The organism is Hydrogenophaga flava NBRC 102514 (genome assembly GCF_001571145.1).
GTDB classification, from domain to species: Bacteria; Pseudomonadota; Gammaproteobacteria; order Burkholderiales; family Burkholderiaceae_C; genus Hydrogenophaga; species Hydrogenophaga flava.
Map to the genome: position 1 here is coordinate 1 of NZ_BCTF01000034.1, position 50,375 is coordinate 50,375.

The window sequence follows — 50,375 nt, forward strand, 5'->3', positions numbered from 1 at the left end:
TGCCGATGGTGGCGTGCCCAATATCAACCAGTACGGCAACTCATACAAGCTGCTACCGTCCGATTGGGTAGGGCCGTTCTTCACCCGGTAGCGGCCGTATCTGGCCTGTTGAACGGCTGGCATCCCCAAAACCAGGGTTCTTGCTCCTGGTGGCGGTGTCACGAGCGCTTGCGCTGGAACAGGTACAAATTGTTGCGTGTACCATCCGTTCCAGTACCCAGCTGAATACTGCCGACTCAGTCTCGGGCCCCTACCCAAGATGTGCATAACCCCCATATGACACAGCGTTATGTTTTGATCTCGCCGTGCCGCAACGAGGCGAAGTATATGCGCCAGACGCTGGACACCGTGGTGGGCCAGTCTGTTCGCCCGGCCCGCTGGGTCATCGTCGATGACGGTTCCAGCGATGCGACGCCACAGATCCTGGCCGAATACGCTGCCCGCCACGACTGGATCCAGATCGTCACCCGGCAGGACCGTGGTCACCGCGCAGTAGGCCCGGGGGTCGTGGATGCCTTCTATTCAGGATATGCAGCGATCAACCCGCAGGACTACGAGTTCGTCTGCAAGCTGGATCTGGACCTGCGTCTGCCACCCCGGTACTTCGAGATCCTGATGCAGCGCATGGCCGACGAGCCCCGTATCGCCACCTGCAGCGGCAAGGCCTATGTGGAGGAGGGTGGGCAACTCATTCCAGAGCGCCACGGTGATGAAACGTCGCTGGGCATGACCAAGTTCTACCGGGTTAGCTGCTTCGAGGCTATTGGCGGATTTGTGCGCGAGGTGATGTGGGACGGCATTGACTGCCACCAGTGCCGCATGAAGGGCTGGATCGCCTGCAGCTGGGACGACCCCGAACTGCGCTTCGTGCACCTGCGACCCATGGGGTCCAGCCAGGACAGCATCTACACCGGCCGCATGCGCCACGGCTACGGCCAGTACTTCATGGGGACCGGCTTTCTGTTCATGGCGGCGAGCGCGCTGTCGCGTGCCAACCAGAAACCCTATGTGCTGGGCAGTGCTGCGATGTTGTGGGGCTGGCTGAAGGCCGCCCTGCAGCGCAAGCCGCGCTACGACAACCCGGAGTTCCGGCGCTTTCTGCGCGCTTACCAGCTCCGGGCGCTGCTGGTCGGCAAAGCACGCGCGGCGCGCGAACTGACGGGGCGTGCCTGATGTGCGGCCTTGCTGGAATTGTTGGACGCGTCGGTGAGGCGAACCGCCTCGCGCTGCAACGCATGACGGACGCCATGGCGCATCGGGGCCCGGATGGCGACGGCATCTGGATGGGACCGGCGGATGCCCGTGGCTGGGGCGTCATGCTCGGGCACCGGCGGCTGTCGATTCTCGACCTCACCTCGGCAGCCTCGCAGCCGATGACAGACCCCGAGCGCGGCGACGTCACCGTGCTCAACGGCGAGATCTACAACTACATCGACATCCGCAGGGCGCTGGGCGCCCAGGGCCAGACCCTGTGGTCGAGTGGTGACACCGCGGCCATGCTGCGGCTCATCAGCATGCATGGCTTCGACGCCGTGCAGGAGCTTCGTGGCATGTTCGCGCTGGCCGTGTGGGACCCGCGCCGCAACGAGCTGCTGCTGGCGCGCGACGCGCTGGGCATCAAGCCGCTGTACTTCATGAGGAACCCCGACGCATCGGGTGACTGGACCTTTGCATTTGCGTCCGAAGTGCGCGCGCTGCTGCGTTCCGGGCTGCTGCGCAAGCCCCGTCTGCGCCGGTCTGCCGTGGCCAGCATGGTCTGGAACGGGTTCACGGTGGCGCCGGAAACCATCGTCGATGGCATTGAGTCTCTGTGGCCGGGCGAGATGAGGGTCTACGCCCAGGATGGTCGCGAGCTGCGGCGCAAGCGCTACTGGACGCAGGCCGCGCTGCCGCGCACGGGTGAATCGACCGACCAGGACGTGGCCATGGCGCTCGAAGACAGCGTGCGCCGCCACCTTGCGTCCGATGTGCCGCTCGGGGTCTTCCTCTCGGGCGGGGTGGACTCTTCCGCCATCGCCAATGTGGCCAAACGCGTCTCCCGCGACCCGGTGCACTCGTTCACGCTGGCGTTTGCCGAGCAGGAGCGCAACGAAGGAGAGATCGCCCGGGTCGTTTCCAAGGCGATCGGCACGCAGCACCACGAGATCGTCCTGCGCCAGGAGGGGTTTGTCGACCGGCTGGACGAGGCCATGGGCAGTCTGGACCAGCCGAGCTTTGATGGTTTGAATTCGTTCTTCATGTCGCAGGCCGTTGCGCAGGCCGGCTTCAAAGTGGCTCTGGTGGGCAGCGGGGGCGACGAACTGTTCGGCGGTTACACCTCGTTCCGCGACCTTCCTGCGATGGCGGCGTGGTCGCGCCGCCTCGGCTTCGTTCCGGGTGGTCTGCGCAACGCCGGGGCGCGGGCGTTTGCGCGCTGGAAGGCGCCCGATAGTGGGGCCTTCAGGCCTCAGACCCGCTGGGCCAAGCTGCCGACCATGGTCGCCGCCGGGGACGACCTGCTGGCGCTCTACCAATGTGCCTACGCACTGTTTCTGCCCGACACCCACCGCAGCCTGCTGGGCACGGCAGGGCAGGGATTGGAGGCGGGCTACCGGGGGCTGCCGTCCGAGGTGGTCGCGGCGCTGCGCACCGAGGTGGACGGGCGCAGCGATCTGTCGTCCATTGCCATGCTGGAACAGCGCCTGTTCCTGGGCGAACGCCTGCTGCGCGACGCCGACTCGACGAGCATGGCCGCCTCCATCGAGACCCGTCTGCCGCTGGTCGATCAGCAGTTGCTAGAGGCGGTGGCGTCCTTGCCGGACGACATCCGTTTCCATCCGGTGCGCTCCAAGGCGATGCTGCGCAGCGCGGGGCTTCAGGGGCTGGACCCGGCCCTGTTTGACCGGCCCAAATCGGGCTTCGAGCTGCCCTACGACCACTGGCTGCTCGGCGCATTGGGCTCGGAAGTGGGCGCGGTGCTCACCGACCGCGCCCTGATGGCCAGCGTGGGGCTGGCGCCGGACGAGGTGGCCGACCTCTGGCGCGCCTATCGGGCGGGCGCCCCGGGTCTCTACTGGACGCGGATCTGGTGCCTCTATGCGCTGGCATCGTGGGCGCGGCGGCATGGTATGTCTGTGGAGTCCGCGCCATGAGGGTGGCCTACCTCATCAGCGAATATCCGAAGGTCAGCCACAGTTTCATCCGCAGAGAAATCGCAGCGCTGGAGCGGCAGGGTGTCGACGTGCTGCGTTTTGCGATCCGGGGGCCGTCCGACGGAAGCCCCGACTCGGCGGACGTCGAGGAACTGCGTCGCACGCGCTATGTGCTCGGTGCGGGTGCCGCCTCCACGCTTGCCCACGTGGTGCGTGCCATGGTGCGACGTCCGCGCACCTTCTTCGGTGCAGCGCGCTCAGCCTGGCGGCTGTCCCGCCGCGCGGAGCGCAGTCTGCTGCACCATGTGGCCTATCTGGTCGAGGCCTGCATCGTCGGGAACTGGATGCACGAGGAGAAAGTGCCTCACCTGCACGCACACTTCGGCTCGAACCCGGCTGCGGTGGCCATGCTGGCGGCGCAGATCAACGGTGGCAGCTTCAGCTTTACCGCGCACGGCACGGTGGAGACGGACGCCGCGCAGTTCATCGGCATTCCCGAGAAAGTACGCCGCGCGGCGCACGTGGTCGCTGTCAGCGAGTACGGGCGCAGCCAGCTGTGCCGCTGGGTGGAGCCCCCTCACTGGAAGAAGATCTCGGTGGTGCACTGCGGACTGGACGAGGGCTACCGTGCACCTCCCGCGAAGCCGTTCAACGCGGTGCGGCGTTTTGTCTGTGTGGGGCGGCTGAGTTCGGAGAAAGGGCAGTTCGTGCTGATCGACGCACTGGGCGAGCTGCGCAGCCAGGGCGTGGATGCCGAGCTGGTGCTGGCTGGCGACGGCGAGCTCCGGTCCGCCATCGAACAGCACTGCCAGCTGCGCGGGGTGGAGGACCGGGTGCGCATCACCGGCTGGATTTCGGGTGCCGATGTGCGCAAGGAGATCGAGGCCTCGCGCGCCCTGGTGCTCAGCAGCTTTGCCGAGGGCTTGCCTGTGGTGCTGATGGAGGCCATGGCCTGTGCGCGGCCGGTGATCGCCACGCGCGTCTCCGGCATTCCCGAACTGGTGCGCGATGGCCAGGACGGCTGGATCGTGGCGCCCGGCAACGCGCTGGAACTGGCGCAGGCCATGCGCCGCTGCATCGAAACGGATGCCCTACAGCTCCAGGCCATGGGCGAAGGGGCCCGGGCGCGGGCGCTGGAACGGCACGATGTCGACCGGTCGGCGCGACAGCTGCGTGAGATCTTCTCGCCACTCGCCGGGGCCAGCGCGTGAACGCATACAGCGAGTGGGTGTCATGAGCGCAGTCTCGACCCTCAAGGCCCTGGTCCGGGACACCTGCGGCCAGGCGCTGTCCATGACCCGCGTGACCGCGCCGTCGGTCCGGCTCGGGCAAAGGCTCTCCGTCGTCACCTTCCACCGCGTCCTGACCGAACCGCAGCGGCGGCTCTACCCATTGCCGGGTCTCGCCGTCACCCCGGATGAACTGGACGACCACCTCCGGTTTCTCACCCGCCATTTCCAGTGCCTGTCGCTCGATGCCGCCCTCGGGCTGTGGGAGAGAGGTCAGGGAGCCGGACGGCCTTTGTTGGCGATCACGTTTGACGATGGCCAACTCGACAACTACGAGAACGCGCTGCCTGTCCTGGAAAAGAACGGCGTGACCGCCAGCTTCTATGTGCCCAGCCAGGTGCTGGAGGACGCCACGCCGCTGTGGCACGACACCATGGCGGTCTCGGTTGCCTGGCTGGTGAAGCATTCGACGGGACAGGGCAATCGGTCAGGATCCACTGAGCGCGACGCAGCGATCGCGTTGTTCGCCGAACTGCACCCTGAGGGGGAGCTGGGCGGTGCGGCGGGCCACCTCACCGTTGAAGCTGCGCTGGAGCACACGAAGCGCTGGAACCCCGCGCAGCGCGAGGACTGGATGCGGCGCGCCAGCGGCGTGCTGCCCCCCGCGCAGCGGCCCGCCTGGGACGGATTCATGAGTGTCGAGCAGATGAAAGACCTCGTGGCCCGCGGTCACGAAATTGGCAGCCACTCCCACTCCCACGCGCTGCTGCCGCAGTGCACGGACGACGAACTGCGCGCCGAGATCGCCGGCTCCCGCCAGAGGCTGGAAGCCGTGCTGGGCACGCCGGTGACCACCTTCTGTTATCCCAACGGGTCTTTTGATTCGCGGTGCGTGGCTCAGGCCCGCGAGGCCGGCTACCGGGCGGCCGTCACCACCCTCTGGGGCAGCAATGTGCCCGGGGCAGATCCCTTCCGCCTGCAGCGCTTCAACATGAACGCACAGCATGCGCAAGACCGGAACGGGCGCTTTTCCGAAGCCCGCCTGGCCTGGCGCATGAGCGGCCTGCACCCTGGACTTGGCCGGGTGACCCAGGACCCCTGTGGTGGCGACGTCGCGTAACGGCAGAAACGCGCCCAGGGCCCTGCGGGAGGCTCAGTCTTTTCTGGGTGAAAACCCCATCACGGCCGGATGATCCAGCCGGTGCAGCAACGCCTGCATCGAGGCGATGCTCTGGAAGCGGCCGACGAACTTGCCGAACAGCGAGCGCTTGAGCAGCGGGAAGCCGGCGTCGATCATCTGCTCGGGGCAGTTCAGGCACAGGTCCAAATGGCGAGAGCCGTCGGTGTACCAATAGGCGCCCACGCTCATGTGTGGGCTGGCCACCCGGGCCAGCAGGGTCTCCTGTAGCAGGATGACCGATTCGGAGGAGTCGTAGCACCACTCGGTGGAAATCACCGGCGCGATCACTTGCAGCAGCTCTGCGTCGACCTGCCGGGCCATCAGGGCAAAAGACTGCAGGTGGTTTTCTTCGAGCGCATTGGCGCTCAGGCCCGCCACCCGCCAGGGGGCCTGCTCGACAAAGGGAGTCAGCGGCAAAAAGGGGCCGAGCACGGAGTCGTTGAACATCAGCACATCTGAGCCTGGGGCCCGTTGTGCCAGCTCGCTCAGGCAGATCGCGTACGCCGAGAAGTCAAAACCATCCGTCCCTTTCCAGTACAGCGCATCGCAGTGCCGCTTCAGCTCATCGAGCACCGGGTGGCCGTGGGGGCAGGCGCACACGATCATCACCGAGGCATCCTCGGCTGCGAGGCGCTTGAGTGTGAACCGGTGCTGGGTCGCCAGCTGGCCCTGGGGTGCGTACAGGAAGTACATGAGCCAGCGACCGGCGCCGCTCACCGGCACCAGGGGCTTCCAGACGGGGGGCTTCTGTCGCGTTCGGCGGGCCCGCCAGCGGGCCACGATGATGCGCGGGCGCGGCTGGCTGGGTGCGTAGTTCCAGAAGGTCTGTGCACCTTCCACCGGCCTGGCGAGTTCAGTACGCATTCTTGCCCGTCAGTGCGCCCAGGGTGCGCAGCAGGATGGAAATGTCGAGCCACAGCGACCAGTTGTTGATGTACTCGATGTCCGACTCGATGCGTTCCTGCATGCGCTCGATCTCGCTGGTCTCGCCCCGAAGGCCGCGCACCTGGGCCAGCCCCGTGATGCCGGGCTTGATATTGTGGCGGGCGAAGTAGGCATTGATGCCCTTGGAGTACAGCTCGTCGTGCTGCACCGCGTGCGGCCTCGGCCCCACCAGCGACATCTCGCCCACGAGCACGTTGAAGATCTGTGGAAGCTCGTCCAGACTGGTTTTGCGCAGGAACGCCCCCACACGGGTGACCCGGGGGTCGTTGCGCGTGGCCTGGCGAATGACGCCGGCCTCGGGCTGGTGCACATACATGCTGCGGAACTTCCAGATGTGGAACACCCGACCGCTCCATCCCTTGCGCGCCTGCCGGAAGAACACGGGGCCCTGGCTGTCGAGCTTGATGGCCGCCGCGATGATCAGCAGGAACGGAGAGATCAGCACCAGGATCAGCAGGCCCAGGATGCGATCCTCCAGGGCCTTGAGCAGGAGCCGGGTGCCCGTCAGCGGCGTTTCAGACAGGGTCAGCACGGGCAGCCCTGCGATTTCCCGAACGCTGTGGTTGACCAGCAGCAGCGAAAAGATGTCCGGGACCCAGTGCACCGAGACATGGCGGTCCAGCAGCTGGAAATACAGGTCCTCGATCAGGTCGGACTCGCCCAGGGGGATGGCGAAATACACCGTGCGCACGTCGTGGCGCTCGATGATGGACAGCATCTGGTCGAGCGGTCCGATGATGTTGAGTTCCTTGAGCGATGCGAAGTCCGAGCTTTCATACAGGGTGGCGCCCGCCCGGGCCTCGCTGCCCCGTGCGGCGGAGGGCAGCTCCAGACAACCCACCACCTTCTGGTTCAGCCACGGGTTGCCCGAAATCTTGTTCTGCAGATAGCTCGCGAGCTTGCCCGTTCCGACGATCAGCACGTTCTCGGCGGGCACTGCGTGGACCATGACCCGGATCTGGATCTCGCGACTGAGGTATTGCAGAAAAACCTGCAGCAGATAGCCCGCGATGAACAGCTGCCCCAGCAGCAGGCGCGAAAACACATCGGTCTGCTTGGTCACAAAACCGACCACCAGCAGGAAGCCGAATGTCAGCGACCAGGCCTTGAAGAGGGTCAGCGCCTTGCGCGTGAAACTGCTGTTGCTGCGGTAGACACCGAACTGGTTGTAGGCGAACACCATCACCATGGCCAGGAGGAGGAGCAGGACGGAATAGGGCGGGGTGACGGTACCGATCTGTTTCTGGATCAGCAGCAGGGACAGGGCCATCACGGCCACCACGTCCACCACGGCCTGCACCGCCGTGGAAATGCTCCCGCGGCGCTTGAGGATGGATCGTTGGGGTCTCTTCGAGAGTGCCATGGAACAAATGTATCGGTTTCCGATGCGATCAACGGCAGACCAGCAGGGCTGGCCGGGCCCTGTGGTCCTCAAGTTGGTTGAGGTAGGTCACCGCTTTGCGGGGTGCGGCGACAGCCTCATGGCAGCACGGCATGCACATCGGCATCAGTTGCCGCGCTGTGCCACGCCGGTCTTGGGGTAGCTGGTCACCACCGACCAGATCACCTCGCTCATCAGGCGGGCCAGTTCCGGCGAGATGGGGGGCAGCTGTGTCCCGTCGACCAGCCGGATGGCCTGTGGCTCCGCCGGCGGCGGGCGGTGATAGAGGACCGCGTAGTGGGTGAGGGCGACCAGGTAGTTGCCCAGCGCGCTGAGATGGATCATGTCGCGCTTGCCCTCGTCGCTGATGTAGAAGAGGTCTTCGCGCGATCGCAGCCGGTCGACGCCACCGCGGGCTTCCACCTCCCGCACCAGACGGGCCATCACCTGGCCTGCGGGAATGACGTACACCGGACCGCCTGTGTCGCCGTGCGCCAGACCCCTGGCCAGGAGCACACCCTCCCAGTAGAGGCTCAGATCCTCGTCCAGCCGCTCCAGCCATCCCTTGGGGTCGTTCAGTTCATGCCAGAGCTCGTAGAGGTAGACGCGGATCTTGGGATTGGCTGTCCGCGCCGCCCGTGCCCACTGACGGATGTATTGCGGGCTGTCGTGGTGCTTGATCGCATCCTTGATCTCGACCGACTCGGTCAGCACCAGCACATCGAACTGCCCGCTGTCCACAGCCTGGCGCGCGTCCTGGAAGCGGGGGTGCGCGTTCTCGACCTCGAATCCGTTGACTGGCACGTCCGGTTCCCAGTGCGACCTCAGCGAGGCGCCCCAGCCCAGCTGCGAGCGGTGGTCGTGCCCTGTGCCCGCCAATTGCTCCAGCATCATGGGGATGTCCTTGTTCACCAGGCTGTGGCCGATGTGGAAGACGCGCAGCGGCTTGTCCGGCGGTGACAGCGGCTGCGTGTACAGGGCCGAAAGCTCGGCCTGGTCGAGCGACTTGTGCCATCCGCAGGCGGTGAGCGCGAAGGCGAGCAGGTATTTCAACGAGTGTTTCAGCATCATGTGGTGGAGGCACGGGTTGAAGGAGGCGCCGCAGTATGACCGGTCTGGTTCGCGGAAGTGCCCGCGCGTCGGGCTTCGGCGATGTGTGGGCGCATGGCGGCGGCCAGCACTTCCACGTGTGGGGGCTCCAGGATGTCCATGTGCTTGCCAGGGACGCGTTCGATGGTCAACCGGGGCAGCAGCGAGCGCCAGCCATAGGCCGGAGCCGTGGAACGGTCGTCACCGGCCTGCAGGAACACCGCGGGCAGATCGCAGGGCAGGGCCTCGTGGTCGCGCATGGCCTTCGCATAGATGTGGACGCGGCGGCTGCCGGGTTCGTGGCGGTGCTCGCTCTCGTGGCGGTACACGCGGTAGATGTGCAGCAGGTGCCCGAACCCCTGGCGCCGGAGCAGGCGCAGGCGCCGGAGCACGCCCGCCACCAGGTGCTTGAAACCATGCCCGGGCAGTTTGGAGTCGAGCAAGGCGATCAGACCGATGGTTTCGCCCTCGGTCTGCAGCTGTCGTGCCACCTCGAACGCGAGCAGGCCGCCGATCGAAAAGCCGCCGAGGAAGTAAGGCCCGTGCGGCTGGATGCCTCGGATCAGATCCTTGTATTCCCGCGCCAGCGTCTCCACGGTCACCACGGGCGGCGCCAGGTCCATTGGCTGCTCCAGCAGGTCGATTTCGGTCTGTGAGAACACGCCATACACCGGCATGTCCGGGCCGAGCAGCTGCGCCAGCCGCCTGTACATCTCGGCGCCGGCCAGCAGGAAAAGGCCGGGGCCCTGGCCACGGGGTTGCAGCACCGCCACCGGGATGTCCTTGTGGTCCTCGGGCACGGTCTGTGACAGCGCCTCGGCCAGTTCCGCCACCGTGGAATGTTTGAACAGCAGGGCCAGCGCGCACGGCCGTTGAAGCGCCGCCTCGATGCGGCTGACCACGCCCACGGCCAGGATCGAGTGCCCGCCGAGGTCGAAGAAGTTGTCGTGAATACCGATCGCCTCGACCTGCAGGGCGGCCTGCCAGATCGACAGGATGGTCGTTTCGGTCGCGTTGCGGGGAGGGGTGGGCGGGGTGCGCGCCCGCGACGCCTCGGCGGACGGGGGCGGCAGTGCCCGGCGGTTGGTCTTGCCGTTGGGCAGCACGGGAATGGCATCCAGCTCGACGAACAGGCCGGGCACCATGTGGTCGGGCAGCCAGCGGCGCAGGTGCTCGCGCAGGTCTTCGCGGGTGGGCATGGCGCCCCTGGGCACCACGTAGGCGACCAGCCGGGGCTGGCCTGGCGCGTCTTCGCGCAGCATGACGACCGCGCGCGCGATGGCCTCGTGGCTGAGCAGTCGGGACTCGATTTCCCCGAGTTCCACCCGGAACCCGCGCAGTTTGATCTGGTCGTCGAGCCGGCCACCGTGTTCCAGCGACCCGTCGCACCGCCAGCGACCGCGGTCGCCGGTGCGGTAGATGCGCGTGACAAGCGGGTCCGCTGCACCGGGCTGGTCGATGAAGCGCTCGGCGGTCAGCGCCGCCTGCCGGTGGTAGCCGATGGCCACGCCGGTGCCGCCGATGTAGATCTCACCCGGCACGCCGATCGGGCAGGGTTGCAGGTGCGGGTCGAGCACCTGGACCGAGGTGTTGAGCACCGGGCGCCCTAGGTCAATGGCCTGGACGGCGTCCGGCGACACCCGCCAGCAGCTGGACCACACCGTGGTTTCGGTGGGGCCGTACATGTTCCAGACCTCGCCGCACCGGGCGAGCAGCCGGGAGGCCAGGTCGGGCGTGAGGGGTTCGCCGCCCACCAGCGCCTTGAGCCGCGGGTTGCCGGCCCAGCCGGCGTCGAGCAGCAGGTGCCAGCGCGACGGCGTGGCCTGCAGCACGGTGATCTCCTCCCGCGCCAGCAGCTCGGCCAGCGCCCGGCCATCGGTGGCATCGGCCTGGCTGGCCACCACCACGGTGCCGCCCGAGCCCAGGGGGAGAAACAGCTCCAGGACGGCGATGTCGAAGCTGGGGGTGGTCACGGCCAGCAACCGGTCGTGCACGGTGCAGCCGGGCGCGCGCGCCATGCTCTCCAGCAGGTTCACCATGGCCCGGTGCGGCACGGCGACCCCCTTGGGCCGGCCGGTGGAGCCGGAGGTGTAGATCAGGTAGGCCGGGTCTTCGGGGCGGGCATCCAGCAGGGCATCGTCCGGTAGCCGGTGCGCCGCGGTGGCGTCGATCTGTGCGCGGTCCCCATCGACCAGCAGGCGCGGTGTCTGCCCACCCTCCAGCGCCACCGAGCTGTGGCTCACGAGCAGCGCCAGCTCGGCGTCCTGCATCTGGTCGCTCAGCCGTTGCAGGGGATAGTCCGGGTCCAGGGGCACGTAGGCCGCGCCCGATTTGAGAATGGCCAGCAGCACGACCACGAGTTCGTGGTTGCGGGGCAGGCAGACGCCCACACGGCAACCCCGCGCAATGCCGCGCTGGCGCAGAAGCCTCGCCAGCCGGTTCGAGGCCTCGTCCAGCTCGTGGTGGGTCAGCCGCGCAGCGCCGTGGACCAGCGCGGGCCGCTGGGCCGCCTGCAGCAATCCCCGGGCCACCCAGGCGTGCGCCGATGCGGCGGCGGGTGCCTCGACGGGGCCATGCGACCACTGGTTCAGGCGCTCGCGTTCGGCCGTGCCCAGCAGCGGGAGTGTGGCCACGCGGGAGTCCGGCGCCTGCACGGCCATGCGCAGGATCTGCAACAGGTGCTCGCCCATGCGCTGCACCATTTCCGGCACGAACAGGTCGGTGGCGTACTCGATCGTGAAGGCCTGGTCGTACATCACGTCGACCACCACGCTCAGGTCGAACTGGGTCGACGCCCGGTCGAAGTCCAGCCGCGACCAGGTCAGGCCTTCGAAGTGGCAGTCCCGGGCCTGCGTGTTCACCATGTTGAAGAGCACGTTGAACAGCGGCTGCCGGCTGCTGTCCGGCCTGGCCGCGAGTTCGCGGACCAGCACCTCGAACGGCATGTCCTGGTGCGAAAAGGCCTCCAGGGAGACGGTGCGCACACGGGAAAGCACCGTGAGGAAGTCCGGGTCGCCGTCCAGATCGGTCCGGAACACCAGGGTGTTGACGAAGGTGCCGATGAGGTTTTCGGAGGCCAGGTGATGCCGGTTGGCAATGGGCACGCCGATGCCGATGTCGGTTTTGCCGGTGTGCCGGTGCAGCAGCACCTTGAGCGCCGCGATCAGCACCATGGACAGGCTGGCTCCGTGCGCCGCGCCAAGGGCGCGCAGGCCGGCGATGTGCTCCTGCTCCAGCGGGAGACGCAGCGCCGCACCGCGGAAGCTCTGCTCCAGCGGGCGCGGCAGGTCGTTGTTGAGCGGCAGTGGCTCCAGGCCCTCCAGGCGTTTTGACCAGTACGCCAGCTCGCTCGCCCGACGCGTCTGTTCAAACCAGTCCCGGTGCCAGCGCGCGTAGTCTGCGTACTGGATCGGGAGCTCGGGCAGGCAGGCCTCAGACCCGGACACCAGGGCGCTGTAGTGCGCCGCCAGCTCCCGACCCAGCTCCGCGAACGACCACTGGTCGCTGATGATGTGGTGCATCACGATCAGCAGTACCGCATCGTGTTCGGCCAGGTGGATGAGCTGCACCCGGACCAGCGGGCACTGGTCCAGCACAAAGGGCTGGCAGGTGACATCGGCCAGATGGCGGCGCAACAGCTCGTCGGGCACACCGCGTCCGTCGGTGGCCAGCCGCACCTGCTGAAGGGGCACGGCCGGGGGCGGCACCACCTCGGCAAACACGCCGTCGGCCGTCTTGACAAAGCGCGTGCGGAGGATTTCGTGGCGTTCGACCACGCGATCCAGCGCCGCCTGCAGGGCCGCCACCTCCAGCGGCCCCTTCAGCCGCATGGCCAGCGGGATGTTGTACGCGCTGCTCTGTGGCGCCAGTTCGTGCATGAACCACATGCGCTCCTGGGAGAACGACAGGTCCAGCCGGCTGCCGGGGCCGCGCGCGGCTGCCGGTGTGGCCGCCGCCGGCACTGGCGGGCTCGCCACGGCGCTGTTCGGCGCGGCCGACAGCTGCCCCAGCCTCTCGGCGAGTCCGCGCACCGTGGGGGTCTCGAACACCGCACTGATGGGCAGGTCCAGGCCGAGCCTTGTGCGCAGACGCGAGACCAGCTGTGTGGCCAGCAGCGAATCTCCACCGAGGTCGAAGAAGTTCGCATCGTGGTCGATCACCTCGTGTCCAAGGATTTCGGACCACAGCAGGGTCAGGGTGTCGAGCAGCGCGGCGTCGGCGGGGAGGTCGGGCGACGGCGCAGTCTGCGAGAACGTCTGCGCTGAAAGGCGCAGCGGCTCCAGCCGCCCTTGCAGGTAGAGGCGCCGGGCCGCGTTGCGCTGCGGCTTGCCGCTGGAGGTTCGGGGCAGGGTGCCGGTCCGCAGGGGAACGATGTCGTGCAGATCGACCTGGTGTTCGGCCGCCACCCGTTTGTGGACGGCATCGACCAGCTGCCGCACCACGTCCGGCGATGGGCGCCGGCTGCACTCGACCAGCATCACGACGGCCTCTCGCGCCCCCTTGTCCACCGAAATCGCGATGACGCCGCCGCCCCGGATGCCGGGGTGCGCCGACTCGGCGGTCTGCTCCAGGTCCTGGGGGTAGAGGTTGCGGCCGTTCGCGATGATCAGGTCCTTGCGCCGGCCGGCGACGAACAGCTCGCCGCCGTGCAGGAAACCCAGATCGCCGGTGCGCAGGTAGTGCGTGGGGTCGGCAACTTCGGGGGCGAGGGTGCCGCCAAAGTGCTCGGCGGTGGCGTCGGGCTGTCCCCAGTAGCCCCGGCCCACGCTCGGTCCGGCCACCCAGATCTCACCGATGCGGTCGGGGGCGCAGGGCGTCCTGGTGTCGGGATCGACGATGCGCAGCTGGAAGCCCGGCAGTGCCGGTCCGCAACCCACCAGCGTTCTGGTGCCGGTCGCTTCAGGGGCGGTGGGTCGCACCTCGTTGCGTTCGATGGCCTGCGCATCCAGCGTGACCTGTTGCAGCGGTGTGGTTGCGTTCTTCACGGTGACCGCGAGCACCGCTTCCGCAAGTCCGTAGGAAGGTGCCAGCGCCGTACGCTGGAACCCGAACGGCGTGAAGGCCTGCGAGAACGCTTCCAGCGTGGTGGCACGCACGGGTTCCGCGCCACAGGTGGCGTATCGCCAGCTGTCCAGACGGGCATTCCATCCGGGCGAGCGGGCCAGTGCCTGCACGCAGGCGGCGTAGGCGAAGTTGGGTGCCCCGCTGTGGGTGACGCCATGCATGGCAATGGCATCCAGCCACTTCAGGGGGTGCAGCAGGAACTGCACGGTCGACATCAGAAACGAGGTACCCCCGGAGTACAGCGGCTGGAGCACCCCGTGCACCAGGCCGTAGTCGTGGAACCAGGGCAGCCAGACCAGCGCCTTCATCCAGGGCGTGTCCGCCCCGCTCACCAGCGACCGGCACTGGGCCATCACGTTGTGGTGGGTGATCTCGACGCCCCGCGGGGCGCTCGTGGACCCGGATGTGTACTGCAGGTACGCCACCGGGCTCTCGACCAGGCCTTCGGGCGCTGACGCCACCGCGTCGTTCTGCGGCGTCTCGTTCAGCAGGGCACCCAGCGTGCACCAGGTCCGCCCGGGAATCTGGGTGCGGCCGGTTTCGATGTGTCCTTCATCGGTCATGGCCAGCGCCACGTCCGCATCGTTGGCAATGCCCAGCAAGCGCGATTCGCTGGTACGTCCATTCCTGTTGTCCGGCGCCGGTGCCGGGACGGGGATGGCACCGGCCAGGATGCAACCCCAGAACAGCTGCACAGCGTCCAGGTGGTTGTCGAACGCGAGCAACACCCGGTCTCCGGGCCCGATGCGCGCACGCAGACGCTTCGCGATGGCATCGGCCGACTGGCCAAGCGCGGCGTAGCTCAGCGTGTGGCTGGCTTCCAGACCGTGCCCCAGGAACACGTAGGCCGCGTGCTCTCCGTAGTCCGTCACACGTTTGCACAGCAGTTCGCGCAGATGCGCGTACTGAACATCAGAGGTGGGCACGAATCACCTCACTGCGGTGCCGGAAGACTGCGACGTCGTTGAAGGGGTGACCATCTTGCGCGGCCCGGCCAATCAGATCCGCCAGCCGCTGGCGATCCCGCGCCAGGCCGGCCAGACCGGACACCAGTGCGCCGATGTCGTCCTTGGGGGTCAGCAGGCCGCCGCCGTGGGCGGAAATCAGGTCCTTCGGGAATGGGCTGTCGTAGCCGACCAACGGGGTTCCGGACACCAGCGCTTCGATCAGGTTTCTCGGTGACTCCGGGGTCTTGTGGCAGAACACGAACACCTGGGCCTCGCGCAGAACCTTGAGGATGGCCGCACGGTCCCTGATGAAGCCGGGCAGCGCGACCTGCCCGGTCAGTCCCAGCCGCTCCACCTGCGCCTTCATCTCCGGCAGACGTTCGCCGTCCCCCCACCAGGTTGCGCGGAAATCGACGCCGGCTTCCTTCAGCGAAGCCATCACCTGGATCCAGTCGTCGGCACCCTTCATCACGTCGGCCCGGCCGAGATAGCAGATGTGCAGCGGGCCTTCCATGACACCCTGCAGCTTGTTGCGGAGGGCATCGGGCGGGATGCGGTCCTCCTCGCGGAGGTGGATGTCGTGGACGATTTCAGCCTGTGAGGCGTAGGGCGCGTAGGTGGCGTAGGTTTCGGCACCATGGAACAGCCCGAGGGCCGAGCGCCGGATGATGGCCCGCTCCAGCAAGGCCATCGGCCGGTGGTAGATCGATGCTTTCAGCCGCGCCCTGCGGGTGCGGGCCGCGCGGGCCTCGTGTCGCACCACTTCGGACTCCACCCGGTCGGTCCAGACGGCAAAGCGCCGGCCCTTGCGGTGGGCTTCCAGGGCGGCCACCGAACCCCAGTCGCCAAAGAGCCCGCCAATCGAGAACGACAGGTAGTCCGCTTCGTCGATCAGCTGAGCGATCTGGCGGCGCACCGAAGGCAGGAAGCGGAAGAAGCGGTCGGGGCGGTAGGCCGATGGCAGGGCGACGAGGTGCACGCGCTCCAGGTCGACGGCCGACGAACGCACCGGAATCCAGCTCGGTGGCGGGGTGCCGGGCTCCAGCGGGTGCATCACCGTGACCTGTTCGAAGTTTTCGGCCCAGAGGCGCAGTCCGTTGCAGGCCTGGTCTTCCAGCAGGTATCCGTCTTTCCCGGCGTAGAGCGGCACGGGTGCGTACAACAGCAGGCGGCTGCCGGAGGTCTTCATGTCGGTGCTTTCAAGGTGTTCCATGGCTCTTCGGCGCGCAGCGTTCGTTCATGAGGCAGGCCCGAGCAGCCAGGCCAGAACCAGGCCGTCGCGCGCGAGCAGGGTGCCTTGCCGGCTGCACCGGGGAAGCGGGGCGCCGTCAGAGGTGGCGCGCACCACAAAACCGGTCGCATCCGCCGAGAACGTCACCTGCACATCAAGGAAGTCCAGCAGGCGCTCGGTCTGCGGGTACTGCCACTTGTAGAAGGCCTCCTTGGCGCAGAACAGCCGGGTCACCCGCCGCCCCCGCTCGTGTGGTGGCAGCTGATCGAGCAGGGCCAGTTCTTCGTCGGTGCAGAGGCTCGGCCAGAGGTCCGGCCCCATGGCCCGGTCTTCTTCGATGTCGATGCCCACGGCGTGCACCTCGTGCCGCCAGCCGACCACCCCCACGCACACCCGCCCGCCGTGCGCGATAGAGCCCGTAAGTCCGTCGGGCCAGACCGGTGAGCGGTCGGGGGCGCTCGGAATGGCTTCAGGAGCGCATCCGATCTGCTGCATCGCTGTGCGTGCCGCCTGGCGCCCGGCGGCGTATTCGCGCTGCCGGCTCGGCACAGCTTTCAGGATGGCCGTGCGTTCGGAGGGCCAGAGCAGGTTCGGATCGCCGTCAACACCTGTGCAGGCCACGCCAATACCCCCGCCAAGAGCCCGCGCCAGCTGCAGGCGCAAGGGCTGCAGCAGCAGGGGCTCTGAGGGGGGCTGGAGGCATTGAGCGGCGTCCATCAGTCCTGAGGCAGCTTGCTACCCGAGCGCATGGCGCGCCGGCGCGACATTGCGTCGGCCCGCATCTGCGCGCGCTCCGTGGATTCCGCCGCGGTCTCGGCGGTGTCGCGGGGCTTGTCGTCCAGGTGCTGCGCCAGCGCCGAGAGGGTCGGGAAGCGGAAGATGTCGGTGATGCTCAGGCGGGGGGTGTTGAGTGCCTGCTTGATCTCGCGGTGGGCCTGAACCGCCAGCAGCGAATGACCGCCCAGGGCGAAGAAGCTGTCCTTAGACCCGATCTGTGGCACGCCCAGGATGCGGGACCAGATGGCCGCGATCTTCTGTTCGACCTCGTTCTCGGGGGCAACGAAGGCCTCGGTGCGCTCGCGCTGGGTGGTCTGGGACGGCGCTGGCAGGGCCTTGCGGTCCACCTTGCGGTTGGGCGTGAGCGGGAACTCATCGACCACCACGAAGTGCGCGGGCACCATGTGCTCGGGCAGCCGGGTGGCGGCCCAGTCGTGCAACTGCTCGGTCGACACGCCTGTGTCGGCGCGCAGGTAGGCCACCAGGCGCACGTCGCCCGGCTGGTCTTCGCGGGCCACCACCACGGCCTGCTGCACGCCATCGGACGATTCGAGCACCGCCTCGATCTCACCGAGTTCGATGCGGTAGCCACGGATCTTGACCTGGAAGTCGGCGCGACCGAGAAAGTCGATGCGCCCGTCCGCGCGCCAGCGCGCCAGGTCACCCGTGCGGTACATGCGGGCACCGCCGGGGGCGGCGCACTCCGGACGCACGAACGGGTCGGCCGGGAAGCGCTCGGCGGTGAGGTCGGGGCGCTGCCAGTAGCCGCGCGTGACCCCGTCGCCACCGATATACAGCTCGCCCGGCACCCCCACCGGCACAGGTTCCTGGTGCTCGTCCAGCACGTACATCTGCGTGTTGGCAATCGGACGACCGATGTTGACGATGCTCTCGCCGGGCCCCGCCGTTTCTGTGGACGACCAGATGGTGGTCTCGGTGGGGCCGTACATGTTTTCGATGGTGGCTGCACCGAGCTGGGACAGTTCGGCCACCAGCGAACCGGGCAGGGCCTCGCCGCCGATCATCAGGTGCTGCACCTTGCCCAGCGCCAGGCGGGCCTCGTCGTTCATCGCGATCATGCGCGCCATGCTGGGCGTGCACTGCAGGTGGGTGACGCCGTGTCGGACGATCTGGGCCGCGATGGAGAAGTCGTCCGGTGCCGGGCCTGCGCCCTCGTTGGACCTGCGCAGCACCTCCGCCAGCGGGTAGAGGCCCTCCATGACCTTTTCGGACGGGATGCCGTAGTCGATCAGGCAGGCGATTTCGTGCACACCGATGCGCTTGAGCTGCTCCACGCGGTCCAGGCAGTCCTCCACCGTGCCGAACAGGCCGGAGTCCTCGAAGTAGCGCTGGAACGCAAATTCCAGGATGCCTTCGAGTTCCTCGGCGTCGAGGGAGCGGATGTCGATTTCGGCCGGGTTGGTGACGCCCTTGGGTTTCTTGAAGGCGGGGAAGGCCCAGGCGTACTGCTTGATGAGGCCTGCCGCGCTGCGCAGGTAGTCCTTCATGGGGCCGCGCGCGGTTTCGCGGGCCTGCTCGCGGTCGCGCGCCACATAGGTGTGCAGCATCAGCGTCACCGTGAACTTGGCCGGGTCGTGGCCGGCCTCGCGCAGCGCCTGGTGGTAGAGGCCGATCTTCTCGGCCACCTCGTCGATCGTCTGACCCAGCAGGTGGGTCAGCACGTTGGCACCCACCCGGCCGGTGTCGCGCCAGGTCTCGGGGTTGCCGGCGGTGGTGACCCAGATCGGCAGCTCCTTCGACACAGGGCGCGGTTGCGTCTTGACCGGGAACGTGCCGCCGTCCTTGGTGGGGAAGTCCACTGCCTCGCCCCGCCACAGGCGCCGGATCTGCTCGGTGGCATCGAACAGGGCCTGCCGGTTGGCGGGTGGCGTGTTCTCAGGGCGCAGCACGAAGTCGTCCGGGTGCCAGCCAGACGCCACCGCGAGCGCGGCGCGGCCATTGGTCAGGTTGTCGATCACGGCCCACTCTTCGGCGATGCGCGCCGGGTGGTGCAGCGGCACGACGCAGCTGCCGGCGCGCACGCCGATGTTCTTGGTGACGGCCGCGACAGCGGCGCCGGTCACCGAGGGGTTGGGGTAGGGGCCACCGAAGGCGTGGAAGTGGCGCTCAGGTGTCCACACCGCGCAGAAGCCATGCGTGTCGGCGAACTTGGCGCCTTCGAGCAGCAGCTCGTACTTCTTGGGGCCGGCGCCGTCGTCGTTGCCCCAGTAGTAGATGGAGAAGTCCATCTTCTGGCCGCTGGCGATGCGCCCGGACGACACCAGCGCGCGGTTCTCGTCGCTGCTGAGCACCAGCTTGAACCCGCGGGCCAGCGTGTAGAACAGTTCGAGCACCGAGATGTCGAAGGACAGGCTGGTGACGGCCAGCCACACGCCCGGCGGATCGTGCCGGATGCGGTCGTCCATGCCGCGGAAGAAGTTGGCCACGTTGCGGTGTTCGACCATCACGCCCTTGGGGCGGCCGGTCGAGCCCGAGGTGTAGATCATGTAGGCGATGTCGGCCACGCTCACGCCGCTGGCCGGATCGGTGTCGGGCTGGCTGGCGATGGCGGGGTCCTGGTCGATCACCAGCACCTGGGCCTGGTGGGCGGGCAGGCTGTCCACCAGCGTCGACTGGGCGACGATCACCGGCGCGCCGCTGTCCTCGATGTACAGGGCAATGCGGTCGGGCGGGTAGGCCGGGTCCAGCGGCACGTAGCCGCCACCCGCCTTCTGGATGGCCAGGGCACCCACCAGCAGGTCCAGCGAGCGGGGCGTGTACAGCCCGACCAGGGTGCCGGGCAGCACGCCCATGGCGATGAGGCGATGGGCCACCTGGTTGGCGCGACGGTTGAGCTGTGCATAGCTCAGCGCCTCGCCTTCGAACACCACCGCCGTGGCGTCGGGCGTGCGCAGAACCTGTTGCTCGAAGAACTGGTGCACGCAGGTCTGGCGCTCGTAGTCGCAGCGGGTGTCGTTCCAGCCATAGAGCACCTGTTCGCGCTCGGCCTCGCTCATGACGGGAAGCCGGCCCAGCCGGGTGTCCTGGGCGCTGGCGTCGGCCAGAGCGTCCAGCACGCGCTGCAGGCGCTGGCACAGGGTGTTCGCGGTCTCGGCGCTCAGGCGCGTTTCGTCGTACCAAAGGGCGAGGCAGCCGTGTGCGGCGACCTGGATCGTGAGGGCCGTGCCGTCGATGCCGGCCGTGGCGACACCTGTGGCCAGACCGACCTGGGGCACGGTGAGGGACTTGATCGCCGGGTCGCGGGCCACCAGGTCGAGCGCGAAGGCGGGTGTCTTGCGGGCTGCCGCCAAGGCGTCCGTGCACTGGGCCGAGAACGCCGAGAACGGTGTGTCCCCTGCGGCGTCGAGGCGCAGCGGCACCCAGGTCGAGAGGAAGCCAGGGGCCTGCGTGATGTTCGCGTCCTGGTAGGCTAGGTCGAAGCGGTTCTTGCCGCTGACGCGTGCGACCCAGGCCGCCGCGGCGGCCAGCAGGCGGTCGCCGCCAAGGCTGGCGGGCGCGTTCAGCGGCAACGAGCGCCAGAGGCTGGGTGCGGTCGATGCGGACACCAGCGGCAGATCGACTCCTTCGGGCGCCTGCAGGCACTTGCGCCAGGCGGCTTCACCGGCGACGACGCGTGCCATGGCATCGGTGAGGGCCGTCGTGCTGGCGGCGTCGGGCAGCGGCAGGCGATCGCCCGCCTGTGCCACGGTTGTCGGGCACACGGCGAAGCCCTGGGTGTCGCGCAGGCCGGCCAGGCGCACCGGGACCGAACCCGTGCCCACCACCAGTCCGCCCATGGTGGCTTCGAGCACCTCGCCCGGAGCCGCTGCAGCGCTGGCCTCGACCGCCGCCGTGGCCACCAGCAGCACCCGGTCGCCGACCACCAGCTTGGGGCAACTGATCGGGTTCCAGTAGCTGCCGTGGTCCAGCGCCGCCACCAGGGCCACCACATCCTCGGCAGGCCGGGACAGGTCGATGCGGGCCGCTGCGGCGGGCCGGTCCAGGCGCGCGTGGTAGGAGCGCTGGCTCAGGTCCTGGGGGCGGCGCTGGGGACCGGCACCGTGCAGATCTGCCAGCAGTTCGGAGAAGCTTTCGATGGCTGCTTCGTAGCAGCGGGTGTTCAGCGTGAGCGCCGTTTCGTTGGGCGCCATGTCGAACAGGCGCTGCTTGACGATGTCGCCCTCGTCGATGCCGCCTTCGATCATGTGCCAGGTCACACCGTGCTGACGCTCCCGCGCCAGGATGGCCCAGACCGGTGCGTTCAGGCCGGCGTGGCGGGGCAGGGGACCATCGTGGAAGTTGATGGCGCCACGCGTCGCCTTGGCCAGCACCGGCTGGGGAATGACCGACAGGTTGGCGATGCTGAAGAACCAGTCGAACTGCAGGTCGGCCAGGCGCTCGGCGAGTCCTTCGCCAGGCGCCTCCACACGCAGCCTGTGGTTCGCCGCCCACGAGCGGATATCGGGGTTGCGGGTGATCACCGCGCCGATGCGGTCACCCGCGCGCATAAGTTGTTCGGCACATTCGATCAGCAGGGACTCATTGCCCATCACCACACAGGAAAAACTGCTCATGGGGGACTCCGGGATTGGTCAGTTCGGAAAGATCAGGAGGAAGCCGCTTCGGGGCGGCCAACCAGCCGCCGGTGCCATGCGCAGCGCAGGGCGTGCGACACCAGGTCACCAAGGAAGCGCTCGGGCTGGTCAGAGCGCTTCTTCTGAAAAAGTCGGCGGACTCTGAGGATCAGGGCACCCGCCACATGGGCCAGCGTGGCCAGGGCCGCGTAGAACACGCCATGGTTCTTGGTGAAGTACCACAGCCGCGAATCGAACCAGAACGGGGGGATGCGCTTCCAGGACTTCATGCCGGTGGACACCGAGCCGATGTGCATCACGCGGCTTTCCGGGAGGTAGACGGACCGCCACCCGGACCGGTGCGCCCGCAGGCTCAGGTCGGTCTCTTCGAAGTACAGGAAGAAGCGCTCGTCGAACCCGCCGGTCTCCTCAAAGACGCGGTGGCGCACCATGAGGCTGGCCCCTGCCAGCCAGTCCACCACCTGCACCTCATCGGACTCTGGCAGGGCCACGATGTAGCGGCGCAGCAGGCGCGAGATAGGGCCGGTGGCCGCCGCGTGCTCGAACTCGCTGAACACGGTCGGAAAGCGGAACGCCGTCTGGTGGAAAGCGCCGTCTTCGCCGTACAGGCGGCTGCCGGCAAAGCCCACATGGGGATGGGCGTCCAGATACTCCGCGAGCACACGGATGGCGCCGGGCTCGGGAAAAGCGTCGGAGTTCAGGATGTAGACGTAGTCGGGCGACGAGCCGTCGGGCAGGCCCTGGCGGACTCCGAAGTTGTTGCCTGCGCCGTAGCCGCCATTGCGACCGGACTGCACCACCCGCACGCGGTTCCAGCCGCGCTCCCGGACCGCCTGCGTGAGCTTCTCGAACGATCCGTCGCCCGAATCGTTGTCCACCACGGTGATGCCACCTTCCAGACCATCCATCTCGCGCAACGCGGCCTCCACCGACCGCAGCGTGAGCTCGGGCGTGCGGTAGTTGAGCACGATCGTCAGCACGCGGGTCTTGGTGGCCTGGCTCATGAGCGGGCCTCGGGTTGTCGGGTGGCCTCGATGCAGTCCCGCATCAGGCCCGCCAGCACGCGCACATTGGGTTCCAGCACCATGGAGTCGTGATCGCCGGGCACCTCCAGCACGCGCAGCGACGGCAGATAGCGGGTCCAGTCGTTGTCGGCGGAGACATATTCGCGTTCGGCCGAGACCCAGCGCCCACCTGTCACCTTCCAGCGCAGGTCAAGGGGCGGGCGGAAAAGCACGGCGTTGCCGTTCCAGACCTGCAGACGGTAACGCGGCAGGGCGCCCAGGAACGCGGCCTGGATGGCCTCGTTGTTCAGCTGGTTCGCGCGGGGCTGGATCGGTGCCGTATTCCGGTTGCGCAGGCGCTTGAGTTCCCAGTCCAGGCGCCCGCGCGCCCAGGTCCAGAGGTAGCCCAAGCCCTTCTTGCGCAGCTCCGCCAGCTTGATGATGGACTTGTCCACGCGGTTGATCTGGGGCCTGACCGGCAGCGGTGTGTCCAGCAGCACGAGCAGACGGACCTGCTCGCCAGCCGCTTCCAGCTGGCGGGCGATCTCGTAGGCGGTGATGCCACCGCCCGAGAAGCCGCCCAGAAGGTAGGGGCCACGTGGCTGCACCTGGCGCATCTCGGCGATGTAGTCTGCCGCCGCCGCTTCAAAGGTCTCGTGCGGTGCCTGGTCGCCATAGAGACCCCGCGCCTGCAGGCCGTAGAAGGGCCGTTCGGTGCCGAGCAGGCGCGCCAGGTGCCGCAGGTTCAGCACGTTGCCGAACATGCCAGCCACCAGGAAGAACGGTGTCTGTTCGCCGCCTTCGCCGTCGTGCATCGGCACCAGGTGGACAAAGCGGCGCCGGGCGGGCGTGGCCGCGCTGGCTTCGCCGGCGGGGGCGTCCGATGCACCACCGGCGTCGCCGATGCGCTCGCGGATCAGTGCGGCGCACAGGGCGATGGTGGGAGCCTCGAACAGCACGGAAATCGGGAACTCGACCCGGTACGCCTTCTTGATCATGGCGAACAGGCGCACCGCGATCAGCGAATGCCCGCCCAGATCGAAGAAGCTGTCCTGCACGCCCACCTGATCGACGCCCAGCAGCTCTTCCCAGAAACCGACCAGCGTGCGTTCCACATCGTTGCTCGGCGCCACGTAGTCGCTGTCAAGGTCGGGGCGCTGGAATTTCTGGCCGGACGCCACATCGGCCTGCGCTACCTCGCTGGCCTTGCGCACCAGCGCGTCCAGGCTCATGGACGAGACGATGACCTGCGGCAGGCCCGTGGCCAGCGCGCGGCCAAAGGCATCGGCACCTTCGTGCGGCAGGATGCCTTGCGACATCGCGTGCTGGAGTTGCTCTTCCGCGGGAGACAGCCGGGTCTGGGCGTTGTCTCCGGCACTCTTCTCGAACACCACTTCGCGCGCATCAAGCCGGCTGTTCGAGGCGGAGAAGCCGCCTTCCTGCAGCCGCTTGATGGAGAAGCCGCGCACCTCGACGCAGACCTCGCCCTGGGCGTCGCACAGCGTCACATCGAACACGGCAAAGGGCGCGTCGGCGTGGTTGGCCTGGGCATTGCGCGCCCAGCTCCAGACGGTGCCGGGCATGGGGCGGTGCACCTTGACCGACTGGTACGACACCGGCACCCAGAGGTGGTCGGCCCGGTACCCGTCGATCAGGTGCATGGCCCAGCCGGTGGCCAGGTCGAGCAGGGCGGGGTGCAGCAGGTAGCCGGCGCTGAGATCGTCCTCAAACGCAGGCGGCAACTGCAGCAGCGCGATGCCTTCGTTGTCACCATAGGCCGAGGAGCGCAGCACGCGCCAGCGCGGCCCGAAGTTCAGGTGTTCTTCTTGGGGTGACCTCAGACCATCCGCGGCTTCGTCCCGCTGGCGGGCGCAGCGGGCCTGCAGTGCAGCCGTGTCCACCCGCGCGGCGGCCGGCAGCGCGCCCGGCACCAGCGTGGCCTGCGCATTGAGCTGGAAGCCCTTGCGCCCTTCGTACTGCACATCGCTGCGCACTTCCAGGGCATAGCCCTCGTCGCTGCGCGCCAGCTTGACGCGCACCTCGCGCGTCTGGTCGTCGTTGACTTCCAGCGGGCGGAAAAAATACAGGTCTTTGATGGTGAACGGGCCGGTCTCGCCATTGCCTCGGAGCGCTTGGGCCGCCAGCTCCAGGTAACCCGTTCCGGGCAGCAGGGCCTGGCCTGCCTTGGTGCGGTGGCCATCCAGGATCCAGCGGTTGCTGGTCTGCCAGCTCGCGGTGAACAGCCGGTGCCCGGCTGCGTCGAAAGTCGCCTCGTCCAGCAAGGGACTGCCGGCGGGATGTCGCGGGGGCGGCGCGGCGTCGCCCAGGCGGCTGGCCATGGCCTTCGCGGCCATGCCCACTTCGTTCCAGATGCCCCAGTCGATGGCCAGCACCTTGGTGCGCTGCCCGGCGCGTCTGGCGGCGTAGGCATTGAGGTACTCGTTGGCCGCCACGTAGTCGACCTGCCCAGCGGGTGCCGTCACCGTGCTGGTCGACGAGAACAGCACCAGCCAGTCGATGCTGCCGTCCGGGAACAGGTCGTGCAGGATCTGCACCCCGTGCACCTTGGGTGCGAACACCTCTTCCACACCGCCCGAGGTCTTGGTCAACAGCGGGCCGTCGTCCACGACGCCCGCAGCATGGATCACCACCTCGATGCGGCCGAAGCGCTGCCGCGCCTGTTCGGCGGCATCGCGCATGTCCTTGACGTTGCAGACATCTGCCGCCACGACCATCACTTCCGCGCCCAGGCCCTGCAGACGGCGCACGGCCGTGATGCGCTGGACCACCGGGTCCAGGGGGTCGTTGTTGCGCAGGCAGGCGTCCCAGGTGTCGGTCGGCGGCAGGGGCTGGCGCGCGAGCAGCACCAGGCGCGCCTGCTTCTCGCGCGCCAGTCGCTCGGCCAGCGTCAGTGCAATACCACCCAGGCCACCGGTGAGCAGGCAGACACAGCCCTTGGGGAGTCCGGCCAGCTCTTCGGACGGCGGAAGGGGCAGGGGGACGTGCGTCAGCTCAAAGCGCTTGTCTGACCGGATCGCCGCCACGCAGTTGTCAGGGGCAGCAAAGAGCTCCTCCAGCACGCGATCGGTCAGGGACGCCCAGTCCTGGGCATTGGGTTTGGCGCGCCAGCCCTTGTCGACAGTGGGCAGCACCAGGTCCAGCACCGAGCAGGTCAGACCCGGCAATTCCCGCGGGGCGACCTTGGCCGGTCCCATCAGGGTCGACTTCTCCGGGTAGCGCAGTGTTTCGTTGCGCACGCGCACGGCGTCGGAGCTCAGCACGGTCAGGTGCTGGGGGCGCGGCAGGTTTTCTTCTGCAATCGCCTGGACCAGGAACAGCAGGCTGAAGAAGCCCTGTTCGATGTTGCGGTGGAAAAAACTGCTGCCGGGCCGGAAGCGCTCTTCCTGGGTGACCAGCCAGGCGTGCACGATGTGCTGGGGCGTGTTGCCCGAGGCCACCAGGTCGCGCAGCAGTTCGTCGTAGCCCTCGCGGCCGCGTTCCGGCGCCAGCAGGTACTCGGTGTCATTCAGCCGTGCAAAGAGGTCACCAGCTCGAACTACCGTGACGCGGTGGGAGGCGTCTCGCAAGCGGGCCACGAGCCGGTCGGCAAGGCCTGCTTCATCAGCGAACACCAGCCAGTTTTGAGGAGACGTTTGGCCCAGGTCCAGGGTCACGTCGATGTCGACATTGGCCTGCCGCGGGCGCCAGCGGGGCTGGTAGCCCCATGCACCGACGTCGTCGGTGCGCAGCAGTTGCGGCGCCTCTTCCGCTGCGGTCCGGGCCTTGCCGGGCTCGATGAAGTAGGGCTTGCGCTGAAAGGCGTAGGTGGGCAGTGGTACCCGCAGCCGGCGGGCTTCGCCCCAGATGGGCTCCCAGTCCACCCGGACCCCGTTGGCCCACAGACGGCCCAGAGTGCCCAGGAACCACACGTCGTCGGGCACCGCGTGCTCCGCATGGCGCAGCGAGTTGATCACTTGGGAGGAGGGGACCCCGTTGGCCTGGGCCAGCGAGCCCAGTGCCTTGCCGGGGCCGACCTCCAGGTACACCCGTTGACTGCTCTTCTTCAGCGTGGCGAGACAGTCGGCGAACTGCACCGTGTTGCGCAGGTGCCGAACCCAGTACAGCGGATCGGTCGCGTCGGCCGCACTCAGCGGCTGCCCGTCGCGGTTGGAGATGATGGGAATCTTGGGCGGGTTGAGACGGATGCTTCGCAGATAGGCCTCGAAACGGCCCAGGATCGGCTCCAGCATGCGCGAGTGCGCAGCAATGTCGATCTGTATGCGCTGCGGCTCCACCTCGCGCGCGCGCAGCCGGGCTTCCAGCTCGTCCAGCGCGGCCTGCGGGCCCGAGACCACGCACAGTTCCGGCGCGTTCACGCTGGCCATGTCCAGCTCCGGCCCCAGCAGGCCGCGCACCTCGTCCGCAGCCAGCGGGACGCTGAGCATCCCTCCCGGCGGCACCGTGTCGAAGAGCCGGCCGCGCAGAAGCACCAGGCCGATGCAGTCCTCGAACGACATCACACCCGCCAGACACGCCGCCGTGTTCTCGCCCATGCTGTGCCCGACCATGGCCGCCGGTTTGACACCCCAGGACATCCAGAGCTGCGCCAGCGCGTACTCGACGATCATGATCAGCGGCAGCTGCACCGAGGGCTGCTTGAGCTTCTCAACCGCTGCCGCGTGGTTCTCGGCGTCGGGCAGCCAGAGGGCCCGCACGTCGTAGTCCAGCTGCCGCTGCAGGATCTCCAGTCCGCGGTCCATCCAGTCCTGGAAGACAGGTTCGGTTGCATACAGCTCTCGAGCCATGCCGGCGTACTGCGCGCCGCCGCCCGGGAACATGAACACGACCTCCGGATCGTCTTCCAGATGGGTGTGGGTGAATACCCGCCGGGCGTCGCTGCCTTCCAGCAGGGCGGCCGCTTCTTCATGGCTCTCGGCCACGAGCACACGCCGGTGCTCGAATGCGCGCCGACCTTCCTTCAGCGTGAACGCCACGTCAGCGAGGGCCTGCTCCGGGTGGGCCCTGAGGTGGGCCGCCAGTGCCTTGGCGTTGGCATCCAGCGCGGCCCGCGTCCGGCCCGACACGACCAGCAACTGGAAGGGCCAGTCCGACGGGGGAGAGGGCTCGCGCGCAGGCGCTTCCTCCACAACCGCGTGGGCATTTGTACCGCCCACGCCCAGCGAGTTCACCCCGGCGCGGCGTGGACCTTTGTGCGAGTGCCAAGGACTCAGCGCATGGTTGACCTGGAACGGGCTGGACTCGAAGTCGATGGAGGGATTGGGCTTCTCATAGCCCAGGCTCGGCGGGATCTCCCGGTTTTTGAGTGCCAGCGCGACCTTGATCAGGCTCGCGACCCCGGCCGCCGTGTCGGTGTGGCCGATGTTGGTCTTGACCGAACCGATGCGGCAGAAGCCGCTGTCCTGCGTCGTCTCCCGGAACGCCTGGGTCAGGGCGGCCACTTCGATGGGGTCGCCCAGGTAGGTGCCGGTGCCGTGGCATTCGATGTAGTCGATGGTGTCGGCGCTGATGCCGGCCACGGCCTGCGCTTCAGCGATCGCCTTGGCCTGGCCGTCCACGCTCGGCGCCAGGTAACCGGCTTTGGCCGCGCCGTCGTTGTTGATGGCCGTTCCCTTGACGACGGCCCAGATGTGATCCCCATCCTTGAGTGCATCGGCCAGGCGGCGCAACACCACCACGCCGGCACCCGAGCCGAACACGGTGCCCTGGGCACGGTGGTCGAAAGCGTGACAGTGCCCGTCGGGCGAGAGGATTTCGCCCTCTTGAAAGATGTAGCCGCGAGCGTGGGGAAGTTCGATGGTGACCCCGCCTGCCAGGGCCATATCGCACTCCCCCAGCAACAGGGACTGGCAGGCATGGTGCACCGCCACCAGCGAGGTCGAGCAGGCAGTCTGTATGTTGACGCTGGGACCCTTGAGGTCAAAGATGTGGCTCACCCGGGTGGACAGGAAATCCTTGTCGTTGCCGGTGTGGCGCAGCAGGAACATGCCCGTGCTCGCCACCAGGTCGGGGTTGGAGCAGATGTTGAAGTAGAAGTAGCTCCCCATGCCACAGCCTGCATACACGGCGATGGGGCCGGAGAAGGTCTCGGGTGGGTGCCCGGCGTTTTCCAGCGCCTCCCAGGCCACCTCCAGAAACTGGCGGTGTTGGGGGTCCATGATGGCCGCTTCTTTGGGACTGAAGCCGAAGAAGTCCGCGTCGAACTGTTCGAACCCGCCCAGCGGTGCTGCGGCTGGCACATAGTTGCGGTGCCGCATGCGTTCGGGGCTTTCACCCGCAGCCAACAACTCGCTTTCGCTCAGCCGCCGGATGGACTCTACCCCCTCCCGCAAGTTGGACCAGTAGGCCGTCAGGGAGGCTGCGCCTGGTAGATGGGCGGCCATGCCGACAATGGCAATGTCGTTCGAATCTTCTGAAGGCGTGGTCACACAGATCTCTCAGGTATGGCACCCGGTCCTACTCCCATCGGGTAAACCATTATGACTCAACAATTTGTTACTTTATGTGAGGCAACTCACACTTTTGGGGGATCTGATGCGGGCGGAAAGTTGCTGTCACCCCATTGGCTGTTGCTGGCCTGCCCAATGTGGAAATTGGTGTCTCCCAACACACCATAGTCGCTGCGGTCCCGCAGCACCTCGTCGATCACCTGCACGTCGATCAGCCTGGCTTCGGACGCAAACCCATACACCAGGGCCATGTCGCACAGAATGTTGATGCTTCGGGGAATGCCGTGGGTTGCTTTGGCAATCTTGGCCGCTGCGTACGGCGTGAACAATTGCCTGTCACGGCCGGCCACTTTCAGCCGGTGCTCGATGTAGTCTCCGACCTCGACCGTGTTCAATGGAGAAATGAAAAAATCAGCCGCCACTCGCTGGGCGAACTGCTGAAGTTCGGGGCGCCTGAGCAAATCGCGCAACTGGGGTTGCCCCACCAGCACCACTTGCAGCAACTGGTCCTTGTCTGCATTGATGTTGGAGAGCATGCGCAGAGATTCCATCGCTGCCGAGCTCAGGTTCTGTGCCTCGTCAACGATCAGAACCACCCTGCGATTCTTCCCGTACTCACCGATGAGGTAACGCTGAAAGGCGTCGTACCGGGCAACTGGCGACAGGCCATCGTAGGGGAGGCCAAAGGCCAGCATGATCCACTCTGTCAGGTCGGCCAGGTCGGGATGGGTGTTGGTAACCAGCCCCACTGACACTTCCTCCCCGAGTTCTCGAAGAAGCCGGCGAATCAAGGTCGTTTTGCCGCAGCCGATGTCGCCACAGATGACCGTGAAACCAGCACGGTTGTATATCGCGTACTGCAGCATCGTGTAGGCGAGCGAATGCCGCTTGCCCATGTAGAGGAAGTCCGGGTCAGGCTGGATGGAGAGCGGCTTCTCTCGAAGCCCATAAAAGTTTTCGTACACGCTGAAGCCTTGAAAATTGCGCTGTTTACCAGTGTCCTGCTCCCACACCCTTCGCCATCTTGATTTGTGCATTGATGTACACGACGAGATCAAATCCAAAGCCCAGGACGAGGACGAATATCTGCCGTGGATGCAACAGTTTTTTGGGCTGCCGGGCGATGAATCCGATGCGTTTTGTCAGGTAGTGCAATGGAATCCACCCATACGGCCATTTCGGGAGCTGGGAGCGAATGACCTCAGAGAGCCAGTTGTCCTGACTTGCTGCCGCTGCCAGAGCGGCGCGACGCTGGGGCAGCGGAACGGCGCGCAGAGCCGTGAATGCCGCGTTGTTGATGGCCGACCCGATGACGATGCGCGTCTGGTGCTTGATCAATGCAAGGACTGATCGTTCAGAGGCGAAAACATGAAAGACATCGCCCCCGTCGATTCTTGAAAAGTCTTCATCGGCAGTCAGGGCATCGGTCAGAATCATTGCACGAAGAAAACCATCCTCGACGGCCAGACCGACGGGCATGTGCAGGACGCGTGCTCTGGCGGATGGCATGGCATACAAAGACCCGCAGATGGCTGTCTTCCAGTCGTTCAGCGTTTCGCTTCCCATGGCGATGGCCTTGTCCAGTAAGCCCAGGTTCTCAGGTCGGTAAACGATGTCCTTGATGGGATGCGAGTTGAACGCATGCAGCGCGGGATTGGATGTCAGCCCCTTCACCAATCTCAACAGGCTGTCCGATTCGGGTATGTCGATATCGGCATCCATGAAGATCAATACTTCTGCGTCTGGCCGACTCAGTTCGTGGACGTATCGATTCCACGTTCTGGACTTCCCGCCTTGCGCCAACTCGGCCACTTCGACTCTTGCGCCAAGCGGGGAGTTGGTCCCTGACTGGGCGAATGTGCGCGCCAGCTCGGCCGTGTCGTCCGTACATCCATTGGCGAGCACCAATACACGGACGTCCAGACCAGCCACTTCCTGGCGCATGAGTTCCTGGAGTGTTCGCGTGATTCCTCCGGCCTCGTTGTGCGCAAATACACCAACGTCTACTCTGATGATCGTGTGCCCCATGTTGTTGCGCTGTGATTGCATTGGCCTCAGAAAGATTGATCCAAAGGAAAACGAATTCCTCTGGGGATTCGCGAGCAGTGTCAGTGACGAGAGGCCTGGGCTTGGGGTTTGAAGCAATCCCTTAGCAGCAAACCCAAGCCGGCCGGGTAGTAGACCAGATAGCGCCTCCACAAGCGACCGGGTTCTCGTGTCAGCCGGAACAGCCACTCCAGCCCAGCGTTCTGCATCCATTGGGGTGCACGGCTGCCTTTCGGGCCCAGAATTTCAAAGCTGCCGCCAATGCCCGAAACAACCAGTCCAGGCACGGCCTTTTTCAGCATGAACGCCAGCTGGTCCTGTTTTTTCCCACCCAAGGCCAGGAAAGCCATTCTCACCTGCTTCTCAAGCAGTGCATCAGCAAATTGTTGAACCTGCTCAGCACTCAGATCCACGCGTCCATCAAACAGATACTGGCAGGCTCGAACGGCAGACTCTCCATACCGCGCCAGTGTGGCTGCCGGATCGACGCCACCAATCACCGCGTAGGCGGGAATGTTGGGAAGCCTGAGGTAGGCATCCACCAGGTCCACGCCCGTCGTACGCTCCGGAATGGCTTGATCCGGTCCCTTGAACCGGGACGCCCAGACCAGAGGCATGCCGTCTGCGGTGATGATGTCCGCCTGGGACAGGAGGTCGTGGTAGCTTGGTTCGCGTGCAAGGCGTGCAAGCATTTCTGTATTGAGTGTGACAACCCAGGCCCCCTTTTTCTGGCGTATGCGCGCAAGAATGTCTTCCAGCGTTTGCTTCATGTGTGCTCGCGAGACGGGCAACCCGCACAGGACGCAATGTTCACTCATGGTTGGTATTCCGGTTGGGCCGAGTCGAAAGGGTTGAGGAGGGCGACTTCAGCCTGTCGGCCAACATCCCGTTTGCAAAAGGTCTGCACCATTCCACCGCCGGAGCATGGTCCTTTGCGTATTGTCCACCTACTTGTATTCGATGATCTGGCGGGTGCCCCCCCCAAGGCGCGACAAGTGGAACTTCATGGCGCCCCAGGCCTCAGCGAATTTGCCCAGAATCATGAAGGTGCTTTCGCGGGCAGAGCCGCTTCGAATCAGCAAACGCACCCACTGGAGGGGGTAGAGGGCAGCAAGCAGTGCAGCAGGGGGACCAGCCAGGAGCACGGCCAAGACGGTTGACATCGGCAACAACACCCCCCAGAGCCAGGCGCGGCGGGCCTCCCGCACCCAGAATCGTTCGGGTGACGATCCGTGTAACCATGCCCCTTCGGCGAACGCATGTCCTGATCGCACCGTGCGCACCCACCATTGCCGCAAGTGCGTGATGTTTGCATCGTGCAGCGTCATGTCTCTGTCAAGCCGGTGGATGCGCCAGCCTGCCTGACGCAGACGAAAGCACAATTCCGGCTCTTCGCCGGCGATCATGCTGTCACGGTAGCCTGAGGCGGCCTTCAGCGCGTCGACCCGCATCATGGCGTCACCACCACAGGTCTGGGTGTCGCCGATGGGGGTGTCCCATTCCCGGTCGCACATTGCGTTGTACATGGAGCGTTCAGGGTGGCGCTCGCGGCGTCTGCCGCACACCACGGCATACGCTGGATGCTCCATCAGGAAACTGTGCGCCGCCTCCAGCCAGCCAGCGACCACTTCACAGTCTCCATCCACGAACTGGACAAGGGTGACGTCGGGGAACTGTCGAAGCAATTGCCGGAAGCCTGTATTTCTTGCTCGCGCAGCGGTGAATGGTTGCGACATGTCGAGATCAACGACCACCGCACCCATTTTGGAAGCCATCTGGCTGGAGCCATCGGTGGATCCGGAGTCGACGTAGACCACGGCGGGCACTGCTGGCAGCAGAGACAGCAGGCACCTGCGCAGCCGCTCCCCCTCGTTGCGCCCGATCGCAACCACGCCCAGCTTGTGTTCTTGCATGTGAATTGACTTCCCGATGACCGGGAGGGCGACATACGCAACGCCTTCCGCATTTGCCGGAGTTCAGAAGTATTAAAACTTCCGTTCGATCCTAGCATTGATCGCGAGGCCATCCGGAGCATCTGCCATGGCTCTCTCGGGCTCGTCGTTCGCGGGCCGTGACCGCCTATGTGGCCTGGAGAACATGGCAACTGATGCAGACGCGCAACGCCTCATGGCTTCGCTGCGGAGCCTGTAAGCGTTTCGTAGTGCCGGTGCTATGCTGCCGGCGAGCTTCCTCCGCGTTGCGTGTCAATGAACCACAGGTACTGAGAATGCAGATATCAACGTTGCGTGCAACCGGTCTGATTCGGCGAAATTCCCTCTCTTTCATAGAGCATGTGTTTGCGCTGAACGAGAAGCGCCAGCCACTGGTCAGTTTTCAGGATGAAGCATCGGCCAAGGAGCCGGTGGGCATCGCGATCGATCAATGCATCGTTCCCGAAACAGGGGGCGGCTGGTTCCGGCAGCAGCATGCATTGATCCGTGACGATCTTCCAGCCCAGGTGACCTTCACATCGGGAACCGAAGGCAAACCCAAGGGCATTGTTCTCAGCTATGCCAACCTGGCAGATGCAGCCGACAGGATCATCGACCAGATGCAGCTGACGGTGGAGGTTCGCGAGTACGTCGGGGTTCCCGTCACGCACAGCTTCGGCATGGCGCGCATTCGCGTCATCAGTGCGGTGGGTGGGCAATCCTTCATTCCCTCACGCGGCTTCGATCCTCTGGAACTGGCGCGCATGCTGGAGGCTGGCGAAGTGAATTCGCTTTCGGCGGTGCCGACCCTTCTTCGGATCCTGCTTCAGAAGCCGCAGGTCATCGGTGCGGCGGGAAAGAAGCTTCGCTGGATGGAGATCGGGTCCCAGTACATGACCGCCGCGGAAAAGCGGGGTGTTCGTGATCTCTTTCCCAATGCGCGAATCATCCAGCACTATGGATTGACGGAAGCTTCGCGCAGCACGTTCTTGCAGATTTCGGACGTCTCGGACGACTTGCTCGAATCGGTGGGGCATGCGGTTGGAAAAACCGAAGTGGGCATTTCTCCTGAGGGTCGCATCCGGATACGCGGCCCTCACGTGGCTCAGTGGCGTATCGAAGGCGACCATTTGAAGGCGCTGCCGGGCGCAGATGGCTGGCTGGTCACCGGCGATCTGGGGCATTTGAAGGGCGGCTACCTGTTCTTTGACGGAAGAGCCGACGATTTGATCAACAGCGGTGGCGTGAAGATCAATCCGGACCTCCTGGAGGAGAAGATCGGCAATCTGCTGCCGCAAAGCGGGCGGCTGGTCGTGGCCAAGGTGCCCGACGCCATGCGCGGTGAGGGCGTCCTGGTGGTGGCGGAATCGGCGGACATGGATCCCGCTCAATTGCAGACTGCCTCGAACGAAGCGTTGAAGATGCTCGGTCTGGAGGTTGGAGATGCCTTGCACGTCAAGGTCATGCCCTCCATTCCGCAAACGGCGACTGGAAAGCCGTTGCGCCGCGTGTTGACAGAGGCATTCGTTGCTGAGAGCAAGGACACTCGAAGAAAACCAGACCTTCGAAACTCTGCCGAGCAGCCAAAGGCTGCGGATGTCATGGGTTTCTTCCAGCAATTCTTTCCAGGACGAAAGATTGATGCAGGCGCTAGTTTCGAAGCGCTGGGTGGCGATTCGCTGGGCTATATCCAGTTCTCAATGGGATTCGAGGACCGGTTTGGCCCACTGCCCAGCGGATGGGAAGCGCTGACGGTCGCGCAATTGCAAAGCAGCGTTCAGTCTGCACCAAAAAGCGGTTTCGTTCGCTTGGAGGCCGCCACGCTCACGCGGGCGTTCTTCATGATCTGCATCGTCGCTTTGCATTTGGATACCTTCGTCTACAGCAACAACTGGGGCGCCGCCTACTTCTTGTTCCTGCTCGCTGGCTACAGCGTGATGCGCTTCCAGTGGCCGGAAATCAGCCGAACCGGCAAGGTGAGCACGATATTGGGCACGGTGGTCCGAATTGCTGTTCCAACAGTCATGGTGGTTGCTGCGCTTCAACTGTGGGCGCACGAGACAGAATTGAAGCCACTCCTGCTGATATCGAACCTGTTTGATCCACGCGAATATCACGTTGCATATTTCTATTTTGCCGAAATATACATGCAACTGCTGCTTCTGATTGCCTTGTTGTTTTCATTCAAGGCGGCGAGGGATGCATTCAGGAGGAGCCCTTTGGTCAGCGGCACGGTGCTGCTTGCTTTTGCGATGGTGTTGAGCTATTTCACAGAGCTTGTCTGGGACACGAACTACATTTTCCACCGCACTCCGACCTGGTATTTGTGGACAGTGGCGTGCGGCATGTTGATCGCCAGTGCTGGCGCACGTGATGTGCTGACACGCCTGATGGTCATGATCATCGTGTCGATCGCTGTGGTGATGCACCATGGAATCACGTCAGCAACTTATTACATCTGTGCAGGCTGTTCGCTGTTGCTGTTTTGGCCCGAAATTTCAGTCCCAGCTCCTGTCAAACGGGTGATTGGTGAAATTGCCGGAGCTTCCATGTTCATGTATCTCAGTCACTACCAGGTCAAATCGGTGGTGACCCGGCTGTTTCATGGGCCGATGCCTTGGGTAGCCCTGTTTGCTGCGGTGGTTGCAGGCATTGTGTTTGCTCGGGTTTATTATTGGAGCGAAGGGCGTGTACTGGCTTTGGGGCGGCAGCAGGGATGGTGGGGAAGGCAGTAGGCTATTCTTTGATCAGGTTCAGTGGGATCTGCTCATTCGCTTGAACAAAGAGGAAGGCAGTTTGCTTGCCCGGGCAGACGTCTTGAGCAGTTTGCTCCAGCGAAGTGGCGCAAATATACCGCCCAATTTGCAGGCTTAGCTTTGTTGTAGAGCTGGACCGATGGCCGGTGATGGAGCAGACGGTGCACGAACCTGATCTCTGACCACACCGGTGTATGCCACGCACAATCCAATGAGCGACCAGTACACCACCGGGATAGCAATGATGCTGCTTACCGTGTAAATGATGAACATGATGGCTACTACCGTTGAAAACAGCGCTCTGCCCATGACCGCAATCCGTGGGGCCATCTGACGCGCCATTCGTGTGTGCTGGCGAAGTTGATTGAGTGCGCTCAGGAAAATCCCGAGAAAGAGCACCAAACCAAGCATTCCGGAGTACAACGCAACACCCACATACGAGTTGACCACATCAATGATGCCTTCGCCTTGCATCATGACCTGAAGCTCTGGTGCGCGAAGAAAATCGAACGAACCCAGCAGGAAGTGACGTTCAATGACCGGCAGTGCTGCGGTGAGGAGGTTGGCCCGGTATTCGACATTGCCCTGATCGGCCGTGCCGATCACAGGCAGCATGTCGATCAGCAACTGGCCACTGGGCAAGGCGCTCAGAACCAAGAATGCCGCCAGGATGCCCAGGCAGAGACCACCCAGTCGCTTGAGGGCTCTCGGGCCCATCGCCAAGTAGACAAGAACAAGAAGCAACGCGCCCACCCAGGGGCCTCGCGATATGGAGGCAACAATGCCTCCAGCCAACACCGACATGCCAAGAAGTCTCTGCGAGGGCTTCGCAATCGCCTTGTTCAAATAGAAGATGAAACCCAGGGCGACAACCAGTACATAGCCAAGGACGATTGAGTTGCCCACAGACGCGTTGGGTCGCAAGAGTCCTGATCGCATCAGATAGCCACCGAACATCCATTCGTTCACGCCCAGTGACCCTAGGACGGCTGAATACAGCTTCCAGCTTCGGAGGATTTCGAAGGTAGCAACCAGAGACAGGATCATTGATGCAACGACGAATCCAGTCATGGCGTGCCGGAGTCCCTCTTCGTTGCGAATGCTCCTGCTGGCCACGTAGTACGGCAGAAAGATGTCAATGCACAGCGACAGGACGGTCCGGAGCCCGCTGGTGACATTGCCAGGGCGAAATGCAAGCAACGACATGAGAGCGAGGTAGCCCAGCACCCACCAATCCACTGGCGAGCTGCCCAGGCGAGGTGTGCTGGTCCGTTGCAAGAGCGCGAGCGCCACCGGCAGCAGCAGAGTCACACCTAGCAGTCTGTAATGGTCCAGCACCCAGAGGTGGTCGATGATGCCCAGTCCTGGTATTTCCGCCGGTACCGGCGGAGATGCGAACAGCAGCACAAAGTACAGCCCCATGACATGTTCTTCGCGCCTCCGGTAGAGAAGGAGCAAGGCCCCGGTGACCAGGATGCAAACCCACACACTGTTTGAGAGAAACAGTGCCAGCGTGGCTGCCACCCAGAGATTGCGCCAGCGTCTGAACGTCGCCTCTGGAATCAGTTGAAAAACCGTGCCTCGGGCCACCTGGAAGAACACCAGGCTGAGTGCCATCAACACGATCAGCGCACGCAGATGTTCAGCCATAGCAGGGAGGTCGTGTGCTCACGGGATTGGGGCGGTGATACAGCCCGAAGGCGGCCATCACGGTGGACGGCCACAAGAAACAAGTGGCGCATCGGCTGCGTGTGGCCAAGGCGCTGCCTCTCTGGGGTGAGAAATCAGTAGTAGGCGTTCTGGGTGGGCGACTCGTCCTTGTTCAGAACGACACCCATCAGGTTGGCTTTCGAAAGCCGGCTCATGGCTTCCTCGACTTCCGTCTGTGTGGATACACCACTGCCAACCACCATCAGAACGCAGTCAACACGAGGAAGCACGCTCATGACGTCATCTGCCGCCAGAACCGGTGGCAGATCGAAGATCACGATCCGGTCGCTGTAGCGCTCGCGCAGATCCTTGATCAACTTGCCCACCTTTGCAGATGAGAGCAACTCCGACGCACCACTGACCGGTTGGTTGGTCGGCAGCACAACAAAACGCTCAAGACCGGGGTTGACCAGCGCCTCTGCGAGGTTTGCGTGCCCGTCCAGAAAATCGTTGAGTGACTTCGGGCGGTTCAGTCCCAGGGAGCGGGCAACGCTGGGACGGCGCAAGTCGAAGTCCACCAGCAGAGCCGTGCGGTTGGTCTGCTGGGCAATGCTGATGGCCAGGTTGATGGCAACCACCGTCTTGCCGGACTCGACGCTGGGAGACGTGATCGCCAGTGTCCGCCAGCCGGACTCATCCATTTTCTGGAGCACCTGCGTCCGCAACACGTCGAACGCCCAGCTTGCGGGGTGGGCCTTCTGATGTGCGACGACTCGATGGCGTTCCAGATGTGCGGGATCCAAGGACACCACGGCTGTCTGCGCATACTGCACGGCGCCCAGATCGTCGGGCGTGTCTTCTTCCCTTTCGGGCGAGTCGAGCTCGGCGGACATTCCTGCGTCGCCGTGGTGCGACGAACGGCTGTCCGGCAACAACAGATCCGGCCTGGAGGCCTTCGCCTTCTCGATTGCTAGCTTGATACGTTCCATGTGACAGCTTTCCTTCAACCCAGATGGGAGAACAAGGAGATCAATAGGGTCTGAAGGGGGATCACCAGGAAATGGACCACTGCAACTCCAACCAAGGCGAGGACTGCGGCGAGCTTTACAAGCCGCTTTCGCAACAGTTGAGTGGACTGGATTTCATTGGCCGTCGTGATGTACGGCACCACTACCATGGGGCGTTGACCCGTCAGGGCTGTGAGCGAGTTGACGCCGCGCACACGCGCGAAGATCAACTCCAGCACGACAACAACGGCCGCTGCAGCGGCCAGCGCAAGGAAAAAGCCCAATGCGACGATCTTCCGGCGATCTGGCTTGATCGGGTATTCGGGCAGCAAGGGAGGCTCGAGCAGGGTGAAGCGCTCGCCTTGCTGTCCGCCTTCCAGGTTTTGAACGATCTGAGCGGAAAGTTGCTTGGACCGAAGGTCTTCGTACTTGGCCCGGGTGGCCTCGTAATCTCTTTGGAGGGCAGCCAGGTCCCGTTCCACCTGAGGGGCACGTGACACCTGCGCTCTTTGCTGGGCAATGGCGCTGCGAAGGCTTCGTTGTTGCTCTGCCAGCAGGTCTGCACGCGCCCGGGCGGTGCGGCTCTGCGCTTCAAGACGGGACACGGCCAGCTTGCCCTGTGCAGCGATGGCGTCGCGGGTCGGGCTGCTGGCGGTGACTTCCGAGCGCACGGCGCGCTCCAGAAGATCAATCTTCTGCCGCTGCGCCCTCACATCCGGGTGGTCATCGGTGTAAGCGCCCCGCAGGCGGGCCAGCTCTGCTCGGGCGCGTTCCAGATCCTGTTCTACGGCAGATGGGCCCGATGGAGTGACTGTGCCGGGCGCCAGCACACCTGCTCGCGCCCCCGCCAGCTCCACTTCCAGCGTTTGCAACTCGTCCAGCGCCATGCGGTGCTCGCGCTCCGCGGCTCGCAAATCACTTTCGAGCGCCTGAATGTTGGTCAGTGCAACCACCTGACCGTCTTCCGAGGCGCCGCCTTGCGAACGCTTGTAGGCAGCGATGCGCTGCTCCAGGTTTTCCAGCTGCGTCTTGACGCGATCGGCTTCCTGACTCAGAAATTCGTTGGCTCTTGAAGCCTGCTCGACCCGTTCTCTCACGCTGCTTTCAAGAAACAACTGAACCAGTGCGTTGGTGACTTCCAGCGCTTTCTCCGGCTCACTGTGCTGGAAAGACACGTTGAATGCCAGGTTGTTGGTGGGCCGTTCCCACGCCGGCATGTTTCCAACCTGCACATTGACACCAATGCTCGCGCGCATCGCGGTGGCTATGTCGGTATCCTTTAGCACGACGCCTGGAGGCGGCTCAAAAACACGATGTTCGGCTGCAATGCGTAGCAGGCTCTCGCGGGTCATGATCCGCTGGCGCAGAGCCTGAACCCGTTGTTCAGCGTTGCCGCCCGAGGGCGGCTGCACCACATCTCCTGCAATCTGTGGCCCCTCCACCAGCAGAGTGCCGCTGGCCTGGTAGGCGCGCGGCAGCATCAGCGCCACCACCACCGAGGCGCCGATCACGACAACAAAGGTCAGGACAATCACCCAAGCACGGCGTCGGATGATGGACAAGTAGTCGTTCAGGCTCAGTTGGTAGTCGGCCGGCATGAGGGATCGTGAAGTTAGAAGTCGGGGTGCGAATACACCAGCCCAATGGCCACCGAGTGGCCTTTGGCTGTGGGGCCGCCAGAGGGTCTGGCGCGTCGCTGCTCCAGGCTCATGGAAACGGCCCAGAACCTGGTGATCTCGGACTGGATCCGTGCGTACACCATGGACCCAGTGTCGCGGTCTCCGTCCAGAGACTGGGCATGGCTGAGACCCAGGGAGAAGGATGTATTGATGGTGAGAGGATAGGTGGCAGAGGCGTCGAATACCTGTGAGCGCGTGTATCCCGCCACCACCCCGTCTGCGCTGACCTCGCGGGACCATGCCACGGCATAGCCGATGCGCTCCCCCGTGTAGGTCAGGCGCAGAGCGCCGACAGGTGCCGTCTTGCCTCTCACGGTGTTGGTGCGTACCGCTCCTGCCGCTGCGTTCAGAACAAGGCCTTCGCTGAGGTCTCTTTCGTACCCGAAGCCAAGCTCGCTGCGGGACTCCCGCACACGATCTCCGTCGGGGGTCAGGCGAGAAGCACCTGCCGTCAGCGAGTACCGTGCGTTGGAGCTCGCAGAAATGCGATAGGCGATCGACCCACTGGTCTCCCGGTGATTCACCAGCAGCGGCGTGTCGTAGGTGACGCGGGCATGCGAGAGATCCACCTCCAGGGCAGTTCCAGCCGTCAGGTTGTAGGTCCAGGTGCCACCAACGGCCCCCGTACGTTCCTTGCTGTCCAGCGTCACCCGGCCAAAATCTGCAAATTCGGTTTCGCGGGTGGACGCTTCCTCCAGGGAGGCCCGGAGTCCAAAGACCGCCACAGGGCTTTCGTTCTCCCAGAGCACGCGGACGCTGGGCAAGCTGCGATTGGCGCTCAGATCGGTGTTGCCAGATCTTTCTACCAGCGCACCGAGCGACAGCTCGGTGCTTGAGGCCCCTTGGGTGGTCCGCAGCGTGTACTGCGGGTGCAGTCTGAACAAAGTGACACTGCCACGGCTCTCTGGAGCCAGGTCCGGGTTGCTGATCCGAACGGCCTCCAAGGGGACGGTCAGCGAATTTTGCGCCAAGGCAGGAGACCAGGCGATGGCCTGGAGGACGAACGCCAACGGGGTGGTGAGTCTTGCGTTCATGATCATGGAACCAGAATGGTGTCGCCGGGCATCAGAACCACGTTGGTGTCGAGCTGGTTCCCTTTGACCAGATCGTCGTAGCGAACCGGCAGCACCCGGTTGCCCTGCGGAGAACTGCGCAATACCCGGATCGAGTTGCCGTCGGCAAACCGATCCAGCCCACCGACCTGACTGAGCATTTGCAGCGCGGTGGTCTCTGATGACATCAGGGTCACCGCTCCGGGGCGCACCACTTTGCCGAGCACAAACACCTGATTGCCGTCCGTGGCTGTAATCGCCACGGTCACAACGGGCTCAGGAATGTACTTTTTGAGTTTCTCGGCCACCTTGGCCTCGACTTCCGGGGTGCTCAGGCCCACCACCGAAACGCGCCCCGCCAACGGAAAAGTGATGCTGCCGTCGGGCAGCACGCGCACGCCCATCCGCAAAGCCTCGTCCTTCCAGACGGAGACCATCAATGCGTCGCCATGCCGCAACTTGTAGGCAGCGTCAGACTGCGCCATCAAGGAACTGCTGGCTGTCAGCAAAACAGCGGTCGTCACAAAGCTGGACAGAACAGACATGGCAATCTCCAAGAATCAGAGCTGTTGCAGGGAACCCGTTGACCAGGCAAAGAATGAAATTCTCCATGCTCATACATGGCGAGGTTTCAAATTATTACGAACTTTATCTTACGCCAAGTCGATGAAGTCACAGCCCCTCAATCGCCATCCGCACCCTCCAAAGAAGTAGCAGGAGCCAACTGTCGGCCCAGAGCTCGGCATCCTGGTTCTGTTGTGGCCTGAAGCGCGAGTGGTTCAAGGCCCAAACGAAAAAGCCCCAAGTGATCAAGTCACTTGGGGCGTGTTCTGGGAGGGCGTCGTTCACATCATGGTCTGTAGGCCGCATGAAACCTCGGTTTTTCCTCGGTCGGTTTTTCCAGATACCACCAAAAATACCACCACGCGTTCAGGCTGGCCTTTGCAGCGTCTGAAACACGTTGCGCAGCAGCCCGACCACCTCGATCAAGTCCATTGGCTGCAGCCGGTTCTTTTTCAGGAAGGCCGCCCACTGAGCCTGTTTCACCCCGTCCTGCGCGAACGCATCACTCAACCCGGTGGGGATGGTGTCGGGCACGGTCAGTTGCCGGCGTGAGAACGTGGCCTCGACGGCTCGGCGCAGTTCTGCCGTGTCCAGGCCACCTTCGCTGAGCAGCACCCGGAGGTCGAAATAGTCCTTCATGCGGGTGTTGGCCATGCCCAGCAGGCACACCGCATGGAACTTCTCGGCCACCACGGTGTACTTCGGGTACGAGCGCAGCAGGGGTACGGGCAGGTCGTCGAGCAGCACCGGGTAGCGCACCGATTCCGGGGCCGGTGTGACCGCATCGCCGAAACCGATGTCCACCTGCAGCACGATGCGCGCCCCATCCAGCTTCGCCTGCAGGTCGATCCGCACACCGCCATAGCCGGCGTCCTTGCGGATCACAGAGCCCTTGACCGATGCGGGGTCGAACACGATGCCGTCTTCCACTGCTATCGAGCAGATATCGCGGAAAGCCGCCACGGCGGTGCCGATGTCGTCCGGACCAAATCCCAGCAGATCCACATCGCGTGTCGGTCGGTGCGGCTGGTCGTACCAGAGCGAAAACAGCAGCGCCCCTTTGAGTAGGTAGTTGCCGACATGGGATGAGATGGACAGGCGGTACAGGAGCCGCTCCAATCCGTAGTGGGTGAGCGTCAGGTTGAAGTCCTGTTTGGTTGCATCGGCCCGTTGCTTCAGGCGGGCACGGATCGACGCGGCGAGGTTCCTGCTCATGCCGTGGTGCTTTCCAGGTAGGGCCGCATCACATTGGAGACGCGGTTGACCGCGGCGTAGTGCCAGAGAGCATCCATCGTGAGCTTTCGCTGGGCCCAGCCATCGCGCAGGGCCTCCAGCGCCACGTCCAGACCAATCTTGTTGCGGAACTTGAAGCAGTCGGCCACGGTCTTGGCCGCGTTGAACACCGGAACCTGAACGCCGTCAATCTCGAAGTGCTCGATGCCTTCCGTGAGGGCCCGTCCCGACATGCGCACCACGCGCAGCACTGGCTGGTCCGTTCGCGGTGTGGGGGTGTGAGGCGGGATGGCCAGCCAGACCTCGAACGGTGCCTGGGTGCCGATGCCATGGACCCGCAGCGCCGAGAGGAGGCACACAACACCACGCGGCATGCGCAGGGACACTTCGGCGAGGGAGCGGTGTTCACTGAGCGCTTGTCCGGGCAGGCTGTAGATGCCGCGGGCCACACGCTCCAGCTTGCCTGCAGCGACGAGCCGGCTGAGCATGGCAGTCGGAAGCGACTCCGCCGTCAGATCGCGCGCGCGCAGCAGGGGCTGTCGTTCAGCGAGTGCGAGCACAGCTTGTTCCAGCGTTGAAGGTTGTTCAGGGAGCATCCATGCAGTTTGTTTTAAATATTAGTTACTTGTCAACAACTAACTAGATAAAGAAACTCACCGTGTAAGCCGCAGCTGGCTCATCGGACCCAGATCATTACCACGACCAGCCAGGTCAGCGCAGCGCCGGTCACGAACGCCGCGCCGTGCGTCACCCACGGCATCCAGGGGTTGGGGCGGGGTTGGGCCAGCCGCGCGAGGTGCTGCAGCCGAGCGATCACTTGATTCACCGTTGGATGGAATTCCTTCTTGAACATGTCCAGTGCCGCTTCCCGCATCGCCTGAACTTGCATTTCTTTCGCGCGCTGGGTCACATCCGTCACGCTGCGGTCGATCTGTTTGGCCGTCTGGACCTTGGCGTAGTCGGTGAACTGCTTCATGTGCGGAGCGAAGCTCGCAATCTCGTGGGACACCATCTCGGTGGACTTGATCAACGATTTGCGTGTCGCATCCACCAAAGGCACCACCGCCTCCAATCGCTTGAGTAGCAGATCCAGGTCACCCAGCGCCTCGGCAATCAGCGCCTCCTTGGCCGTGCTCATGCGGTTCATGATTTCAGCTCCAGCTCTGCGAAGCAGGCATCAAGCTCGGGCACCACGCCACAGGCCAGGCGCCGCGTGGCCAGTTTCTGAGCAAGCGCCAGTTTCTCGTTCACGCCCTTGGCCTGAACGATCAGGGCCTTGTAGTCCGTCGGGTCGCTGGCCAGCGAGGCCAGATCCGTCTTCGTGCCCTTGATGCGGCCATAGATCTCGTTCTCCCCCAGCCTGCAGTTGAGGTTCACCTTCGTGATCGGCTGCTGCTTGAGGAATGCCAGCAGGGGATCAAAGGCCTGGTCTACCTTGACGCCGGCCTCGACCATGTTGAACACCAGCTTCAGGCGGGTCGACGGAACACCGATCCGGCTGAGTTCGATCAGCGTGGCGATGGTGTCCTGCTGCTGTTTGAGCGCCGGCACCGTGGGCACCACAAACCCATCGAAGTCTTCGTGGCTGCCGCGGTAGCGCTGCATCTGGGCCATCAGCTCCTCCACGTTGCTGGCCCCGATGTCCACCACCACGTTGTCCACGGTCTGCACGTACTCCTGCAGCTCGCCGAACTGGCGACCTCGCAGTGCCTGACCCTGACCTTCGTCGGCGTTCAGGCTTTCGATGGGGATGAGGTCGGCCCCTGGAATCCGGGGCAACAGCAGGTGCCGGGCAATGGTGGACTTGCCCACGTTGCCCGAGAAGTTGATGACGGCGATCTTCATTCGGGGCTCCTTGAACGGAAGAGGGGATTGGTGTTCTGGGTGGCGGTGAAGGCTTCGGCGATCTCCCGGCCGCTGCGCGGGTCTGCTTCGGTGCGCATACACGAGGCCGCGGGTGTTGGTGCCGGACCGGTGGTCGGGCGTCCATCGCTGGCTGCGCCAAGTCCTTTGACAGCCCTGGCCACCTCGCGCTGCACGGTCGCGTTGCTCACGTGCACGCCGACCGCTGCGAGGGCCATTCGGATCGCCTCGAAGGTGTAGCCCTGGTCGCGAAGTTCACGTATGTCCTGTGCAAAGTGCCTGGCCTTGCGTGAGCTTCTGCCCGGTGGATCGGCTGGAACCAGTTTCATCGTGCAGTTTCTACTCAAGAGTTGTTCAGCTGGCGTTCGCTCGCTGTTCCTTTGATGCGGTGGCGGCTCACGTGTAGATGGTTTGTCGTTCTGTTTGCGCGGTTGTTGTGCAGCGGCGGTGTCTGTGCGTCCATGTTCCACCCGCTGGAGGCCTTCCAGCCTGCTGGATTCGGAGGCAAATCCAGCAACGCAAGAGCATCGAAACGGGTCAACACTGGGTCCATGGGTGAGTGCAGAGATAGGCGCGGTGGCGCCGGTGTCAGACACATTCACCCAGGGGTGTTTCACCGTCCGGAGACCGCCATGAACAGCAAGCTGCGCGAGCGCATCAGCATCGATCTGCAGGGCCTGAAGGCAACCCTCATGGCGAGTGCGCAGGCCACGGGGACGTCGCCCTCGGAGATCGTGCGAAAGGCCTTGGAGCAGGCGCTGGGCACGCCTGCTGTGCCCAAGACCGGGGACGGGAACCCGCTGCTGACCAGGAGGGCTGGCGAGCGAGTGCGGCTGTGCCTGCGCATGGATAGCGAGGACGTTCAGGCCCTGCGGGTGGCCGCCAGGCGGGCGGAATTGAGCACCGGCGACTACGTGGCCGGTCTGGTGGCCGGAGCGCCAGTGCTGACGATGGCGGGCAGGCGGTCCGAACACATCGCCGTACTGGCAACTTCCAACGCCCAGCTCTCGGGCCTGAGCCGCAACATCCACGCGCTCACGCGCTTCCTCACCCTGGGCAACGTGCCACAGGCGCTGGTGTACCGCGACACGCTCAGGACGCTCGACGGGGACATCCGACGCCATCTCAGCCAGGCCGCAGCCCTGATGGCTGATCTGAGCCGACGCAGGTCATCTGCGGGGACCTCACGCCGGCCTCTCCGGTGACTTCCAGGAGAACGCCATGAACCCGAATCCGAACGTCGATGGGGTGCTCGTCCAGTGGGGCGACCGCTTGTTCTATTCGGGCAACCGCATCGTCAAGGCCAGGCCACTGCCCAGGCTGGGCGATGCCAGTACGCATCAGCGGGCCGACGCCATCCGCAGGCGCATCGAAGCCACAGTGGTGAAGCGGGCGCCCCAGGTCATGGTCAAGGTCACCGGGGGAGGGCGGGGCATGCTGGCCATTGCCGCCCACTTCCGCTACATCAGCAAGAACGGCCGGCTCGACATGGAGACCGACCAGGGCGACATCCTGCAGGGCAAGAGCTCGGTGCACGAGCTGGCCGACGAATGGCGCTACGGGGGCAGCCTGATTGGTGACGAAGGTTTCCGGCGTGAGGCCTTCAACATCATGCTGTCCATGCCACGGGGAACCGACCCGCTGACCGTGCAGAAGGCGACCAGAGCGTTCGCACAGACCGAGCTGGCCGACCACAAGTACGTGATGGTGCTGCACGACCACCAGGCCAACCCGCATGTGCACCTGAGTGTGCGCGCCGAGTCGATGTCGGGCAGGCGCCTCAATCCGCGCAAGGCGGACCTGCATCGCTGGCGGGAAACCTTTGCCGAGCAGCTGCGCGGCTACGGCGTCGAAGCCGAAGCCACCCGGCAGGCCACGCGGCTTCGAACCTGGAATGCGCAAGAGCTATGGCGGCTGAAGGCAAAAGAAGAAGGACGCTTGAGGAAAGACCGACCGGAAGACAAACACAGCCCGCGATCAAGGAACACCCGGGCCGCGATGCTGGGCGCGTGGGCCCACATTGGCAAGGCCCTGGCCCAGTCGCCCGATATCAAAGACGTGAAACTGGCCGCGGCGATCATGTCGTTTCTGCGTGGTTCAGGCGTGGCGATGGGGCATGCGAGGGCTTCGCCAGACGTGACGCAGTCGGTGCGGACGGCACCAGTTGTTGATCATAAGGTCCGTCGATAACCAGTATCGACTGCTGATAGGGGCTCAATCGAGGGATTCGCGGTGCCCATAGCGTTGTCTGGTAAAGACTGTTTAAGGCTGGAAGCGGCAGTTCCTCAATGTCCGCTACGGGGCAGGCTGTCGCGCCGGCAGGCATCTGTCAAATGCCCTTGGTCCGCTCCCGAGCGCGGCTGGCGCCGCCGGAAATGGCAGATCCAGCATAGCGCGCCCGCTTCCTCCTAGACATCCAATTCAACGCACTGTAAAAACACGGCGATCGTGCTCGCGCGTCGCCTCGGCGTACGCCTGGCTCCACTCTCTGTATATTTCACTGAGTTATACGTGCGTCAATGACTATGGCGCCAGCGTCGGCAGGACCTGAAGACCTACGACTTGGACATCAGGTGCCCGTGACTGGTTGAGGTCAAGCAAGGGAGGACAAGTGGCAACGCAAACAGACAAGTACGCTGCCGGCGAGCAGGGACTCGGCTACGTCTATCAGATTCGCTTCGCGCTCGCGCACCTAATGAAGCAGGACGAGAGCCAAGCACTGCTAATCGAGGCCGACGACGACGTCGAACTGAGAGACGTTGAGGGCAAAAAGACGCTGATTTCGCTGAAGCACAAGCAGGTCGGCGAGACCGTCGGCACGCTGTCGACCGATTTTTGGAAGTCCGTCCGTATCTGGCTCGACCGGTACATCCGCGACGGCAACCTCGCCTGCGACCACTCATATTGCATGGCAACGACGGCGCGCGTAGGTCCAAACTCACTGCTTCGGTATTTCCTAGCCGGCGCCGATGCCAAGCCAGCGGATTTTGCAAAGCAGCTTGTCGCTGAGCTCAAGGGCTCGAGGGCGGCGCTGAGTGCGCAGATTGATACTACGTTCAGCTCGTTGACCTCTGCCCAACAGGACGACTTCCTCGCCCGCATAGTGATTGCCGACAGTTCGCTGCGGATCATAGAGCTCGACGCCGCCTTTGCCCCTCTGCTGCGGTCGGTGGCGGCGAAATTCCGCGTCGATGTCCGCGAACGCATGGAAGGTTGGTGGCTCAGGGAAGCCATCGAGCTGATTCAGGGCGAGCGCAAGCCCATCACCGGCGCCGAGGTCTGGGCGAAGTTCGCGCAGGTCAACAGCGAGTACTACGACGAGCGTCTGCCAATCACCTTCGACGACGCGTACCCAGACCAAGAAATCGACGCAATGAAAGACACGCGTCAGTTCGTCGAGCAGCTGCGAGCGATTGGCATGTCCAGCGACAGCCTAGAGATGGCCATCTTGGACTTCTACCGCGCGTTCTCCCAACGCGCACACTGGACCCGAGTTAACGCCCTTGTAGGCGGCGAGATTCGGAAGTTCGAGCTGCGCCTGATCGAAGAATGGAAGCGCGCCAGAGGTTGGGCGATGGTGAAGGCGCCTCAGAACGAGGCCGAGTTCCAGGCTGCAGGTCGCCAGCTATATGACTGGGCCGAGAACCAGTCCAAGGGCTTACAAATCCGCAAAGACGTCACGGAGGACTTCGTTCGCCGCGGCAGCTTTCACATCCTAGCAGACGAGAAACCGCTGCCTCGTGTGCACTGGCATCCCCAGTTCCTTGAGCGCCTGAAGGCTGCCACGTCCAAGGTGCCTGCATGAGGGGCTGGTCATCTCGCCCTTTTGAGGAGCGTAACCTCTTCAACCCGGCTTTCTGTGCGGTAGTCTTGGTTGCCGCCATCCGCGAGTACGAACGCGTTGCGAGGAAGCCCATGCCCTACTCCTTGACCCTGCTTGTTCTGCCGATGTGCCTGCACCAGGCCTCGCGAGAGGAGATTCTGGAGAACAAGAGGCTATCCGTCCTGCGTGTGTTCGCGCTTCGCCCGGACTTGCTGGTCAACTTCGCTGAGCGGGCACGGTCGCTGGTCCAGTACGCCACAGAGGCCTTCGCACTGCTCGCAAGCAAGGACTGCATCAAGGTAGGTGATGACGGCTGCATCAGCCTCACTCCCAGACGGGTGTCACCTCAGCCGTTGAACACCAACGACGCCGAGAGGTGCCGCGCCGCCGCAATCGTCCTCGGTCGCGATTTCGCCCAGATTAACGACCGCGTGACGGTCTACGCCAGTTTGTCCATCCGCCCATGAAAATTGCTTCGATTCATATCTACAGCCACGACGGTCGTAGGCGCGACCTCACCCTCAATCCCGATGGGCTGAACATCATCACCGGCCTTGCCTCGACGGGTAAGTCGTCCCTCTCGGACATCGTCGAGTACTGCATGGGCGAGGACGTATGCAAGATTGCGGAGGGCTTCATCCGCGAAAAGGTGTCCTGGTTCGCGGTCACCTTCCAGTTTCCACACGAGCAGGTGTTCGTCGCCAAGCCCAACCCCAAGCCGGGTCAGGTTCAGTGCTCGCTTGCAATGGTCATGCGTGGCAGGCAGATCCAGACGCCGGATTTCAACGCCCTAAAGCACAACGGTGGCGATGAGCTTGTCCACGAACTGCTTTCATCTTTGCTGGGCATCCCGGAGACGAAGACACCTGTTCCTGAACGCAGCAGTCGCACAGGCTACTCGGTGAACGTCAAGCACACGGCGTTCTATCTCTTCCAGAAGCAAGGCTTGGTGGCCAGCAAGGAGCTACTGTTCTACCGACAGGCAGAGGAACACCTTCCCCAGACCATCCGTGACACCTTTGCTGTCCTCTTCGGCATCTCCAACGTCGGCGACATGGAGACTGAGGCGAACCGACGTGCGACGCAGCGCGAGCTAAAGATTGCTCAGAGAGAACTGAAGCTGGCACAGGAGACTGAGGATGCGCTGGACACGCGCGGCTTGGGCCTACTGGCGGAGGCGCGGGCTGTGGGTATCCCCTTCAGCAACACGCCAGGCCGTGCCGGGCCGAGCACGGACGGAGCCGAGAGCGACCTGGTCGCGTCCCTTCGTGAAGTCCTTAGTTGGCGGCCCGGGCAGGTAGCACTCATGGCCGAGAATGAAATGGCGAAGCTCCAGGCACGCCGTTCAAATCTGCGGACAGAGCGCCGCCAGGTCCTGGACCAGATTGCATCGGCGCAGAGGTACGTCAAAGGCGCGTCCGACTTCCAGACTGAGGCCCAGGAGCAGCGTTCTCGCCTTGAGTCCATCAATGCGCTGCCGCGTTCGTCAACCGGCGTGTGGCAATGGCCGTTCCTGAAAGAGGAAGACGCCCGCATGGATGGCTTCGCCCAATCGCTGATGGCCGAGCTATCGAGCCTGGAAGGCGAGCTTGAGCACGTTGGCGGCGCGCGCCCTCGCCTGGATGAGCACCTGGCGGCGCTCACCGACCGTTCCGGCCAACTGAAGGATGCCATCCGTAAGGTCGAAGTTGACCTCAACGCTGCGGTCCTGACCGATGAGAAGGCAGCAGT

At 64.6% G+C, this 50,375-nt stretch carries 32 protein-coding genes and 1 pseudogene; 10 read left to right on the plus strand and 23 right to left on the minus strand.

All coding sequences use genetic code 11. The features are described from left to right. Positions 1–276: 276 nt before the first annotated feature. Genes HFL01S_RS22180 through HFL01S_RS22195 form a run of 4 tightly spaced genes read left to right on the plus strand, consistent with a single transcriptional unit; the run spans position 277 to position 5,480 of the window. Complete coding sequence (locus HFL01S_RS22180) at positions 277–1,173, plus strand: glycosyltransferase family 2 protein (protein ID WP_066262909.1); 897 nt, start codon at positions 277–279, stop codon at positions 1,171–1,173. Further along, positions 1,173–3,131, plus strand: a complete 1,959-nt coding sequence (gene asnB, locus HFL01S_RS22185) for an asparagine synthase (glutamine-hydrolyzing) (RefSeq protein ID WP_066262911.1) — start codon at positions 1,173–1,175, stop codon at positions 3,129–3,131. The genes HFL01S_RS22180 and asnB overlap by 1 nt, the downstream gene beginning before the upstream one ends. Beyond that, the gene (locus tag HFL01S_RS22190; protein ID WP_066262914.1) at positions 3,128–4,342 is read left to right on the plus strand and encodes a glycosyltransferase; all 1,215 of its coding nucleotides are present in this window, start codon (positions 3,128–3,130) and stop codon (positions 4,340–4,342) included. The genes asnB and HFL01S_RS22190 overlap by 4 nt, the downstream gene beginning before the upstream one ends. A gap of 22 nt (positions 4,343–4,364) precedes the next feature. Continuing rightward, the gene (locus HFL01S_RS22195) at positions 4,365–5,480 is read left to right on the plus strand and encodes a polysaccharide deacetylase family protein (protein WP_066262916.1); all 1,116 of its coding nucleotides are present in this window, start codon (positions 4,365–4,367) and stop codon (positions 5,478–5,480) included. A gap of 33 nt (positions 5,481–5,513) precedes the next feature. Here the strand turns inward: HFL01S_RS22195 and HFL01S_RS22200 are convergent, their stop codons facing one another. The 13 genes from HFL01S_RS22200 to HFL01S_RS22260 all read right to left on the minus strand — a co-directional run bounded on the left by HFL01S_RS22200 (position 5,514) and on the right by HFL01S_RS22260 (position 32,999). Next, the gene (locus tag HFL01S_RS22200) at positions 5,514–6,404 is read right to left on the minus strand and encodes a hypothetical protein (protein WP_157539034.1); all 891 of its coding nucleotides are present in this window, start codon (positions 6,402–6,404) and stop codon (positions 5,514–5,516) included. Further along, complete coding sequence (locus HFL01S_RS22205) at positions 6,394–7,848, minus strand: undecaprenyl-phosphate glucose phosphotransferase (RefSeq protein WP_066262920.1); 1,455 nt, start codon at positions 7,846–7,848, stop codon at positions 6,394–6,396. Before HFL01S_RS22205 ends, HFL01S_RS22200 begins: the two co-directional genes overlap by 11 nt. Positions 7,849–7,992: 144 nt before the next feature. Then, a complete protein-coding gene (locus tag HFL01S_RS22210) occupies positions 7,993–8,937 on the minus strand; it encodes a hypothetical protein (protein ID WP_218008661.1) in 945 nt (314 codons plus the stop codon). Beyond that, entirely contained in the window at positions 8,934–14,945 is a 6,012-nt protein-coding gene (locus HFL01S_RS22215; protein ID WP_066262923.1) for a non-ribosomal peptide synthetase, read from the minus strand. The genes HFL01S_RS22210 and HFL01S_RS22215 overlap by 4 nt, the downstream gene beginning before the upstream one ends. After that, positions 14,932–16,179 carry a glycosyltransferase gene (locus HFL01S_RS22220; protein WP_218008662.1) on the minus strand — a complete coding sequence of 416 codons (1,248 nt, stop codon included), beginning with the start codon at positions 16,177–16,179 and terminating at the stop codon, positions 14,932–14,934. Before HFL01S_RS22220 ends, HFL01S_RS22215 begins: the two co-directional genes overlap by 14 nt. A 24-nt stretch (positions 16,180–16,203) precedes the next feature. Then, a complete protein-coding gene (locus tag HFL01S_RS22225) occupies positions 16,204–16,914 on the minus strand; it encodes a 4'-phosphopantetheinyl transferase family protein (RefSeq protein ID WP_066262926.1) in 711 nt (236 codons plus the stop codon). Continuing rightward, the gene (locus HFL01S_RS22230) at positions 16,914–21,548 is read right to left on the minus strand and encodes a MupA/Atu3671 family FMN-dependent luciferase-like monooxygenase (protein WP_066262928.1); all 4,635 of its coding nucleotides are present in this window, start codon (positions 21,546–21,548) and stop codon (positions 16,914–16,916) included. The genes HFL01S_RS22225 and HFL01S_RS22230 overlap by 1 nt, the downstream gene beginning before the upstream one ends. A gap of 32 nt (positions 21,549–21,580) precedes the next feature. Continuing rightward, a complete protein-coding gene (locus HFL01S_RS22235) occupies positions 21,581–22,573 on the minus strand; it encodes a glycosyltransferase family 2 protein (RefSeq protein ID WP_066262930.1) in 993 nt (330 codons plus the stop codon). Beyond that, positions 22,570–29,019, minus strand: coding sequence for a type I polyketide synthase (locus HFL01S_RS22240; protein ID WP_218008663.1), 6,450 nt, complete (start codon positions 29,017–29,019; stop codon positions 22,570–22,572). The genes HFL01S_RS22235 and HFL01S_RS22240 overlap by 4 nt, the downstream gene beginning before the upstream one ends. Before the next feature lie 86 nt (positions 29,020–29,105). Further along, complete coding sequence (locus HFL01S_RS22245; protein ID WP_218008664.1) at positions 29,106–30,053, minus strand: ExeA family protein; 948 nt, start codon at positions 30,051–30,053, stop codon at positions 29,106–29,108. Then, entirely contained in the window at positions 30,031–31,089 is a 1,059-nt protein-coding gene (locus tag HFL01S_RS22250; protein WP_066262934.1) for a glycosyltransferase family 2 protein, read from the minus strand. Before HFL01S_RS22250 ends, HFL01S_RS22245 begins: the two co-directional genes overlap by 23 nt. A 59-nt stretch (positions 31,090–31,148) precedes the next feature. Then, entirely contained in the window at positions 31,149–31,904 is a 756-nt protein-coding gene (locus HFL01S_RS22255; RefSeq protein WP_084383566.1) for a WecB/TagA/CpsF family glycosyltransferase, read from the minus strand. A 129-nt stretch (positions 31,905–32,033) separates the two neighbouring features. Beyond that, the gene (locus HFL01S_RS22260; RefSeq protein WP_066262939.1) at positions 32,034–32,999 is read right to left on the minus strand and encodes a glycosyltransferase family 2 protein; all 966 of its coding nucleotides are present in this window, start codon (positions 32,997–32,999) and stop codon (positions 32,034–32,036) included. Positions 33,000–33,379: 380 nt separating this feature from the next. Between HFL01S_RS22260 and HFL01S_RS22265 the strand changes: the two genes are divergently transcribed. Continuing rightward, entirely contained in the window at positions 33,380–35,752 is a 2,373-nt protein-coding gene (locus HFL01S_RS22265) for an AMP-binding protein (protein WP_369407759.1), read from the plus strand. 135 nt (positions 35,753–35,887) lie between these two features. On the opposite strand, the gene HFL01S_RS22270 is transcribed toward HFL01S_RS22265, so the two are convergent. The 10 genes from HFL01S_RS22270 to HFL01S_RS25245 all read right to left on the minus strand — a co-directional run bounded on the left by HFL01S_RS22270 (position 35,888) and on the right by HFL01S_RS25245 (position 45,150). Continuing rightward, positions 35,888–37,423: an O-antigen ligase family protein gene (locus tag HFL01S_RS22270; RefSeq protein ID WP_066262949.1), complete on the minus strand. Its 1,536-nt coding sequence runs from the start codon at positions 37,421–37,423 to the stop codon at positions 35,888–35,890. Between the two features lie 134 nt (positions 37,424–37,557). Beyond that, positions 37,558–38,412: a CpsD/CapB family tyrosine-protein kinase gene (locus tag HFL01S_RS22275; RefSeq protein ID WP_084383567.1), complete on the minus strand. Its 855-nt coding sequence runs from the start codon at positions 38,410–38,412 to the stop codon at positions 37,558–37,560. 14 nt (positions 38,413–38,426) lie between these two features. Then, the gene (locus tag HFL01S_RS22280; protein ID WP_066262953.1) at positions 38,427–40,028 is read right to left on the minus strand and encodes a Wzz/FepE/Etk N-terminal domain-containing protein; all 1,602 of its coding nucleotides are present in this window, start codon (positions 40,026–40,028) and stop codon (positions 38,427–38,429) included. 14 nt (positions 40,029–40,042) lie between these two features. Further along, positions 40,043–41,143: a hypothetical protein gene (locus tag HFL01S_RS25460; protein WP_169802367.1), complete on the minus strand. Its 1,101-nt coding sequence runs from the start codon at positions 41,141–41,143 to the stop codon at positions 40,043–40,045. Positions 41,144–41,145: 2 nt separating this feature from the next. Beyond that, positions 41,146–41,706, minus strand: coding sequence for a polysaccharide biosynthesis/export family protein (locus HFL01S_RS22290; protein ID WP_066262955.1), 561 nt, complete (start codon positions 41,704–41,706; stop codon positions 41,146–41,148). Positions 41,707–42,091: 385 nt separating this feature from the next. Then, positions 42,092–42,940, minus strand: coding sequence for a nucleotidyl transferase AbiEii/AbiGii toxin family protein (locus HFL01S_RS22300; protein ID WP_066262959.1), 849 nt, complete (start codon positions 42,938–42,940; stop codon positions 42,092–42,094). Beyond that, the gene (locus tag HFL01S_RS22305) at positions 42,937–43,554 is read right to left on the minus strand and encodes a type IV toxin-antitoxin system AbiEi family antitoxin domain-containing protein (protein WP_066262962.1); all 618 of its coding nucleotides are present in this window, start codon (positions 43,552–43,554) and stop codon (positions 42,937–42,939) included. Before HFL01S_RS22305 ends, HFL01S_RS22300 begins: the two co-directional genes overlap by 4 nt. An 80-nt stretch (positions 43,555–43,634) precedes the next feature. Further along, positions 43,635–44,105, minus strand: a complete 471-nt coding sequence (locus tag HFL01S_RS22310; RefSeq protein WP_066262964.1) for a hypothetical protein — start codon at positions 44,103–44,105, stop codon at positions 43,635–43,637. Further along, positions 44,102–44,803 carry a StbB family protein gene (gene stbB, locus HFL01S_RS22315; protein WP_066262966.1) on the minus strand — a complete coding sequence of 234 codons (702 nt, stop codon included), beginning with the start codon at positions 44,801–44,803 and terminating at the stop codon, positions 44,102–44,104. The genes HFL01S_RS22310 and stbB overlap by 4 nt, the downstream gene beginning before the upstream one ends. Beyond that, positions 44,800–45,150, minus strand: a complete 351-nt coding sequence (locus HFL01S_RS25245) for a MerR family transcriptional regulator (protein WP_157539038.1) — start codon at positions 45,148–45,150, stop codon at positions 44,800–44,802. The genes stbB and HFL01S_RS25245 overlap by 4 nt, the downstream gene beginning before the upstream one ends. Positions 45,151–45,453: 303 nt before the next feature. Here HFL01S_RS25245 and HFL01S_RS22320 point away from each other — a divergent pair, with 303 nt between their 5' ends. The 5 genes and pseudogenes from HFL01S_RS22320 to HFL01S_RS22340 form a co-directional block, all read left to right on the plus strand. Further along, a complete protein-coding gene (locus HFL01S_RS22320; protein WP_066262968.1) occupies positions 45,454–46,026 on the plus strand; it encodes a hypothetical protein in 573 nt (190 codons plus the stop codon). A 16-nt stretch (positions 46,027–46,042) separates the two neighbouring features. Then, positions 46,043–47,011, plus strand: a complete 969-nt coding sequence (locus HFL01S_RS22325) for a relaxase/mobilization nuclease domain-containing protein (protein ID WP_066262969.1) — start codon at positions 46,043–46,045, stop codon at positions 47,009–47,011. Positions 47,012–47,432: 421 nt separating this feature from the next. After that, on the plus strand, positions 47,433–48,626 hold the full coding sequence (locus HFL01S_RS22330) for an ABC-three component system protein (protein ID WP_066262974.1): 1,194 nt from the start codon (positions 47,433–47,435) through the stop codon (positions 48,624–48,626). Then, a complete protein-coding gene (locus tag HFL01S_RS22335; RefSeq protein ID WP_066262976.1) occupies positions 48,623–49,111 on the plus strand; it encodes a three component ABC system middle component in 489 nt (162 codons plus the stop codon). The genes HFL01S_RS22330 and HFL01S_RS22335 overlap by 4 nt, the downstream gene beginning before the upstream one ends. Then, a pseudogene (locus HFL01S_RS22340) lies at positions 49,108–50,375 on the plus strand (DUF3732 domain-containing protein); the annotation flags it as partial. The gene HFL01S_RS22335 and the pseudogene HFL01S_RS22340, both read left to right, overlap by 4 nt.

Coding starts and splice junctions, on each gene's coding strand:
- HFL01S_RS25460 (WP_169802367.1), bottom strand. CDS start 41,143: ATGAACGCAAGACTCACCACCCCGTTGGCGTTCGTCCTCCAGGCCATC.
- HFL01S_RS22225 (WP_066262926.1), bottom strand. CDS start 16,914: ATGGACGCCGCTCAATGCCTCCAGCCCCCCTCAGAGCCCCTGCTGCTG.
- asnB (WP_066262911.1), top strand. CDS start 1,173: ATGTGCGGCCTTGCTGGAATTGTTGGACGCGTCGGTGAGGCGAACCGC.
- HFL01S_RS22255 (WP_084383566.1), bottom strand. CDS start 31,904: ATGAGTGAACATTGCGTCCTGTGCGGGTTGCCCGTCTCGCGAGCACAC.
- HFL01S_RS22235 (WP_066262930.1), bottom strand. CDS start 22,573: ATGAGCCAGGCCACCAAGACCCGCGTGCTGACGATCGTGCTCAACTAC.
- HFL01S_RS22260 (WP_066262939.1), bottom strand. CDS start 32,999: ATGCAAGAACACAAGCTGGGCGTGGTTGCGATCGGGCGCAACGAGGGG.
- HFL01S_RS22200 (WP_157539034.1), bottom strand. CDS start 6,404: ATGCGTACTGAACTCGCCAGGCCGGTGGAAGGTGCACAGACCTTCTGG.
- HFL01S_RS22270 (WP_066262949.1), bottom strand. CDS start 37,423: ATGGCTGAACATCTGCGTGCGCTGATCGTGTTGATGGCACTCAGCCTG.
- HFL01S_RS22195 (WP_066262916.1), top strand. CDS start 4,365: ATGAGCGCAGTCTCGACCCTCAAGGCCCTGGTCCGGGACACCTGCGGC.
- HFL01S_RS22290 (WP_066262955.1), bottom strand. CDS start 41,706: ATGTCTGTTCTGTCCAGCTTTGTGACGACCGCTGTTTTGCTGACAGCC.
- HFL01S_RS22335 (WP_066262976.1), top strand. CDS start 48,623: ATGAGGGGCTGGTCATCTCGCCCTTTTGAGGAGCGTAACCTCTTCAAC.
- stbB (WP_066262966.1), bottom strand. CDS start 44,803: ATGAAGATCGCCGTCATCAACTTCTCGGGCAACGTGGGCAAGTCCACC.
- HFL01S_RS22280 (WP_066262953.1), bottom strand. CDS start 40,028: ATGCCGGCCGACTACCAACTGAGCCTGAACGACTACTTGTCCATCATC.
- HFL01S_RS22210 (WP_218008661.1), bottom strand. CDS start 8,937: ATGATGCTGAAACACTCGTTGAAATACCTGCTCGCCTTCGCGCTCACC.
- HFL01S_RS22220 (WP_218008662.1), bottom strand. CDS start 16,179: ATGGAACACCTTGAAAGCACCGACATGAAGACCTCCGGCAGCCGCCTG.
- HFL01S_RS22310 (WP_066262964.1), bottom strand. CDS start 44,105: ATGAACCGCATGAGCACGGCCAAGGAGGCGCTGATTGCCGAGGCGCTG.
- HFL01S_RS22320 (WP_066262968.1), top strand. CDS start 45,454: ATGAACAGCAAGCTGCGCGAGCGCATCAGCATCGATCTGCAGGGCCTG.
- HFL01S_RS22300 (WP_066262959.1), bottom strand. CDS start 42,940: ATGAGCAGGAACCTCGCCGCGTCGATCCGTGCCCGCCTGAAGCAACGG.
- HFL01S_RS22180 (WP_066262909.1), top strand. CDS start 277: ATGACACAGCGTTATGTTTTGATCTCGCCGTGCCGCAACGAGGCGAAG.
- HFL01S_RS22305 (WP_066262962.1), bottom strand. CDS start 43,554: ATGCTCCCTGAACAACCTTCAACGCTGGAACAAGCTGTGCTCGCACTC.
- HFL01S_RS22230 (WP_066262928.1), bottom strand. CDS start 21,548: ATGAGCAGTTTTTCCTGTGTGGTGATGGGCAATGAGTCCCTGCTGATC.
- HFL01S_RS22325 (WP_066262969.1), top strand. CDS start 46,043: ATGAACCCGAATCCGAACGTCGATGGGGTGCTCGTCCAGTGGGGCGAC.
- HFL01S_RS22275 (WP_084383567.1), bottom strand. CDS start 38,412: ATGGAACGTATCAAGCTAGCAATCGAGAAGGCGAAGGCCTCCAGGCCG.
- HFL01S_RS25245 (WP_157539038.1), bottom strand. CDS start 45,150: ATGAAACTGGTTCCAGCCGATCCACCGGGCAGAAGCTCACGCAAGGCC.
- HFL01S_RS22190 (WP_066262914.1), top strand. CDS start 3,128: ATGAGGGTGGCCTACCTCATCAGCGAATATCCGAAGGTCAGCCACAGT.
- HFL01S_RS22205 (WP_066262920.1), bottom strand. CDS start 7,848: ATGGCACTCTCGAAGAGACCCCAACGATCCATCCTCAAGCGCCGCGGG.
- HFL01S_RS22250 (WP_066262934.1), bottom strand. CDS start 31,089: ATGCAATCACAGCGCAACAACATGGGGCACACGATCATCAGAGTAGAC.